This is a genomic window from Pseudomonas sp. NPDC089534 (genome assembly GCF_044749305.1).
GTDB classification, from domain to species: domain Bacteria; phylum Pseudomonadota; class Gammaproteobacteria; order Pseudomonadales; family Pseudomonadaceae; genus Aquipseudomonas; species Aquipseudomonas ekonensis.
In genome coordinates, this window is record NZ_JBIVHR010000009.1 from 25,544 (window position 1) to 82,802 (window position 57,259).

The 57,259-nt window shown below is 63.0% G+C and carries 47 protein-coding genes (1 of these 47 only partly in view); 19 read left to right on the plus strand and 28 right to left on the minus strand.

Features of this window, described 5'->3' with window-relative positions:
• Nucleotides 1-186 precede the first annotated feature (186 nt).
• On the minus strand, nt 187-1,773 hold the full coding sequence (locus tag ACIP0B_RS04225; RefSeq protein ID WP_400830022.1) for an ABC-F family ATPase: 1,587 nt from the start codon (nt 1,771-1,773) through the stop codon (nt 187-189).
• A 392-nt stretch (nt 1,774-2,165) separates the two neighbouring features.
• On the opposite strand from ACIP0B_RS04225, the gene lpxO reads away from it, so the two are divergent.
• The 3 genes from lpxO (at nt 2,166) to ACIP0B_RS04240 (ending at nt 4,835) form a co-directional block, all read left to right on the plus strand.
• Nucleotides 2,166-3,065, plus strand: coding sequence for a lipid A hydroxylase LpxO (lpxO, locus tag ACIP0B_RS04230; RefSeq protein ID WP_400830024.1), 900 nt, complete (start codon nt 2,166-2,168; stop codon nt 3,063-3,065).
• Between the two features lie 237 nt (nt 3,066-3,302).
• Nucleotides 3,303-3,644 carry a hypothetical protein gene (locus ACIP0B_RS04235; protein WP_400830026.1) on the plus strand — a complete coding sequence of 114 codons (342 nt, stop codon included), beginning with the start codon at nt 3,303-3,305 and terminating at the stop codon, nt 3,642-3,644.
• Between the two features lie 51 nt (nt 3,645-3,695).
• Nucleotides 3,696-4,835 (plus strand): PQQ-dependent sugar dehydrogenase, encoded by a 1,140-nt coding sequence (locus ACIP0B_RS04240; RefSeq protein WP_400830027.1) that lies wholly within the window; start codon nt 3,696-3,698, stop codon nt 4,833-4,835.
• Between the two features lie 124 nt (nt 4,836-4,959).
• Here ACIP0B_RS04240 and ACIP0B_RS04245 read toward each other — a convergent pair whose 3' ends face one another.
• Nucleotides 4,960-6,054, minus strand: coding sequence for a GNAT family N-acetyltransferase/peptidase C39 family protein (locus tag ACIP0B_RS04245; protein ID WP_400830029.1), 1,095 nt, complete (start codon nt 6,052-6,054; stop codon nt 4,960-4,962).
• A gap of 92 nt (nt 6,055-6,146) precedes the next feature.
• Between ACIP0B_RS04245 and ACIP0B_RS04250 the strand changes: the two genes are divergently transcribed.
• The 3 genes from ACIP0B_RS04250 (at nt 6,147) to ilvA (ending at nt 9,867) form a co-directional block, all read left to right on the plus strand.
• On the plus strand, nt 6,147-7,721 hold the full coding sequence (locus ACIP0B_RS04250; protein WP_085633820.1) for a RimK family protein: 1,575 nt from the start codon (nt 6,147-6,149) through the stop codon (nt 7,719-7,721).
• A 7-nt stretch (nt 7,722-7,728) separates the two neighbouring features.
• Nucleotides 7,729-8,652, plus strand: a complete 924-nt coding sequence (locus ACIP0B_RS04255; RefSeq protein WP_400830030.1) for a magnesium transporter CorA family protein — start codon at nt 7,729-7,731, stop codon at nt 8,650-8,652.
• Between the two features lie 201 nt (nt 8,653-8,853).
• A complete protein-coding gene (gene ilvA, locus ACIP0B_RS04260; RefSeq protein ID WP_400830032.1) occupies nt 8,854-9,867 on the plus strand; it encodes a threonine ammonia-lyase, biosynthetic in 1,014 nt (337 codons plus the stop codon).
• A 2-nt stretch (nt 9,868-9,869) separates the two neighbouring features.
• Here ilvA and eco read toward each other — a convergent pair whose 3' ends face one another.
• On the minus strand, nt 9,870-10,355 hold the full coding sequence (gene eco, locus ACIP0B_RS04265; protein WP_400830033.1) for a serine protease inhibitor ecotin: 486 nt from the start codon (nt 10,353-10,355) through the stop codon (nt 9,870-9,872).
• Nucleotides 10,356-10,728: 373 nt separating this feature from the next.
• Between eco and ACIP0B_RS04270 the strand changes: the two genes are divergently transcribed.
• Complete coding sequence (locus tag ACIP0B_RS04270) at nt 10,729-10,998, plus strand: DUF1652 domain-containing protein (protein WP_400830034.1); 270 nt, start codon at nt 10,729-10,731, stop codon at nt 10,996-10,998.
• Here the strand turns inward: ACIP0B_RS04270 and ACIP0B_RS04275 are convergent.
• Together ACIP0B_RS04275 and ACIP0B_RS04280 are read right to left on the minus strand one after the other, a co-directional pair.
• On the minus strand, nt 10,995-11,393 hold the full coding sequence (locus ACIP0B_RS04275) for a hypothetical protein (RefSeq protein WP_400830036.1): 399 nt from the start codon (nt 11,391-11,393) through the stop codon (nt 10,995-10,997). The two genes, ACIP0B_RS04270 and ACIP0B_RS04275, sit on opposite strands and share 4 nt — an antisense overlap.
• A 90-nt stretch (nt 11,394-11,483) precedes the next feature.
• A complete protein-coding gene (locus ACIP0B_RS04280) occupies nt 11,484-11,753 on the minus strand; it encodes a DUF2790 domain-containing protein (protein WP_400830037.1) in 270 nt (89 codons plus the stop codon).
• Nucleotides 11,754-12,245: 492 nt separating this feature from the next.
• Here ACIP0B_RS04280 and ACIP0B_RS04285 point away from each other — a divergent pair, with 492 nt between their 5' ends.
• Nucleotides 12,246-12,542 (plus strand): hypothetical protein, encoded by a 297-nt coding sequence (locus ACIP0B_RS04285; protein WP_400830039.1) that lies wholly within the window; start codon nt 12,246-12,248, stop codon nt 12,540-12,542.
• Between the two features lie 138 nt (nt 12,543-12,680).
• Here ACIP0B_RS04285 and ACIP0B_RS04290 read toward each other — a convergent pair whose 3' ends face one another.
• The 6 genes from ACIP0B_RS04290 to ACIP0B_RS04315 form a co-directional block, all read right to left on the minus strand.
• Nucleotides 12,681-13,514 carry a hypothetical protein gene (locus ACIP0B_RS04290; RefSeq protein ID WP_400830040.1) on the minus strand — a complete coding sequence of 278 codons (834 nt, stop codon included), beginning with the start codon at nt 13,512-13,514 and terminating at the stop codon, nt 12,681-12,683.
• Between the two features lie 12 nt (nt 13,515-13,526).
• Nucleotides 13,527-14,321 (minus strand): hypothetical protein, encoded by a 795-nt coding sequence (locus ACIP0B_RS04295; protein WP_400830041.1) that lies wholly within the window; start codon nt 14,319-14,321, stop codon nt 13,527-13,529.
• Between the two features lie 234 nt (nt 14,322-14,555).
• Nucleotides 14,556-16,778, minus strand: coding sequence for a lipase family protein (locus ACIP0B_RS04300; RefSeq protein WP_400830043.1), 2,223 nt, complete (start codon nt 16,776-16,778; stop codon nt 14,556-14,558).
• A gap of 15 nt (nt 16,779-16,793) precedes the next feature.
• On the minus strand, nt 16,794-17,663 hold the full coding sequence (locus ACIP0B_RS04305; RefSeq protein WP_400830044.1) for a hypothetical protein: 870 nt from the start codon (nt 17,661-17,663) through the stop codon (nt 16,794-16,796).
• A gap of 92 nt (nt 17,664-17,755) precedes the next feature.
• Nucleotides 17,756-18,613, minus strand: a complete 858-nt coding sequence (locus ACIP0B_RS04310; RefSeq protein WP_400830046.1) for a DUF4123 domain-containing protein — start codon at nt 18,611-18,613, stop codon at nt 17,756-17,758.
• The gene (locus ACIP0B_RS04315; RefSeq protein ID WP_400830047.1) at nt 18,610-20,682 is read right to left on the minus strand and encodes a type VI secretion system tip protein VgrG; all 2,073 of its coding nucleotides are present in this window, start codon (nt 20,680-20,682) and stop codon (nt 18,610-18,612) included. The genes ACIP0B_RS04310 and ACIP0B_RS04315 overlap by 4 nt, the downstream gene beginning before the upstream one ends.
• Nucleotides 20,683-21,048: 366 nt before the next feature.
• On the opposite strand from ACIP0B_RS04315, the gene ACIP0B_RS04320 reads away from it, so the two are divergent.
• Complete coding sequence (locus tag ACIP0B_RS04320) at nt 21,049-22,350, plus strand: OprD family porin (RefSeq protein WP_400830049.1); 1,302 nt, start codon at nt 21,049-21,051, stop codon at nt 22,348-22,350.
• Nucleotides 22,351-22,775: 425 nt separating this feature from the next.
• On the opposite strand, the gene ACIP0B_RS04325 is transcribed toward ACIP0B_RS04320, so the two are convergent.
• The 12 genes from ACIP0B_RS04325 to ACIP0B_RS04380 all read right to left on the minus strand — a co-directional run bounded on the left by ACIP0B_RS04325 (nt 22,776) and on the right by ACIP0B_RS04380 (nt 36,052).
• The gene (locus tag ACIP0B_RS04325; protein ID WP_400830050.1) at nt 22,776-23,396 is read right to left on the minus strand and encodes a hypothetical protein; all 621 of its coding nucleotides are present in this window, start codon (nt 23,394-23,396) and stop codon (nt 22,776-22,778) included.
• A gap of 44 nt (nt 23,397-23,440) precedes the next feature.
• On the minus strand, nt 23,441-24,379 hold the full coding sequence (locus ACIP0B_RS04330; RefSeq protein ID WP_400830052.1) for a carbohydrate kinase: 939 nt from the start codon (nt 24,377-24,379) through the stop codon (nt 23,441-23,443).
• A 13-nt stretch (nt 24,380-24,392) separates the two neighbouring features.
• A complete protein-coding gene (gene xylB, locus ACIP0B_RS04335; protein ID WP_400830053.1) occupies nt 24,393-25,889 on the minus strand; it encodes a xylulokinase in 1,497 nt (498 codons plus the stop codon).
• A 358-nt stretch (nt 25,890-26,247) separates the two neighbouring features.
• A complete protein-coding gene (locus ACIP0B_RS04340) occupies nt 26,248-27,720 on the minus strand; it encodes a mannitol dehydrogenase family protein (RefSeq protein WP_400830055.1) in 1,473 nt (490 codons plus the stop codon).
• A 16-nt stretch (nt 27,721-27,736) separates the two neighbouring features.
• The gene (locus tag ACIP0B_RS04345) at nt 27,737-28,840 is read right to left on the minus strand and encodes an ABC transporter ATP-binding protein (protein ID WP_400830056.1); all 1,104 of its coding nucleotides are present in this window, start codon (nt 28,838-28,840) and stop codon (nt 27,737-27,739) included.
• 56 nt (nt 28,841-28,896) lie between these two features.
• Nucleotides 28,897-29,727: a carbohydrate ABC transporter permease gene (locus ACIP0B_RS04350; protein WP_400830057.1), complete on the minus strand. Its 831-nt coding sequence runs from the start codon at nt 29,725-29,727 to the stop codon at nt 28,897-28,899.
• An 8-nt stretch (nt 29,728-29,735) separates the two neighbouring features.
• Nucleotides 29,736-30,662 (minus strand): carbohydrate ABC transporter permease, encoded by a 927-nt coding sequence (locus tag ACIP0B_RS04355; protein WP_400830059.1) that lies wholly within the window; start codon nt 30,660-30,662, stop codon nt 29,736-29,738.
• A 182-nt stretch (nt 30,663-30,844) separates the two neighbouring features.
• On the minus strand, nt 30,845-32,155 hold the full coding sequence (locus ACIP0B_RS04360; protein ID WP_400830061.1) for an ABC transporter substrate-binding protein: 1,311 nt from the start codon (nt 32,153-32,155) through the stop codon (nt 30,845-30,847).
• Nucleotides 32,156-32,349: 194 nt separating this feature from the next.
• On the minus strand, nt 32,350-33,255 hold the full coding sequence (locus tag ACIP0B_RS04365) for an AraC family transcriptional regulator (protein ID WP_400830063.1): 906 nt from the start codon (nt 33,253-33,255) through the stop codon (nt 32,350-32,352).
• A gap of 70 nt (nt 33,256-33,325) precedes the next feature.
• Nucleotides 33,326-34,183 (minus strand): phospholipase, encoded by an 858-nt coding sequence (locus ACIP0B_RS04370; protein WP_400830064.1) that lies wholly within the window; start codon nt 34,181-34,183, stop codon nt 33,326-33,328.
• A 121-nt stretch (nt 34,184-34,304) separates the two neighbouring features.
• Nucleotides 34,305-35,618: a glycosyltransferase gene (locus tag ACIP0B_RS04375; RefSeq protein WP_400830065.1), complete on the minus strand. Its 1,314-nt coding sequence runs from the start codon at nt 35,616-35,618 to the stop codon at nt 34,305-34,307.
• Nucleotides 35,619-35,662: 44 nt separating this feature from the next.
• Nucleotides 35,663-36,052 (minus strand): response regulator, encoded by a 390-nt coding sequence (locus ACIP0B_RS04380; protein ID WP_400830066.1) that lies wholly within the window; start codon nt 36,050-36,052, stop codon nt 35,663-35,665.
• A gap of 266 nt (nt 36,053-36,318) precedes the next feature.
• Between ACIP0B_RS04380 and ACIP0B_RS04385 the strand changes: the two genes are divergently transcribed.
• The 5 genes from ACIP0B_RS04385 to ACIP0B_RS04405 are packed head-to-tail and all read left to right on the plus strand — an operon-like array spanning nt 36,319 to nt 42,860.
• Nucleotides 36,319-39,807 (plus strand): response regulator, encoded by a 3,489-nt coding sequence (locus ACIP0B_RS04385; RefSeq protein ID WP_400830067.1) that lies wholly within the window; start codon nt 36,319-36,321, stop codon nt 39,805-39,807.
• A complete protein-coding gene (locus ACIP0B_RS04390; RefSeq protein ID WP_400830069.1) occupies nt 39,807-40,640 on the plus strand; it encodes a CheR family methyltransferase in 834 nt (277 codons plus the stop codon). Before ACIP0B_RS04385 ends, ACIP0B_RS04390 begins: the two co-directional genes overlap by 1 nt.
• Nucleotides 40,637-41,230, plus strand: coding sequence for a chemotaxis protein CheB (locus ACIP0B_RS04395; protein ID WP_400830070.1), 594 nt, complete (start codon nt 40,637-40,639; stop codon nt 41,228-41,230). Before ACIP0B_RS04390 ends, ACIP0B_RS04395 begins: the two co-directional genes overlap by 4 nt.
• Nucleotides 41,224-42,438 carry an ATP-binding protein gene (locus ACIP0B_RS04400; RefSeq protein WP_400830072.1) on the plus strand — a complete coding sequence of 405 codons (1,215 nt, stop codon included), beginning with the start codon at nt 41,224-41,226 and terminating at the stop codon, nt 42,436-42,438. The genes ACIP0B_RS04395 and ACIP0B_RS04400 overlap by 7 nt, the downstream gene beginning before the upstream one ends.
• Before the next feature lie 44 nt (nt 42,439-42,482).
• On the plus strand, nt 42,483-42,860 hold the full coding sequence (locus ACIP0B_RS04405; protein ID WP_400830074.1) for a response regulator: 378 nt from the start codon (nt 42,483-42,485) through the stop codon (nt 42,858-42,860).
• A 15-nt stretch (nt 42,861-42,875) separates the two neighbouring features.
• Here the strand turns inward: ACIP0B_RS04405 and ACIP0B_RS04410 are convergent, their stop codons facing one another.
• On the minus strand, nt 42,876-43,931 hold the full coding sequence (locus ACIP0B_RS04410) for a tetratricopeptide repeat protein (RefSeq protein WP_400830075.1): 1,056 nt from the start codon (nt 43,929-43,931) through the stop codon (nt 42,876-42,878).
• Nucleotides 43,932-44,125: 194 nt separating this feature from the next.
• On the opposite strand from ACIP0B_RS04410, the gene ACIP0B_RS04415 reads away from it, so the two are divergent.
• From ACIP0B_RS04415 to ACIP0B_RS04425, 3 genes are read left to right on the plus strand one after another with little or no spacing between them, the layout of a single operon-like run.
• Nucleotides 44,126-46,261: an FUSC family protein gene (locus ACIP0B_RS04415; RefSeq protein ID WP_400830077.1), complete on the plus strand. Its 2,136-nt coding sequence runs from the start codon at nt 44,126-44,128 to the stop codon at nt 46,259-46,261.
• Nucleotides 46,251-46,451 carry a DUF1656 domain-containing protein gene (locus ACIP0B_RS04420; RefSeq protein WP_400830079.1) on the plus strand — a complete coding sequence of 67 codons (201 nt, stop codon included), beginning with the start codon at nt 46,251-46,253 and terminating at the stop codon, nt 46,449-46,451. The genes ACIP0B_RS04415 and ACIP0B_RS04420 overlap by 11 nt, the downstream gene beginning before the upstream one ends.
• Nucleotides 46,452-46,455: 4 nt before the next feature.
• Nucleotides 46,456-47,403 carry a biotin/lipoyl-binding protein gene (locus tag ACIP0B_RS04425; protein WP_400830081.1) on the plus strand — a complete coding sequence of 316 codons (948 nt, stop codon included), beginning with the start codon at nt 46,456-46,458 and terminating at the stop codon, nt 47,401-47,403.
• Nucleotides 47,404-47,802: 399 nt separating this feature from the next.
• On the opposite strand, the gene ACIP0B_RS04430 is transcribed toward ACIP0B_RS04425, so the two are convergent.
• The 4 genes from ACIP0B_RS04430 to ACIP0B_RS04445 form a co-directional block, all read right to left on the minus strand.
• Complete coding sequence (locus ACIP0B_RS04430) at nt 47,803-49,224, minus strand: efflux transporter outer membrane subunit (RefSeq protein ID WP_400830083.1); 1,422 nt, start codon at nt 49,222-49,224, stop codon at nt 47,803-47,805.
• Nucleotides 49,221-52,400, minus strand: a complete 3,180-nt coding sequence (locus tag ACIP0B_RS04435) for an efflux RND transporter permease subunit (RefSeq protein WP_085632432.1) — start codon at nt 52,398-52,400, stop codon at nt 49,221-49,223. Before ACIP0B_RS04435 ends, ACIP0B_RS04430 begins: the two co-directional genes overlap by 4 nt.
• 15 nt (nt 52,401-52,415) lie before the next feature.
• Complete coding sequence (gene mexE, locus ACIP0B_RS04440) at nt 52,416-53,669, minus strand: multidrug efflux RND transporter periplasmic adaptor subunit MexE (protein WP_085583235.1); 1,254 nt, start codon at nt 53,667-53,669, stop codon at nt 52,416-52,418.
• A gap of 320 nt (nt 53,670-53,989) precedes the next feature.
• The gene (locus tag ACIP0B_RS04445) at nt 53,990-54,907 is read right to left on the minus strand and encodes a LysR family transcriptional regulator (protein ID WP_400830085.1); all 918 of its coding nucleotides are present in this window, start codon (nt 54,905-54,907) and stop codon (nt 53,990-53,992) included.
• Between the two features lie 270 nt (nt 54,908-55,177).
• Here ACIP0B_RS04445 and ACIP0B_RS04450 point away from each other — a divergent pair, with 270 nt between their 5' ends.
• A complete protein-coding gene (locus ACIP0B_RS04450; protein ID WP_400830086.1) occupies nt 55,178-56,200 on the plus strand; it encodes a zinc-dependent alcohol dehydrogenase family protein in 1,023 nt (340 codons plus the stop codon).
• A 532-nt stretch (nt 56,201-56,732) separates the two neighbouring features.
• Nucleotides 56,733-57,259, plus strand: partial view of a hypothetical protein gene (locus ACIP0B_RS04455; RefSeq protein WP_400830087.1) — the 5' end (the start) only. 940 nt of this gene lie beyond the right edge of the window; 527 of the gene's 1,467 nt are visible here — the first part of the coding sequence; the start codon lies at nt 56,733-56,735; the stop codon falls past the right edge of the window.

Genomic DNA, 57,259 nt, shown 5'->3' on the forward strand with positions numbered 1-57,259 from the left:
TTGCGGACGGCCGGGATCCCTGTGGGAGCTGGCTTGCCAGCGATGGCGGCAGTCCAGGCACCGCAGGGCATGATCAGGACCGTTGCTCCCGCTTAGGAAAATCCTAAGGCCGCAGAATGCAAAAAGCCCTGTCACCAGGACAGGGCTTCTCACTTGCAGCTTGCGGGCTAAGGCTGACAGCAGCCCTTAGAACACCACGCCCTGGCTGCGCAGGTAATCATCGTAGGTGCCGCTGAAGTCGGTCACGCCGTTCGGGCTCAGTTCGATGATGCGGGTGGCCAGGGACGACACGAACTCGCGGTCGTGGCTGACGAAGATCAGCGTGCCCGGATAGTTCTCCAGCGCCAGGTTGAGCGCCTCGATCGATTCCATGTCCAAGTGGTTGGTCGGTTCGTCCATCACCAGCACGTTCGGCTTCTGCAGGGTCAGCTTGCCGAACAGCATGCGGCCTTGCTCACCACCGGAAATGACCTTCACCGACTTGAGGATCTCGTCGTTGGAGAACAGCATGCGGCCCAATGTGCCGCGGATCATCTGCTCGCCCTGGGTCCACTGGCCCATCCAGTCGAACAGGGTGACGTCGTCTTCGAAGTCGTGGGCATGGTCCTGGGCGTAGTAGCCCAGCTCCGCGCTTTCGGTCCACTTCACCGAACCCGCGTCCGGGGTCAGCTCGCCCATCAGGGTGCGCAGCAGGGTGGTCTTGCCGATGCCGTTCGGGCCGATGATCGCCACGCGCTCGCCGGCTTCGACGGTGAAGCTGAAGTTCTTGAACAGGATCTTGTCGTCGAAGCCCTTGGACATGCGCTCGATGGTCACGGCCTGACGGTGCAGCTTCTTGTTCTGGTCGAAACGGATGAACGGGCTCACGCGGCTCGACGGCTTGACCTCGGCCAGCTGGATCTTGTCGATCTGCTTGGCGCGGGAGGTGGCCTGCTTGGCTTTCGAGGCGTTGGCCGAGAAGCGGCTGACGAACGTCTGCAGTTCGGCGATCTGGGCTTTTTTCTTGGCGTTGTCGGCCAGCAACTGCTCGCGGGACTGGGTCGCCGCGGTCATGTACTCGTCGTAGTTGCCCGGGAACAGGCGCAGTTCGCCGTAGTCCAGGTCGGCCATGTGGGTGCAGACGCTGTTCAGGAAGTGCCGGTCGTGGGAAATGATGATCATGGTGCTGTTACGCGCCGTGAGAATGTTTTCCAGCCAGCGGATGGTGTTGATGTCCAGGTGGTTGGTCGGCTCGTCGAGGAGCAGCACTTCCGGATCGGAGAACAGCGCCTGGGCCAGCAGCACGCGGAGCTTCCAGCCCGGTGCGACTTCGGTCATCGGGCCGAAATGCTGTTCCAGCGGAATGCCCAGACCCAGCAACAGCTCGCCGGCGCGGGATTCGGCGGTGTAGCCGTCCATCTCGGCGAACTCGGTCTCCAGCTCGGCCACGGCCATGCCGTCTTCTTCGGTCATTTCCGGCAGCGAGTAGATGCGGTCGCGCTCGGCCTTGACCTTCCACAGCTCCTCGTGGCCCATGATCACGGTGTCGATCACGGTGAACTCTTCGTAGGCGAACTGATCCTGACGCAGTTTACCCAGGCGCACGTTCGGCTCGAGCATCACCTGGCCGGCGGACGGCTCCAGGTCGCTGCCGAGGATTTTCATGAAGGTCGACTTGCCGCAACCGTTGGCGCCGATCAGGCCATAGCGGTTGCCGTTGTTGAACTTGACCGAAACGTTTTCGAACAGCGGCTTGGCGCCGAACTGCATCGTGATGTTAGCTGTAGAAATCAAAGGTTTTTCCTGCGAGGCAATCTGAAAAGCGAGGAGGCAGCGGGTGCGCTGGGCCCGAGTCGAAGCACGCCGAAGCGGGGTGCGTCCCGTCATCAGCCCAGGGGCCTGTAAAGTTTGGCGGCGATTGTACTGGTCTGGCCGTGCGAGCGATAGGGCGATCACGCCTTGTTCGCGCGATCGGCGCCGATGCAGGACAGTTTTTCACAGATGAAGGTTCACTATTGGTTACAAACTGTGGCTAAAATGCCATCCATTCACCCAATGCCCGTGTACGGCATGGGCTCAAGGATGCGCCATCGGGACGCTGTTTTGTTTTCAGACCACTGCCGCAGGCCACGGGCCGACGCCTTCTGGGCGCGCAGTTTGTTCACTTCTGACGTGTGACGATTTCCGTGAAACTCATCATTGCCGCTGTATATGTCATTTCCATTGCATACGTTCACCTGCGCGGTCGCATTCGCCACAAGCTCGGGCGCCAGTTGAGCGACCACTCCACGTTTCTGGCGCCGGTCAACTGCTTCCTTTATCTGTTCTCCAAGATGCCCAACAAGCCTTACCTCAATCCGGCGGACTTCCCGGACCTGAGCCCGCTGCAGGCCCACTGGGAAGAAATCCGCGAAGAAGGTCAGAATCTTCTGCGCGCCGGTGAGATCAAGCGCTCGAACCAGTACGACGACGTCGGTTTCAACTCGTTCTTCAAGACCGGCTGGAAGCGCTTCTACCTGAAGTGGTACGGCGACAGCCACCCGTCGGCCATGAAACTGTGCCCGCGCACCACGGAGCTGGTGCAGAGCATCGGTTCGATCAAGGCGGCGATGTTCGCCGAACTGCCGCCGGGCTCCAAACTGGTGCGCCACCGCGACCCGTACGCCGGTTCCTACCGCTATCACCTGGGCCTGGAAACGCCGAACGACGCCGGCTGCTACATCAACGTCGACGGCGAGAACTACCACTGGCGCGACGGCGAAGCGGTGATGTTTGACGAGACCTACATCCACTACGCCGAAAACACCACGGATCAGAACCGCATCATCCTGTTCTGCGACATCGAACGTCCGATGAAGTACCGTTGGGCGGCGGCGTTCAACAGCTGGTTCAGCCGCACCGTGATGTCGGCGGCCGGCGCGCCGAACGATGCGGGCGACCGCACCGGCGGGATCAACCGCTTGTTCACCAAGATCTACAAGGTGCGCCTGCGCGGCAAGGAACTGAAGAAACGCAACCGTGCGCGCTACTACATGGAAAAGTGGGCGATCTTCGGCGGTCTGCTGGCGATCTTCATTCTGATCTGAGTTCGGTGGCGTTCTTGCGGATGCCATCGCCAGCAGGCTGGCTCCCACAGATTGTTTGGCGCTGCCGGAACCTGTGGGAGCGGGCTTGCCCCGGGCGGCGATCCGACGCGGATCCGGCACCACCCTCGCGGCAATCACGCCCTGTTACAGGTTGCCCGTCCCTCACGGGTTAACAAATCCGAACCCTCGGCGTAGCGTGGACTCGAACGCTTCAGTCCAAGCGCCCCGAGGTCGATCATGAACCATTATCTGTCAGGCATCGCCGCCCTGATCCTCAGTGGCGGCCTGGCGCAGGCCGACGTCATTGCGCCGCCTCCCATGCCGTTGCTGGCCCAAAGCCCGACCGGCAACAGCAACAACCCCTACAACAGCCCGATCCGCCGGGCCAATCCCAACAGCTTGCAGGGCACCCAGCCCAGCGCGCCCGCCCTGCAAGGGCCGAACACCGTTCCGGTGCCGCGTCCGCCCACCCTCGAAAACCGTGGCATCGGCAATGGCCAGCCCCTGCGTTCGGTGCCGGCCGCACCGCCCACGTTCATTCCCAATCCGCCGGTGCGGGACACCGGCAGCAACCGTTGATCGGCGGAGGCCGTTTCCGTCAGCCCTTCAAGTGAACAAAAGGAATCGTGCATGTTGCGTAAAACCCTGTTGGCCGGCCTGTGCGCCGTTGCGTTGGCGACGGCGACCGCCGCTCCCATGAAGGAATTGCAGAGCGAGCAAGGCACCCTGCAAGTGACCACCATCACCCAAGGCCTTGACCACCCTTGGGCGCTGGCGTTTCTGCCGGACGCTCAGGGCATGCTGGTGACCGAACGTCCCGGCAACCTGCGGCGGGTGAGTGCGGACGGCAAGGTGTCTGCGCCGATCAGCGGCACGCCCAGGGTTTGGGCCAAGGGGCAGGGCGGGCTGCTGGACGTGGCGCTGTCGCCGTCGTTCAAGGAGGATCGGCTTGTGTACCTGTCCTACGCCGAGGGCGGCGGCGCCGGCGACAAGGCGGGAACGGCGGTCGGGCGCGGGCGCCTGTCGGACGACATGACGGCCCTCAAGGACTTCACGGTGATTTTCCGCCAGGAGCCCAAACTGTCGGTCGGCAACCATTTCGGCTCGCGGCTGGTGTTCGACCGCGACGGCTTCCTGTTCATCACCCTGGGCGAAAACAACGACCGGCCGACCGCCCAGGATCTGGACAAACTGCAAGGCAAAATCGTGCGACTGTACCCGGACGGCAAGGTGCCGGACGACAACCCCTTCGTCGGTCAGTCCGGCGTGCGGCCGGAGATCTGGTCCTACGGCCACCGCAACCCGCAGGGGGCGGCGCTCAATCCGTGGTCCGGCACGCTGTGGGAAAACGAGCACGGTCCGCGCGGCGGCGATGAGGTGAACATCATCGAACGCGGCAAGAATTACGGCTGGCCGCTGGCGACCCACGGCATCAACTACTCGATGCAACCCATCCCGGAAGCCAAAGGCAAGACCGCCGAGGGCACGGTCGGCCCGCATCATGTCTGGGAAAAATCACCGGGCGTGACCGGCCTGGCGTTCTACGATGGCGACCGTTTCAAGGCCTGGCAGCACAACGCGTTCATCGGCGCGCTGGTGGGCCAGGAACTGATCCGCCTGCAGTTCGACGGCGACAAGGTCGTGCACGAAGAGCGTTTGCTGGGTGAGTTGAAACAGCGGATCCGCGATGTGCGCCAAGGGCCGGATGGCTACCTCTACGTGCTGACGGACGAGACGGACGGTGCGTTGTACAAGGTCGGCCTGAAATAGCACTGAGTGAGTTTTATGGGGCGTGAGGCGGGAGCGAGCGCCCTCGCCACACAAGGCTTTTGCGACACCCACCTGTGGCGAGGGAGCTTGCTCCCGCTGGGCCGCGAAGCGGCCCCATCCGCTTTCACCGGGCAAACACCACCACCGCCGCCCGGAGCTTCCCTCGGCCGAACCGGCTCATCTTCTCGAACTCGCCATGACTGACCGGCACATGCTGGCAGTCGATGGGTTGACGATGCAGGCTGTGGTCGACGTCCGGGTCGTGCAGGTAAACGAACTCCTCGTCGCAGTCGGTGACGATCACCCAGTGCGGTGATTTGGAGCGGGTCAGGCGGTAGCTGCTGATCAGCACCAGGGGCTGACCGCCAGCCTCCAGCAAACGGGGCAGATCCAGTGCCGAGCCGATGGTCTGTTCGACATCGGTGTCGCGCAATTGCGCGATGAAGGCCTCGTGCACCAGGCGCATGACGTCCTTTTTATGCTCGCCGCGCACGCCGTCGAGAAACAGCGGCCCGGCCATGCTCAGTTGCAGGCGCACCCGAAATCCCCGGCGCCACGCCGCCAGCGCCAGCCCTTGCGGGCTGCAGCCACCATGGCCGGACGTCATGAACACTGTGGTCGCCTCGCGCCAGAGCTGCACTTCCTCCTGGCGCTCCAGCGTCCGTCCAGGCTGCAACGCCCCCATGGCCATCAGCAGGCAGGCGGGGCCGCAGGTGAAGTCCGTGGTTTGCGGGTAATAGGGAACGTTGACGCTGCGTGTGTCGCGGTGCTGGAGGATGCGCTTTTCCAGGCGCAACGCGTCGGCATGGTCCTCGTAGTAATCGTGGATCAGCGCAAAGCGCCGGTAGCCGTTGCGCTCGTACAACGCGATGGCCGCCGGGTTGTCGGTGCGCACTTCCAGCCGCAGGTAGGCGCAATCATGCTCCAGCGCGCAGGCCTCGATGCGGTTCAGCAATTGCTTGCCCAGCCCGGCGCCCCGTGCCGAGGCCGCGATGGCGATGGAATACAGCCGGGCCAGCGACGTGCCGCGATGAAACAGCACCAGCGCATACCCCGCCAATTGCCCAGCGTGCGTGGCCACCCACAATTGCCCGTGGGCACGGGTGATCATCCACTGGAAACTGCGGGCGGTGAGCCGGTCCGTGGTGAAGCATTGCATCTCCAACGCCATCAGCGCCGGCAGGTCTTCAGTTGTCGCCAGACGAAAGACAGGGTTCATATGACCACCGTAAAAGTTGCGTAACGAAACGGGACTTTCGAAAAACTTCGTGCTTAATAGAAATGGTCTTGTTCTCCAACGGATCGATTTCTATGTCAGCGGTACAGGGTCATTGGCGCGAAGTATCCGGGCAAAGTTTGCCGGCGGCAACTTATTTAAATCCGGTCGTTGCAACTTCCAGCCGGGTGCTGATCATTGTCGAGCGCAAGGAAGATTGGGCCTCTTACTTCCCCAGCGAAGACATCGTCACCGCCCAGGAATACCTGGAGCAAACCCCCGGCAGCGAGCCGGGCAAGCGGGTGCAGGTGATCAACCTGTGCCGCAGCTACAAGTACCTGGGGCACGGTTATTACTGCTCGCTGCTGGCCGAGGCCCGCGGGCATCGGGTCATCCCATCGGTGAAGACCATCAGCGAACTGACGCGAAAGTCACTCTACGGGTTGGCGCTGGAAGACCTGGACAAAACCCTGGAAAGAGCCCTCAGCCATCATCTCTACAGCGATACGGAAGGGTTTACGCTGACGCTTTACTTTGGTCGGACGCATATCGAACCCTTGCAGGATCTGGCCCGTCAGTTGTTTGAAGTGTTTCCGTGTCCGATTCTGTTAGTTGAATTCAAGCGAACTAACGGTTGGCACATCGAGGGCATCAAGTCGGGGTCGCTGCACAAGTTGCGCGATGACCAGGAAGACCAGTTCGCCAATGCCCTGGACGGATTCAGCCGTAAAGTCTGGCGCCTCCCGCGCTCCCGTCAGGTGGCCCGTTACGACCTGGCGATCCTGCACGATCCCCAGGAGGCGCTGCCGCCGTCCAACGCCCGTGCGCTGGCCAACTTCGTGCGGGTCGGCAAAGGCATGGGCATCGACGTGGAGCTGATCGAGCGTAAGGACTACGCGCGGCTGGCCGAGTACGACGGCCTGTTGATCCGCGAGACTACGAGCGTCGACAACCACACCTACCGCTTCGCCAAGAAGGCCGAGAGCGAAGGGCTGGTGGTGATGGACGATCCGGCGTCGATCCTGCGCTGCACCAACAAGGTGTACCTGACCGACCTGCTCGGCAGCCATCAGTTGGGCATGCCCGCCACGGAAATCCTCTACAAGGAGCGACCGGAAGATTTCGAACGGGTCGGCGAGCGCCTTGGCTTTCCGCTGGTGCTGAAGATCCCCGACGGCTGTTTCTCCCGTGGCGTGATCAAGGTCGAAAGCCAGCAGGCGCTGCTGGAGGCCACCGCCGAACTGTTCGAGCATTCGGTGCTGTTGCTGGCCCAGGAGTTCTTCTACACCGAATACGACTGGCGCATCGGCGTGCTCAACCGCAAGCCGATCTTTGCCTGCCAGTACTTCATGTCCAAGGGCCATTGGCAGATCTACAACCACAAGGCCAAGGGCCAGGACGTCAACGGCGAATGCCGCACGCTGCCGATCCACGAAGCGCCGAGGGCGGTGGTGGAACTGGCGGTGAAGACGGCCAACCTGATCGGCGACGGGCTCTACGGCGTCGACCTCAAGCAGGCGGGCGACAAAGTGGTGGTCATTGAGGTCAACGACAACCCGAACCTGGACGCCGGCATCGAAGACGCCTATCTGCAGGACGATCTGTATTCGCTGGTGCTGGAGGAGTTCGTGCGGCGCCTGGAACTCAAGCGTCGCGGCCAGGCCTGGTGACGCGCCGATGATCAGCGGTTTTGCGCTCAGCCACGGATCGTTGCACCGGGTCGAACGGCTCGACGCCGACGTCATGCTGTTCAGCGACCCCGACGCCGGCGAACGGGATCTGCTGCACAGTCACTTCAAGCTCGACGCACATGCGTTGGCTTCGGCGCTGGACCCGGACGAGGTCTCGCGGATCGAGTTTCACCCGGACCATCTGTTCCTGATCTGGAAACGTCCGGAGAAGTACGCCGGCGGCGGCAGCCTGGCGTTCGAGGTGTCGTCCTGCGGCCTGCTGTTCTCGCCGGGGCAATTGCTGGTGATCGCCACCGACGACACGCCGCTGCACGGCCTGGGTACGGGGCGGCCGCTGAACTCGCCGCTGGATGTGCTGCTCGATCTGCTGTTCAACAACATCCATCACTACCTCGGGCATCTGAAGGTGATCAAACTGGTCGCCCGGGAGCTGCAACAGAAGTTCAACGCCTCGATGCAGAACCAGCACCTGATGCAGATGTTCAACCTCAGCGAAAGCCTGATCTATTACATCAACGCCCTGCACAGCAACGGCGCGGTGCTCACCCGGCTGCGCAACCACGCGGAAAAGCAGCACTTCGGCAGCGAAGCCCTCAGCCTGATCGACGACCTGATCATCGAAAACAACCAGTGCTACAAGCAGGCGGAAATCTATTCGACGGTGTTTTCCGGGCTGATCGATGCGCGGGGCAACCTGATGAACAACAGCACCAACGGCCTGCTGCGCAAGCTCACGCTGATCAACGTGGTGTTTCTGCCGCTCAACCTGATCGCGAGCATCGGCGGGATGTCCGAATTCAGCATGATGACCGCCGGCACGCCGTGGTGGGTGTCGTATCCGCTGTTTCTCGGGGCGATGGTGCTGGCAGCGGGCGGGATGCTGCTGGGGCTCAGGCGGTTGGCCGGGTGACAGCATCGCCATTGACTTGCCCACCGGCCTCAGGCTAATTTCCAGCCCATGACCTGCACCGTACTGCTTCTTCAGCCGAGCATTATTATTACCGCCATTCCTCATCTGGCGGGCTAGCGCACGGCTGCAGCACCCAACCCGCCCTCGAGGCGGGTTTTTACTTTCTGTCTCCGGGGCTTGAACCAACGTCAGGAGACGACCATGCGCCACAGCCCCGCCCAGCAAGCCCTGCTTGAACAGTATGTGAAAAGGATCCTCGCCGCGCCGGTCTACGAACTGGCGGTGCGCACGCCGTTGCAGGCGGCTGCGGCGTTGTCCGGGATGCTGGATAACCGGATCCTGCTCAAGCGCGAGGACCTGCAGCCGACGTTCTCGTTCAAGATCCGCGGCGCCTACAACCGCCTGGTGCAACTGACCGACGAGCAAAAGGCCTGCGGCGTGATCACCGCGTCGGCCGGCAACCATGCCCAAGGTGTGGCGTTGGCCGCCCGCGAACTGGGGATCGCCGCCACCATCGTCATGCCGACCACCACACCCGAGCTGAAAGTGCTGGGGGTGCGCAGTCGCGGCGCCGAAGCGCTCCAGCATGGCGAGAGTTTTCCGTTCGCCCTGGCCCACGCGCTGCAATTGGCCGAGCAGACCGGCCGCACCTTCGTCCCGCCGTTCGACGACCCGGACGTGATCGCCGGGCAGGGCACCGTGGCCATGGAGATCCTGCGGCAGCATCAAGGCGAACTGGATGCGATCTTCGTCCCGGTGGGCGGCGGCGGATTGATCGCGGGCATCGCCGCTTACGTCAAATACCTGCGGCCTGAGGTGCGGATCATCGGCGTCGAGTCGGAACACTCGGCCTGCCTGAAAGCCGCGATGGCGGCGGGGGAGCGGGTGGTGCTGCCCAGCGTCGGCACCTTCGCCGACGGCGTGGCCGTGGCGCAGATCGGCGCCTACGGTTTCGAGATCTGCCGGTTCTGCGTGGATGATGTCGTCACCGTCAGCAACGACGAACTCTGCGCAGCGATCAAGAACATCTACGACGATACCCGCTCGATCACCGAACCTTCCGGCGCGCTGGCGGTGGCCGGGATCAAGCGGTATGTGGCCCAGACCGGCGCCCGGAACCGGACGTTCATCGCCATCGATTCCGGCGCCAACATCAACTTCGACAGCTTGCGCCACGTGGCGGAGCGCGTAGCGGCGTGCGGCTCAGCGGTGTGAGGTCATTCCGGGAGGGCAACGCCGACCTTGTCGGCGGCCGACCAGACGCGAAAGCGCACTTCGACGTCGCTCGGCGCGTACACCACGATCGGCAGCTTGCTGTTGTAGCGCAGCAGGAAGCCGTCGCCGACCACCGGCACGAACGCACGTTTCTTCTTGGACTCCGGCGGGCAGGCCATCAGGGTGCTCACCGGGCCGGAGACCTTCTCCAGGCGGTAGAACGGATAGCCCCAGCCTTCGAGGTTCTTTTCCTGCAGACTGCCGCCCAGGTGCTGGCGGTTGCAGTCCACTTCCAGGGTCTTGCCGGCCATGATCTCGACCTTGAAGTTGTCTTCGTCGGCCTGTTGCGGCAAGTGAATGACCTGGCGGGTGAAGCCCGTTTCGGCTTTGGGGTAGGGCGCCACGTCTTCGAGTTTGGCGGCGTGGGCGAAGGTGGACAGGCTGGCGACCATCAGGCCGGTGGCCGCGTAAGCGGTAAAGGATCCCATGTGAGCCTCCTGGCGGGCGTCGGATAAATTGGCGGGCAGTTCTACCAGCGTAGGCGATGAATTCAAACCCCTGAAGTGTTGCAAAATGCGGTGCGCAAAGCGGGCCATCCTGCAATCTGCAACAGGCACAATGCTGGCCCGCGCCGCCAAGTGCCTGATTTCCCGAAGGCACGGCACTAACCGATGAAAGGCACGTTTTATGCGTTGTTCCGGTGCGGTGCACCGAGTTTGTGCGCCTACACTCCAATGGGCATTTCGCAGTACCGCCGCCTGAAGCCACCAAGGAACCAGCGGAGAGACATCCGCACGGGTAAGCCTCAGCGGTCGACGTGAATACTTGATTGGCAGTCTCACAGTAAGGAGAGGGTTCGCCATGTTTCTGTCTGCCTTGGAACTACGCAACATCATCGAAAGCAGCTTTTTGCCGAAACGCTGCCAATGCACGCTGACCCCGGAACTGTCGATGACGGTGAAAGTGTTCGGCGACCACCAGACCGACCAGGTGGATCTGCTGGTCAGCGGCATCGACGCCAGCCACCTCAACGGCTGCCGGGAGATCAACGACCTGATCGCCGGTTTGCGCCTGGACCTGGCGCAGCACACCGCCTCGCATCATCACGCACAGCGTTCGAAGGCCGGTTAACCCACCGTTTCACTCAGTTCGACCGTCACGCGCCGGGCCTGCACGAAGCCGAGGCCCAGCGCGAACTCGACCAGCACCGCCAACAGGATCGCGGGGCCCGCGTGGCCATTGAGCCATTCGCCGAACCCCAGCACCGCCAGCCCGAAGCACCCGACCGTGAAGCCGTTGCCCAACGCATGGCGCGTGGCCGACGGCGGCGCATTGCGCACCAGCCAGAACATCACCCCCAACGCCGCGAACAGCACCGCGCTACGCCGGGCGACGAACCCCGCCGCAGGCGAGTAGTCGATGCTCCAGATCGCCAGCAGCCCGTCAGGCACAAAGCCCCAGACGATGGCCAGGAGAAAGCACAACAGGGCGGTGAAGGTCGATAACGTGCGGAACGACAACTGCATGGCGGATCCTTGCGGCAGTAGGGAGGGCCCCGAGCATAACCGCCGGGGCCCTCGTTCGCCTACCGCCAGGCCGCAAATCAGAACGGTCTGTCAGTTCTGGAAACTGCACGCGTCAGACAATTTCCGGTAGCTGATTTCCTCGGGCTTGCCGTTGTTGTCGATGTACTTCATGTCGGCGGTGATCACCTTGCAGTCCTGGGTCGGCGGCTCAGTGAGCGACACCACTTTGGCCACGTGCAGCGGCATGCCGTACTGGTAGGGCACGGCCTTGGACGGCGCGGCGGTGTCGTTGGCCTGGGCGAGCCCGGCGAAGGCGGTGCAGGCGAGGGTGGCGGCGAGGAGCAGGGGACGGATGTTCATGATGCGACTCCGGTGCGAGGCAAAGGGTATTCGGCGGGTGGCAGGCCGAACCTGCCGCACAGGGCGTCAGCGGACGGCTGAGGGCGTGCGGTTGGGTAGAGTCTTGGACCGTGGCGTTAAGCGCCGGTTAAGCGGGCTGAATGGAGGCTGTCAGTGGGCGGGGCGATTTCTGAGGCAGGTGCGGAGCGTTCCTACAAGGGTGGATGCCTTGTCTGCTTTCGGGGGGTGGAGCGGGGCGGCTATCGTTGGGCGTCGCTGCAAAATCAGCGACCTGGGTTTGGTCACCTGGGGAAATCACCTGCGCATCTGTGCCATCATTCGCGCCGCGGACATCCATGTCCTCGGAGTGCATTGTTGTGGTGGCTGTGTGCAGGCTCGCTTTCGGGCGAACCGGGTTGGTGATTCTCCGGTGACCAAACCTGTACACAGTCCGCCTCCCCACCGTTTGGTCACGGTGCTGGCGGTTACTTTCAGTTCGTTTGAGTAATCACCATGCCGACACTTAATCCGCTTCCCAATCGTTATCACCGCCTCAACAGCTGCGTCACCGAAAGCGCCCCGATGGTCATCGACACCGAGGCCAACCCCAAAGACATTTTCGAAGCCGGCGTCCAGCGCGTCCGCGCCTGCAGCGACCTGCTCGAAACCCTGCATTGCCTCTGCTTCAAACACGCCGACGTCCAGGACATCCCCCACATCACTCACGCGCTGTACCTGCTGGCGCAGGACGGCAATGATTTGCTGCAGGTTGCTCAACAGCGGATGCTGAACTGGCAGGCACCCGTCTGACGCCCAATACGTGAAAAGGGAAAACGGATGAGGTTTTCCCTTGTTTTTCTCTCGTTACGACCTCGCCAGCAAAGTCAGAGACTGGAATCGTTGTTCAATGGCTACTCTGAATTGCTCGTTTGTCATGGGTGAATGTCTTTATTCGGTACAGCCCGGATAGAGGGTGCAGTCGCGTCCGTCCGGCATTTTGAAGGGTTTAAAGTCAGAGGTGTTGCCTCGGCAAAATGCGTAGGGATCCTCCAGACTCTTGCCCATGCATCGTTTCCATCCATTGGGGAACTTCACCCAGTTGTCATCCACGGCTGGTTTTTCTTCCTTGGACAGAGTGAAGGAAACTTTCAGGGTCTTTCCTGCCAACTGTGCGCGTTGCAGAGGCCCTTTGGCGACAGCGCCATTTGCCTGTTCCCACGTAGCAGTTGGGTTGCATTTCAGGATTTTTACAATGTATCGATGAGATCCCACTGTTCGAAACGACCACTCGCATTGTCGCTGCAAAAATAGAGGCGCAGGAAGGTCGGTGTCGTCTGTTGTGCTTTCCTGGAACGCAATCCCGGTGTAATCCCTTCCTACATCGTCGACGCCGGCTGCAAACTTGGCATCGACTTCATAATCAAAATTATCCAAAACCAACGGGCACCCACCCTCGACACTGCTCAAAGGCACTTCAAACTGTGCCGTCTGCGCCTTCTCACTGAGCTCCTGCTTGAAGAACTTGAACCCCGGATGTTCCCGCCCTTTCTTCACTGGAACGGTGCAGGTTTCGCCCGGACGGGGCACGTATTGGGCTTCCCCCCTAATCTTGAAACCCGGAGGAAGTTCAGTGACGAGAGTGAAGCTGTCCTGTTGCGCAACGGAGCAGGCCGTTGCGGCAAGCGCGCCGAACCCGATCATCAGGCTGCGAACAAGCCCGTTGAAAATATTGCGATAGCGCGAGTCCTTGAGCAGTGGCTGCGCTGGTTGTTTGACCGTCATGTATGAACGTCCTTATTCGGTACAGCCCGGGTAAATGCTGCAAACGCGCCCGTCCGGCATTCTGAACGACTTGAAATCGGTTGTGTTGCCGTTGCAAAACGCGTAAGCGTCCTCAAGACTCTTACCTATGCATCGTTTCCATCCATTGGGGAACCTCACCCAATTGTCACCCACGGCCGGTCTTTCCTCCTTGGATAGGGAGAAGGAAACCTTTAATGCCTTGCCAGCCATTTGGGCACGTGGCAAGGGGCTTTCAGCAACAGGATTCTGACTCAGCCCTTGGGACATCACAGACGAACATTTCAGTATTTTCGCGATGACTCGGTTAGATCCAGCGGTGCGGAATAGCCATTCGCACTGTCGCTGCAACGTGATCGGTGAAGGAAGGCTAACTCCGTCAACTACACCGTTCTCAAATTGGATTCCTGAATATTCCCTGCCTACGTCAACGGGGCCAGCGGCGTATTTTGCGTATATTTCATAATCAAAATTATCCAATACCAACGGGCATCCACCCTCAACACTGGTCAAAGGCACTTCAAACTGTGCCGTCTGCGCCTTCTCACTAAGCTCCTGCTTGAAGAACTTGAACCCCGGATGTTCCCACCCTTTCTTCACTGGGACGGTGCAGGTTTCGCCCGGACGGGGTACGTATTGGGCTTCCCCCCTAATCTTGAAACCCGGAGGAAATTCAGTGACGAGAGTGAAGCTGTCCTGTTGCGTAACGGAGCAGGCCGTTGCGGCAAGCGCGCCGAACCCGATCATCAGGCTGCGAACAAGCCCATTGAAAACATTGCGATGGCGCATTCGATGATCCTATGTCTCGGGGCGGTTGCTTTGAGCGAAAGGGGCTCAAGCAGTCTTGATTTCAAGTCGGCGGGCTGTCATCGGCCAATGACCTGTTGCAGGTTGTGCAGCAGCGGTTGTTGAACTGGCAGGCGCCTGCTTGAGCTTAAGGCTGCGGTAGAGGAGGGAGTCCGGCCAGACTCCCTTTTAGGCCATTTCAACAATCGCTAGTTGCAAGGCCCTATTTGCCCCGGTTCAGGCCATGCTGACGGTGGATGAAGGAGGAATCTGCGCGAGTCGCACGGACTCCTGGTTCTCACGGTGCTCCGCCCAGCGGTCGATGTGCTGTTGCAGCTCGGGCAAATCGCTGCGGTCACCATAGACATCCGCCATGGTGAGTTTGGTTCTGCTCAATGAGGTCAGCTTGCGAAGCGTTTCCTCGACAGCCTCCAGTTCCTTCTTGTTGTGCTGGACGGCCTGCCGGATCGCGGTCTGGCGTTCCTGCAAATCCGACATGCTCGAGCGGCGTTGCATTGGCGTTGCACGATCCTGCGGACGCCCCTCGATGGTGCCTCCGGGGAACTCCGAATCGGCATCGCGTTGCCATTTCTGCAGCTCTGTGCGGTAGGTCTCCACTTCGAGTTTCAGGCGGTCGGACTCCGTGGTGCTGATGATGAAGCCGCCGGTGGTCTGGGTATCCTGCCAGCGCTTCAGGCTGGCCCAGCAGGCCGGGATGTAGCCGTCGAGCATCTTGTGGTCGGCACCGTTGGCGGCCTGGACCAGAAACTGGCTGCGGTCCGGCGTGTCGTTGTTTTTCATCTGCTTCATGCAGCGGGCCATGGCGGCTTCTTCGTAGCCTTCGCAGCTGGGCGTCCACAGGACAGAGGAGACGACGCGTCCAGGCAGTTGCAAGGGCATGAAGTAGCGTTGTTCGCCGTGGTGCCAGTAAGGCTTGCCGCCGAAACGCGTCAGGCCGGCCCCGAACACCAAGCCGCCAGCCATAGGCGACAGTACGCCGGAAACCGTCGCCACCAGGCCTGTGATCCAGATGGGTTTCTTTGTGCTCATCCAGCCGGCGGGCACGCTCGGAACCGGGTCGTTCTGGTTGACGATTCGATGGTGAACCAGCCCGCTCGCCGACTCGACAAAATCTTTGTCGCCGGCCCGGGGAGCGCCGAACGTGTAGAGGATGACGTCGCTGGTGATTTCACGGTGAAGCCATTCGGAGAGCAGCAATGCGATTGCACCGCCGAGGCTATGGCCGCAGACGAGGATTTTTTGGTCGGTGCGGAATTTACGAAGGTAGGTGTCAACGAAAGGCCTAAGCGCCATGAACGCTTCATAGAAACCTTGGTGCGCCTTGCCGGTTCCCCCTTCAATGGATACTTGTTTGGCATCGGCATCTCGCAAGGCATCCCAGCCTTCCGCCGTCCCCCTAACGCCGATGAGAATGACCCGGTCATCGTGGGTGACATAGGCTTGCGTATCGGTGTTTTTCCAGTCAGTGGCGCCTTGCCTCGAATCACTGAAGAAGTGCACGTCCATTGGCGTTTCCACTTCACCGGAAGCTGGGTCATTTTGTGGATACAGCTCAGGGTCGTACGGCACGATTTCCAGTCGCTTCGAATAAGGCACATCCTCAACCAGCGGGAACGATGGTTTCTTGGAGTCTGCATAACTCGACGGTTCTTCGAAGCTCGCGAGGCAGGTATTCAGTACATGGCCGATGGTTCCCCGCTTGGGATACGTGAAGGCGAAATCCTTCTTCGGTGCCGAATCTGGTTTTTCCGGTGTTTGTCCGAAGTCGCCGTAGCTCAATGTGGCCAGCAACGAAAGCTGATAAAGGTTCAGCGCGCTGAACTCTGGCGACACTGACAGAAGGGGTCTGAAGGCGCGCAATGCGCGTACTTCCAGGACATAATGTTTTTCCGGTAGCAATCCGATCCCGTACTTTGGCACCTTGTCCCCGGCAAAGTCGCGGGCAAGTTTGGCGCAACCGGCAGGCACTGGTTTGGATAGCTTTGCTGCGGGGGGCAGGTGCTTGCTGAACTCAACCAGCTCGCGAACCTCGATGTTGTAAAACTCCCCTTTCTCGGCCGAGGCGCGGTAGGCGCCTGTTTTACTTGTGCTGCCGATGGGCCTGCGCAGTGTTTGTTCTGCTGCGGCCTGAAGTTTCGTCACAGGGATTTCATAGTCTGTGCGCTTTGTCAGGTACTTATAAAAGTCATCTGCACCGTCATATTCAGTGTTTAGCGTAAGGATCGCAGGCCCCGCATAGTGTCCCTCTACTCGTGCGAAACCCTCTGCATCCAGCGTTCCTGTCTTCTTCTCCCCTTCAGTGTCAGTTAGCTCATAGGGAAGCCCAGCATAGGGTTTTCCTTCTCCGAACTCGTCAACCAATCGAAAGCTGATCCAATTTCCTCTAAGCGGGCAACTGCGGCGTTGATCACTCAATTGCGAAGCTTGTGCGTTATCCATTGTCAGAGTCCTTGTTCAATTGCAGCCCGGATACACCGTGCATTCGCGTCCATTCATTTTAAATTTTCTAAAGTTTTCAGTGTCACCGCGACAGAATCCATAGGGATCATTTGGGCCTTTCCCGAGGCAGGGCTTCCACCCCTCTGGAGTTTTTTGCCATGTGTCGCCGATTGCCGGTCTTTCTTCAGGGGAGAGGCGAAACTCTATTTTTACCGTTCTGTTCGCTAATAGGTTTCTTGCGATGCCTCCCCCAGGCTTTCGGCGCTCATATTTGTTTTTCGGGGCTGACCAGTTCTCATCTGTTGCATTACACGAGAGGATTTTTTCTATTTCCCCTAGCTTTGCTTTGGCTTTGCTGATTTGGAATAACCATGAACACAAGCCTTTTTGCTCGATAATGTCCGGTACTTTTTTTGATTCGGCTGCAGTCGTTGAAGGTCTGACAGAAAGCCCCCCTGCCATATCCAAACCGTGATCCCACGCGTCAGATCCATACGTAGAGCTAACTTCGTACACCACTCGAGACAGCTCCATAGAGCAGTCTGCTATATGAAATTCCAATGGAATATCCGTGGATACCGTTTGCTCGACGCCCTTAGCCTCTGTTGTATTGGATTTCTGTTGCTGCCGAGTGACTGATCCACCTAACCCTGGACTGTATACTTGGCAGCTTTCACCTGTTTTTGGTGAATACTGGGCTTTCGACGTAAATCCAAAATTTGAGGGGATTTTTGCAACCAGAGTGAAGTGTTCACCACCGTAGTAGCTCGTCGCGCCGTCTACTGAGTCTTTGGCTATCTGGCCTGCCCAACTGCAAGCACCGACCAAAGGTAGAGCAAGGAAGAATACAGCACGAGTGCTATATGAAAGATAGTTGCTATTCATTATTGGCTCCTTGCTCGGTACAGCTTGGGTAGACGCTGCACTCACGTCTATTTTGTGTGAAGGTTCTAAATCGGGGCGGGGTGGTGCAGCGCTCAGACTTCGCGGTCTTCTGACAGGGCGCTTGGGCCGGAAAAGATTTTCTGGCAACGGTCAAAATGCACCGCTGGCGTTTCTTCGGGGAGTGGTTCCCATGCCGCATTTGCCATGCAGGCGGGCGACAGGCGCCGGCTCAGCATCAGTTCACGCTGTTCCGGTGTCTGCCAGCCCCAGGTGTCGAGCAGATCCATCTGTTCTTCCAGCCATTCGCTGACCACGTGGGTTTCCGCCAGTGCAGCGGCGGCGTCGACGTGGTACGTGAACAGCCAGCGCTTGAGGTTGTCGCGCAGGATGCTGCGGGCCTGTTCACCGGACTCGGGCGTTCTCAGCCACGGCGCCGGATTCGGCACCGGGTACTGCCCCGGCCGACCGTTATCCGCGCTTTTCCACTGATCTTCATCCCAATACAGCACGCTGCTGACCGGGCCGAGCAGCAGCGGCCATTCGGTGTCTTTCATGTTGCCCAGGCAGCGGGCAAGCACGCGGTTGTCCTGGAAGCGGAACAGGGAACGGTCGCCGTCTTCGTCGATGACCATGCGGGCGATCCAGTGTTGGGTCAGGCCGTCGAGGTCGGCCTTGTCCATGCTGCCGATCCAGCCCCAGTTGCGCTGCGGGTCGTCCAGCAGCAGGCGGAACGCTTCGTTGCCCGGGTTTTCCAGTTCGGTGAGCCACGGACTGATGGCGGCGAACTGGACGAACTCGGTGCGCCGGTAGAGTTGCACCGAGCGCTGCATGACGCCGGCGCTGTACAGCGAGGTGACCGGGTTCGGTTCGGCGAGGCTGTCCAGGGCCAGGATCAGGACGCGGTTGAGGCGCGATTGTTCGCCCAGCCAGTTGTTGAGTGCGTCGCTCATGCTGTGGCTCCAATGTCGCATTTGCCTTCGCGGCAGGCTTCACAGATCGGGCAGCGGGTGTCGCCGGCCTTGCGGGCGGCCTTGGCCAGGGCCATCTGCACGGCGGCAGGGACGAGCACGGCGCCGGCCTTGTCCCGGGCGGCGGCCCACGGGATGACGGGCGCCAGGATCGCAATCCCGCTGCCCACCCCCGGCGCGCCGCCGGTATTGGCCTTCACCTCGGCCCCGCTGATGGTCACCCCACCCGCATCCACCTTCACGAAGCTGCCGCCGGCCTTGGCCGTCAGTTCCATGCCGCCCTCGACCACGACCTTCTCGCCGGCGTGGTAGTGGATCTCGGTGCCGGCCTCGACGAACTGCCCGGTGCCGACCTTCACGTGCCGGGTCACGCCCACGGTGAGGTGGTCGTCGGCGCGCATTTCACTGATGCGATTCAGATGAGTGATGCGGTGCTCCTCGACCTTGAATTCGCTGTAGGCGTTGGCCTCGACGGTGTCATGCCGTTCGTTGCCGATGCGGATCCGCTGGTCGTGCTCGATGTTCTCGTCCCAGTCGCGCTGGGCGTGCAGGTAGATCTGCTCGGCGCCCTTGCGGTCCTCGATGCGCAGTTCGTTGTAGCCCTTGCCGCCGGGGGAGCTCAAGGTCTTGAAGGTGCTGCGGGTCTTGTTCGCGGGCAGGTCGTAGGGGACGACGTTTTCCTTGTGGTACAGGCAGCCGGTGACCAGCGGCTGGTCGGGGTCGCCTTCAAGGAAAGTGACCAGCACCTCCATGCCCACGCGGGGGATGGCGATGCCGCCGTAGGCCGCGCCGGCCCAGCCGCTGGCCACGCGCAGCCAGCAGGTGGTCTTGTCGTCGGCCTGGCCGTCGCGGTCCCAGTGGAACTGCACCTTGATCCGCCCGTACGGGTCGCAGTGGATCTCCTCGCCGGCGGGGCCGGTGACGACGGCGGTCTGGCTGCCGAGCACGCGGGGCTTGGGGTGTTCGAGGGCAGGGCGGTAGTGGGCGTCCCACGGGGTGGCGAGGAAGGTGTTGCGGTAGCCCTGGTGGAAGTCGTCCTTGCCGTCGGTGACGTCGCTGGTGACGTTCTCGCCCAGGACCTGCGGCTGCTTGCCCTCGTGGATCACCTCCAGCAGCAGCCAGAGGTCGTTCCACTCGGCGCGCGGGTGCTCGGCCAGGGTGAGGAAGTGGCCGCAGGCCAGGGTCGGCTCGTCGCCCTTGCCCTCGGCCAGGGCGTAGTCGCTGCGGTGGCGTTCGAGGGCGCGGGTGGCCAGCTGCTTGCCGCGCTCGCGGGCGGTGAAGCGGCCGGGGTAGTCGTAGTCCTCAAGGTCCGGCATGAACGCCGACTTGACGGCGGCCTCGGGCAGGATCTTCGGCTTCTCGAAGTCGTAGTCGCGGCGGGCGACGCGGCTGGTGCGGGTCTCCAGGCGCAGGTTGAAGCGCTTGACGACCGGCTTGTCGGCGGCCATGCCGGAGTCCTGCTGGTAGCTCACCGGCTTGAGCTTGCGGAACACGGTCTGGTCGTCGCCGAACACCAGCTTGTGGCCGCTTGTGCTGTGCTGGAAGTGGAAGTGGATGCCTTCCTCCTCGCACAGGCGCTGGATGAAGTGCAGGTCGGACTCGTCGTACTGCACGCAGTAGTCGCGCTCGGGGTACTCGGCGCCGAGCTGGAAGCTGTAGGCGTCGGCGAGGATGCCGCGGTCCTCCAGCACCCGGGCGATGATCTTGGGCACGGTGAGCTGCTGGAAGATCTGCTGGTCGTGGTTGTGGCGCAGGTAGGCCAGCTGCGGCACCAGGCTCAGGCTGTAGCGGGTGAGGGTGCGGCCGGAGTCGCCTTGCTCGATGCGGTACACGAGGCCGTGGATCTTGCCCTCGCCGGTGGCGCCGAAGGTGAGGACGCCGGGCTTGTGCAGCAGTTCTTCGAGGGCGAGGTCGGGGCGGGCGCTGACCAGTTCGATGTCGAAGCAAAAAGGTTGGTTGAGGGCTTCGCGGCCGGTGAAGCTGAGCACCTGGAAGTCCGCGTTGGCGCCTTCGAGGGTGAGGGTGATGTGCGTAGCGTTGGCGTCCAGCATGCCTTCAATTCCGTCCTTTGGATAAGCAGGAGGCGGATGGTGCAGGATTCGCCGACCTCGTACAACCCGAAAGTGCCGCAGGCAATCCCTGTTCACGGCCTAGGGAAAACCCTGAGGGCGGCCGTTTCGCCCAATGGATCCGGGTGCTTCCTGAACGTAACACGCCGAACCGGACCGCCCCGGCCGTTTGTGGGTGGCCGGTCAGTTTCAGACTAAAGTCGCCTGTGGCACGTCAAAGCCATCTGCCATCATTGCCGCACACCCCTGCGTGTCCACTGCCTCCCGACGCTTTACGGCGTCGGGACGGGAGCTATTTTCCTGGCTAATTGCGCCGTCGCGCAAACGCTGTACTGTTGGAGCTTTTTCATGCGTCCCCCATTTCCCCTCATCACTGCCCGCCAGTCCTTCGGCTTCGGCGCCCTGGCGCTGTGCGCAGGATTTTCCGCACAGGCCCAGGCCGCCGGGTTCTTCGAAGACACCACGGCGAAGATCGAATCGCGCACGGTGTACTTCAACCGCGATTTCCGTGATGGGCACACCGCCAACGATCAGGGCGCGTCCAAGCGCGAAGAGTCGGCCCAGGGTTTCATCCTCAACCTGCAATCGGGCTACACCGAAGGCACCGTCGGCTTCGGCCTCGACGCGTTGGGCATGGTCGGCTTCGCGCTCGACTCCAGCCCCGACCGCAGCAACAGTGGCTTGCTGCCGTCCAGCGGCGAGAACCCGCGGGGTTCGAAGGATCAGTACGCGAAAATGGGTCTGACCGCCAAGGTGAAGGTTTCGGATACGGTGCTGAAATACGGCGCGCTGCTGCCGGATCTGCCGCTGCTCAAGTACAACGACGGCCGCCTGCTGCCGACCATGTTCAACGGTGCCATGCTCACCTCCAAAGAGGTGAAGGACCTGACGTTCATGGCCGCGCGGCTGGACAAGTACACCGCCCGGGATTCCACCGATTCCCAGGACATCCGCGTGCACTGCAAGAACAAGCGCTATGCCTGCAACGTCACCGCCGATCATTTCGACATGTACGGCTTCGACTACAAGATCAACGACCGCCTGACCGCGCAGTACCACTACGCCGAGCTGGAAGACATCTACCGCCAGCACTTCGTGGGTCTGCTGGCCAACCAGCCGTTGGGCGACGGCGTGCTGAAAGCCGATCTGCGCATGCTCAAGAGCGCCGACAGCGGTGACGCGAAGGCCGGTTCCATCGACAACCGCGCGTTGAGCGGCATGCTGTCCTACAGCATCAGCGGCCACACCTTCAGCGCCGGCTGGCAGCGCATGAACGGCGACAACTCGATGCCGTACCTCGACGGCAGCAACCCGTACCTGGTCAACTACGTGCAGGTCAACGACTTCGCCGCCGCCCAGGAGCGCTCCTGGCAGCTGCGCTACGACTACGACTTCAAGGCCATCGGCATCAACGGCCTGAGTTTCCTGACCCGTTACGTCAACGGCGATCACATCAAGGTGCCGGGCAGCGATCAGGAAGGCAAAGAGTGGGAACGCGACAGTGAGCTCAAGTACGTGATCCAGACCGGCATGTTCAAGGACGTCAGCCTGCGTCTGCGCAATGCGACGTACCGCACCAACTACGAGAAGTTCGCCCGGGACGTGGACGAGACCCGCTTGATCGTGAGCTACAACTTTTCGGTGTTGTAAGCCATCGTTCGGCGGTGTCCGAGCGGACGCCATCGCTGGCAAGCCAGCTCCCACACTGTTCAGCGGTGGTCGCAGAAATGGCAGGTCGCCGCAATTCCTGTGGGAGCCAGCCTGCTGGCGACGAGGCCGGCAAAGCCGACATCTCTGCTGTCTGGTCCACCGCCATCGCTGACAAGTCGAACTGTCGCACCTCAGCTCCTACAGGGATTGCAGAGTGGTCACAGATGTTGTGAACACCGTGCACCGTGTGGGAGCAACTGTCTTGGCCATGCCCAGCGGTGCCTGGACTGCCGCCATCGCCAGCAGGCTGGCTCCCACAGGGATTCCGGTCGCCCGCAAAATCCCTGCACAGCCCAAAAAGCCTGTGGGAGTGACGATTCGACTTGCCCGCGATGGCGATCTCAATGTCACCGAGATCCTGGCATTTAGAGCCAATGCCAGAGCCGGCTCCAGAACCCGCGATTCAAATCGTCCTTGCACGCTGCGTATTGCTGGCCGTACATATCCGAGCGGTTCTGCACCTTGCGCGCCACCGGCGGCAGCCACGGCTTGCCGGCATAAGTCTTCTGGCGAAAGCCGCCCCAACCTTCGTGGTAGTTGAGGTACTGGTTGTAGGCGTCGTACTTGTACACGCCGTTGACCGACGTGGTCTTGTCCATGTACCAGCCGACGAAGTCGATGGCATCGTCGAAGTCTTCACGGTCGGCGCCATGGCGGCCGGTGCTTTTCTGGTAATCGGCCCAGACTTCGTCCTTGGCCTGCGCATAACCCGACGCCGTCGAGACGCGGCCCCACGGGATCACCCACAACAGGTATTTGCGCGGGGTCTTGGCGTCGTAGCGGTAGCCGGACTCCTGATACATGATCGCGAACGGCACCTGGATCGGCACGCCCCAACGCTTTTGCGTGACCTGGGCGGCGTCGTACCAATCGCTTTTCTCGCGGAAAATCTCGCAGAGGTTTTCCGGCGAACGCGGCGGCGATGTTCCGCAACCGGTCAGCAGTGCCGCCAATACCAAAAGTCCAGCCGTGCGCCCCGAATTCAAAAGCCGTCATCCCGTCGTGCAAAAAAGGGCGCCAGTCTACGCGGTCAGGCCAACTGATGGCGATAAGGCAAATCTGGACCGGTCTTGCTGCACGTCAGGGCGGCCGCCTGTACGGCAAACCTGAGCATGGCGTCGATCTGGTCGCGTTGCAGATGCCGTACGCCGTCCACCGAATCCAGTTCATGTTCGGTCAGCCAGGCGATCAACGCGGCCTGGAAGGTATCGCCTGCGCCGACGGTATCGGCGATCTGCACCGGACTCGCCGGCACCGACCATGAACCGTGGGCACGGCTGAACACCGTCGCGCCTTCACCGCCTCGGGTGAGGAACACCGCCTGGCAACGGTGCGTGAGCCAGCCTTCGATCACCTGCTGCGGATCCTGCTCCGGATAGAGCAGGCGCAGATCCTCGTCGCTGACCTTGATCAGGTCGGCGTACCGCACCAGCGTCGCGATCCGCTCGCGCCACAGGTCGATGTTCGGCTCGGGATTGAGGCGCACGTTGGGGTCGAGGGTGATCAGGCGTTGGCCGCTTTCGCGCTGCACCAGGGCGAGCAGGGTGTCGGCCACCGGCTGCACCACCAGCGAGAACGAGCCGACGTGCAGGCCGCGCACTTGGGGGCCGAGCGTCGGCAGGTGCGCCAGGCTCAGCTGCCGATCCGCGCAGCCTTCGCCACGGAAGCTGTAATGCGGCGAGCCATTGGCGCCCACCGCGACCATGGCCAGCGTGGTCGGTGCGGCGAAATCCACCAGATAATCCGGGCGTACGCCTTCGTCCTGCAGCACCTGCCGCAGACGCCTGCCGAGGTAGTCGGTGGACAGCCCGGCGAACAGCGCCGAGTCCACGCCGAGGCGGCGCAAGCCCATCGCCACGTTGAACGGCGAGCCACCGGCAATCGCCTTGAAATTGACTTTCGATGCCTGCCCGCCGGCATCGTCTTCGCTGAAGAAATCGAACAGCGCTTCGCCACACACCAGGTACATAGTTGTTTGCTCTCTATAAGGTTGCGACATGCTGTCGATAGCGTTCATAGGCCTGCTGGAACGCCGCGACGTTGGCGGCGACCGGCAGGGTTTCACTGTTCAGGTCGAGCTTCACGCAGCGCTCGCACAGGTCGGCCAGGGTGTCTTCGTGGCCGTCGGACCAGGACTTGCACCACGCTGCCTGAATCGCCGCGCCCAGGGCGGCGGCTTCGCTTTGCTCGGTGCAGACCACAGGGGTGTTCATGATGTCGGCGACGATTTGGCGCCACACCGCACTTTTCGAACCGCCGCCGATCAGGCAAATGCTGCGGCTTTGTAAACCATTCTGGCGCAGCAGATCCAGCCCGAAACGCAATCCGAAGGTGGTGCCTTCGACGGCGGCCCGGCACAGGTTGGCCGGCGTCAGGTTGTCCAGGGTCAGGCCGTGCAGGCTGCCGGTGGCGTGAGGCAGGGGAGGCACGCGTTCGCCGTTGAAGAACGGCAGCAGGCTCACGCCATCCGCGCCGATGGGGGCCTGGGCCACGAGGGCGTTGAACCGTTCGAGGTCGAGGCCGAGCAGTTCGCGGATGGCGCCGGTGGCGTTGGTCAGGTTCATGGTGCAGATCAGCGGCAGCCAGCCGCCGCTGGAGGCGCAGAACGTGGCGACCGAGACGTCCGGGCTGACCTGCGGCCGGTCGGCGTAGGCGCAGACCGTGCCGGAGGAGCCGAGGCTCATGGTGATCGCTCCTGGCCGGATGTTGCCGGTGCCGATGGCGCCCATCATGTTGTCGCCGCCGCCGCTGGACACCTGCGCGTTGGGGTTGATGCCCAGATGCTCGGCAATCGCCGGCAGGATTGTGCCGACCGGCTGGTGGGCATCGATCAGTTCCGGCAACGCGGCTTGCAGGCGGCCGCTGGGGTCGATGTCGCGCAGCAGCTGCAGATCCCATTGGCGGGTGCGCACGTTGAAGTAACCGGTGCCGGATGCATCGCCGTACTCACTGCAGGCGCGGCCGGTGAGCCAGAAATTCAGGTAGTCGTGGGGCAGCAGGATCCGGGCGATGCGGGAGAATACGGTCGGGTGCTGCTCGCAGGTCCACAGCAGTTTCGACACGGTGTAGCCCGGTGCGATGACGAGGCCCAGGCGTTCCAGCGAACCCTGTTCGCCGCCCAGGTGGGCGAGCAGGCGGTCGTTTTCCGCCGTGGTTTCGGTGTCGCACCACAGCTTGGCCGGGCGCAGTACTTGGCCGGCATCGTCCAGCAACACCAGGCCGTGCTGCTGGCCGGAGACGCCGATGCCGAGGATCGCCTGGCCGTCCACGCCGGCCGCCTGCAACGCCTGGCGGGTGGCCTGGGCGAAGGCGTCCAGCCATTGGTCGGTGTCTTGCTCGCGGCGGCCGTTGGCGCCGCTGATCATTGTATGGCCGGCGGCGCCCTGGCCCAGCACGGCGCCGCTGACGGCATCGAGGACGAGGGCCTTGGTGCCCTGGGTGCCGCAGTCGATGCCGAGGAAGAGTTGCGGGTGGGTCACGGGAAGATCCTCAGGGTGTGGGAGCCATTGTGTTGATCATGCCCTGCGGTGCCTGGGCTGACGCCATCGCCAGCAGGCTGGCTCCCACAGGGGTTTGCGGGGTGCTTCGTGTTGCTGCCTGCGGTGCTCGGACTGCCGCCATCGCTGGCAAGTCGAATCGTCGCACCGCAGCTCCCACAGGGATTGGCGGGGCGCTTCAGGGTGATGTGGGCGTCGCGGCCTGCGGTGCTTGGGCTGGTGCCATCGCCAGCAGGCTGGCTCCTACAGTGGTTTGCGGCGACCACAGATTCTGCGTTCACCCGAGATCCTTGTGGGAGCCAGCCTGCTGGCGATGACGTCAGCCGCCGCACCGCAAGACTCAACCCAACACCCGCTCCAGCGTCCGCGACACCCCCACCTCCCGCAAACTGTCGCAGCACCACTGGAACGCCGCCACAAACTCAGGCGATTGGGCGACCGCTGTCCCGAAGATCTCCTCCACGCCCAACAGCCGTTCGGCGATCAACCGGTCATCGGCCACCAGCGCCTGGCAGAACGCCGCCCGCGGATCGGGAATCGAGTAGGTCCGGCCTTGCTCGTCCACGCCTTTGAGGTACATCGCCCACGCCGCCACCACCAGCGCCGCCCGTTTGGTCTCCCGGCCATCGGCGATCAAGCGGTTGAGGGTCGGCACGGTGAACTTGGGCAGCTTCGACGAGCCGTCCGAACACACCCGCTCCAACTGGTCGGCAATTGCCCGGTTGGAGAACCGCGCCACCAGCGTGTCCTTGTACTCGCCCAGGTCGATGCCCGGCACCGGCGCCAGTTGCGGGGTGACGTCCAGGTCCATGTAGGCGCGCATGAAGCGCACGAACAGTGGATCGGCCATGGTCTCGTGCACGAAGCGGTAGCCCTTGAGGAACCCCAGATAGGTGAGGGCCAGGTGGCTGCCGTTGAGCAGTTTGATCTTCATCGCTTCATAGGGCGTGACGTCGTCGGTGAACTGCACGCCGACCTGTTCCCAGGCCGGGCGACCGTTGACGAACTTGTCCTCCAGCACCCATTGCACGAAGGGCTCGCAGACCACCGGCCAGGCATCGTCCACCGCGTGCCTGTCCGCCAGTTGCAGGCGATGCGCGGTGCTGGTCATCGGGGTGATGCGGTCGACCATCGCGTTGGGAAAACTCACGTGAGCGGCGATCCAGTCGTGCAGGCCCGCGTCATGCAGCGCCGCATAGGCCAGCAGCGCCTTGCAGGTGACCGCGCCGTTGTGCGGCAGGTTATCGCAGGACATCACGGTGAACGCCGCCGCGCCCGCCGCCCGCCGCCGGGCCAGCGCGGCGCAGAGGAAGCCGAACACGGTCGTCGGCTGTTCCGGATGCGCCAGGTCGTGCTGGATCGACGGCAGGTGCGCCATGAATTCGCCGGTGCTGTCGTCGATGCAGTAGCCGCCCTCGGTGATCGTCAGCGAGACGATGCGGATCTGCGGGTCGGCCAGTCGGGCGATCAGGGCCTCGGCGCCGTCTTCGGCCAACAGCATGTCGCGGATCGCCCCGATGACGCGCACCTGTGTGTCGTCGCCGTCGCCGAGTTCGAACAGGGTGAACAGGTAGTCCTGCTCCTTGAGGTCGTCGCGGGCGCGGCGGTCTTCGGCGCGCAGGCCGACGCCGCAGATGGCCCAGTCCAGCGCTTGCCCGGTGTTCATCAGCGCATCGGTGTAGTACGCCTGATGGGCGCGGTGGAAGCCGCCGACGCCAATGTGCGCGATGCCCTGGCGCAGGTCGCCGAGGCCGTAGGCCGGCACGTTCACTTCGGCGGCGAGGCGGTTGAGGTTCTGGCGGTTGAGTTTCATCGGATCGGTCTCGCAGTCAGGCGGCCGCGCGCAGGGCGCGGGTGAGCGCCACGCCGTCGGCGTCGAAGAGGTGGCAGTGGCTGGCGTTCAGGTGCAGGTTCAGCGTCTCGCAGTAACGGCTGGCCAGGTCGCCGCGCACCCGCAGGGTGAGGGGCTCGCCGGAGGCGGTGCGGACATGGCAGTAGGTGTCGCTGCCCAGGCGTTCGCTGACATCGGCGGTGACGGTCAGGCTGCAGTCGCCGGGCTGGGCCAGTTCCAGGTGTTCGGGGCGGATGCCCAGGGTCACGGCGCTGCCCACGCTCAGGTGGGCGGCATTGAGCGGCAGGCTGATGCGGGTGCCGGCGTCCAGCGAGACTTCGCAGCCCTGCGCATCGATGCGCGCCACCGTGCCCTTGAGGAACCCCATCTTGGGCGTGCCGAGGAAACCGGCGACGAACAGGTTGACCGGGTGGTGGTACAGGTCCAGCGGCGAGCCGACCTGTTCGATCCTGCCGCCGTTGAGCACCACGACTTTGTCGGCCATGGTCATGGCTTCGACCTGGTCGTGGGTCACGTAGATCATCGTGGCCTTCAGGTCCTTGTGCAGGCGCAGCAGCTCAAGGCGCATCTGCACGCGCAGGGCGGCGTCGAGGTTGGACAGCGGCTCGTCGAACAGGAAGATCTTCGGGTTGCGCACGATGGCCCGGCCGATGGCCACGCGCTGGCGCTGGCCGCCGGAGAGTTGCTTGGGCTTGCGCTCCAGCATCGGCCCCAGTTCGAGGATGCGCGCCGCCTCGGCGACCTTCTTCTCGACCTCGGCTTTCGGCACGCCCGCCAGGTCCAGGGCGAACGACATGTTCTTGCGCACGCTCATGTGCGGGTACAGGGCGTAGGTCTGGAACACCATCGCCAGGTCGCGCTTGGCCGGGCTGACCTCGGTGATGTCGCGCCCGTCCAGTTCGAGGGTGCCGCCGCTGACTTCTTCAAGGCCGGCGATCAGCCGCAGCAGGGTGGACTTGCCGCAGCCCGACGGGCCGACGAACACCACGAACTCGCGGTCGTTCACTTCAAGGTCGATGCCTTTGATGATGGAAAAGCCTTCGAAGCCTTTTTGCAGATTCTTGATTTTCAGGTTGGCCATGAGGATGGGCCTCCGCTATGTCTTGGCTTTTGTGTGGAAGTGGGTAGGGGCCGGATTCATTTCACGGCGCCGAACGACAGGCCGCGCACCAACTGCTTCTGGCTGATCCAGCCGAAGATCAGGATCGGCGCGCAGGCCAGGGTCGAGACCGCCGACAACTTGGCCCAGAACAGCCCTTCGGGGCTTGAGTAGGAGGCGATCAGCGCGGTCAGCGGCGCGGCTTTCGAGGAGGTCAGGTTCAGTGACCAGAACGCCTCGTTCCAGCACAGGATCAGCGACAGCAGCACCGTCGAGGCCAGGCCGCCCTTGGCGATGGGCAGCAGCACGCGCAGCATTTCCTGGGGCAGAGTGGCGCCGTCCAGGCGGGCGGCTTCGAGGATGTCGCGGGGGATGTCCTTGAAGTAGGTGTAAACCATCCAGATCACGATCGGCAGGTTGATCAGGGTGTAGATGGCGATCAGCGCGATCCGCGTGTCGAGCAGGCCGAACTGCTTGGCCAGGAGGTAGATCGGCATCAGCACGCCCACCGGCGGCAGCATTTTGGTGGAGAGCATCCACAGCAGCGTGCCCTTGGTGCGCTGGGTCTCGTAGAAGGCCATGGAGTAGGCCGCCGGCACCGCGATCAGCAGGCACAGGGCGGTGGCGCTGAACGAGATCACCACCGAGTTCCAGGCGAAGCTGAAGTAGTCGCTGCGCTCGTTGATGTGCAGGTAGTTCTCCAGCGTCGGGCTGAAGATGAACTGCGGCGGCGTGGCGAACGCGTCGATTTCGGTCTTGAAGCTGGTCAGCACCATCCAGAGGATCGGAAAGAAGATCACGATGGCGATGGCCCAGGCCAGGGTGCCGAGCAGCAGGCTTTGCAGGCGGCGCGATTGTTGAAGGGTCATGGCAGGCCTCAGGCTTTGTCGGTCAGGTTTTTGCCGATCATCCGCACCAGGACGATCGCGGCGATGTTGGCGATGACCACGGCGATCAGGCCGCCCGCCGACGCCATGCCGACGTCGAACTGCACCAGCGCCTGGTTGTAGATCAGGTAAGCGAGGTTGGTCGAGGCGTAGCCGGGGCCGCCGTTGGTGGTGGTGAAGATCTCGGCGAACACCGACAGCAGGAAAATGGTCTCGATCATCACCACCACCGCGATCGGCCGCGCCAGGTGCGGCAGGGTCAGGTGCCAGAAGATCGCGACGGGGCCGGCGCCGTCCAGGCGGGCGGCTTCCTTCTGTTCCTGGTCGAGGGACTGCATGGCGGTCATCAGGATCAGGATCGCGAAGGGCAGCCATTGCCACGAGACAATGATGATGATCGACAGCAGCGGGTAGTGGGCCAGCCAGTCCACCGGCTGCGCGCCGAACAGCTTCCAGATGTAAGCGAGGATCCCGGACACCGGGTGGAAGATCAGGTTTTTCCAGATCAGCGCGCCGACCGTGGGCATGATGAAGAACGGCGAGATCAGCAGCACCCGCACCAGCCCCCGGCCGAAGAACTCGCTGGCCTCCAGCAGGGCGCTGATCAGCACGCCGAACACCACGCTGATCAGCAGCACGCTGCCCACCAGCAGCAGGGTGTTGGCGGCGCCCGGCATGAAGCCCGAATCGGTCAGGAAATAGGTGAAGTTCTCCAGCCCCGTGAACTCGTTTTCACCGGGGTAGAGCAGGTTGTAGCGGATCATCGAAAAGTACAGGGTCATGCCCAGCGGCACGATCATCCACAGCAGCAACAGGGCCACCGACGGGCTGACGAGAAACCAGCCGGGATTGGCCACACGCGGTTTGCGCGTGGGGCGGGACAGTTCGAGATGGGCTTTGGCGGTTGAAGTATTCATGGCGGTCACTGACTCAGGGTGCGGCAGATTCTCGGTGGCGAGGGAGCTTGCTCCCGCTGGGCCGCGAAGCGGCCCCACGACGGCGGACGTGACTTGAGCGGACACTTCGCGGTCTGCGGTTCGCGACTGCTGCGCAGTCGAGCGGGAGCAAGCTTTCTTGCCACGGTTGAAGGGCGGCAGGGCTACTTGGGATACCCGGCGCGCTTCATTTCGCGTTCGGTGGTTTGCTGGGCGGAGGCCAGCGCCTGGTCGACCGTGCCCTGGCCGATCAGCGCCGCCGAGAACAGCTTGCCGACCTGGGTGCCCACGGCCTGGAACTCAGGGATGGTCACCAGTTGGATGCCGATGTACGGCACCGGCTTGAGGGTCGGCTTGCCGGGATCGGCGGCCTTCAGCGATTCCAGCGTGACCTTGGCGAACGGCGCGGCGCTCATGTAGGCGTCGCTGTAGGTGGAGGCGCGGGTGCCCGGCGGCACGTTGGCGATCCCGTCCTTCTCGGCGACCAGCGCGGCGTATTCCTTGGAGGTGGCCCAGGCGCTGAAGGTCTTGGCCGCGTCTTTGGCCTTGGAGCTGGTCGGGATCGCCAGCGCCCAGGAATACAGCCACGCCGAACCCTTGTCGGTGACCTGGTGCGGCGCAAACGTGAAGCCGACGTGGTCGGCGACCTTGCTCTGGGCCTTGTCGGTGACGAACGAGCCGGCGACGCTGGCGTCGACCCAGATCGCGCACTTGCCGCTGTTGAACAGCGCCAGGTTCTCGTTGAAGCCGTTGCTGGAGGCGCCCGGCGGGCCGGACTTCTTCATGGTGTCGACGTAGAAGTTCAGCGCGTTCTTCCATTCCGGGCCGCTGAATTCGGGCTTCCATTGCTCATCGAACCAGCGCGCGCCGTAGGCGTTGGCGACGGTGGTGATCAGCGCGATGTTCTCGCCCCAGCCGGCCTTGCCCCGCAGGCAGAGGCCGTACTGTTCCTTGTCCGGGTGGTTGAGCTTGCCGGCGAACTCGGCGATCTGCTCCCAGGTCGGGCGCTCGGGCATGGTCAGGCCGGCGTCCTTGAACAGGTCGGTGCGGTAGTAGGTCATCGAGCTTTCGGCATAGAACGGCAAGGCGTACAGCGAACCCTTGACCGACAGCCCCTCGCGCACCGACGGGAACACATCGTCGAGGGCGTAGCCGGCCGGCAGGTCCTTCATCGGCTCCAGCCAGCCCTTGGCGCCCCAGAGTGCGGCTTCGTACATGCCGATGGTCAACACATCGAACTGGCCGCCCTGGGTGGCGATGTCGGTGGTCAGGCGCTGGCGCAGCACGTTTTCCTCCAGCACCACCCAGTTGAGCTTGATGTCCGGGTGCTCGGCCTCGAAGGTTTTCGACAGCCGCTGCATGCGGATCATGTCGCTGTTGTTGACGGTGGCGATGGTCAGGGTCTGGGCGCCAAGGCTGACGCCGCTCAGGGTCAGGCAGGCGAGGGCCAGCAGGGCTTTTGCGGTGGGTTGCATCGTGCACTCCTTTTCTGCGCCCGGCGGGCGGCAGAAGGACGGTTATTGTTTTTGTGTCTTCCGAAGGCAGGAAGAATGTGCACTGATTACAACCTTCAAACGCAGGGCAAACAAATCATCCCTAGCACTCTGACCGATACTTTTTTGCACTGGCGGTTGAGGCCAGGATTTGCCTGGCGTTGAACCTGCGGGAATCAGCCCAGGTTCTGTTCGGTCAGGCGCTGCACCACCAGCCGCCGGTAGTGCGAAGGCGTCATGCCCTTGAGCTGCTGGAAGCGCCGGTTGAAGTTGGAGATGTTGTTGAAGCCCGACTCGAAGCACACCTCGGTCACCGGTTTGTCGCCGTCGGCCAGCAGTTCGCAGGATTTGCTGATCCGCAGCCGGTTGACGAACTCGATGAAGTTGCGCCCCGTGGCCTGCTTGAACACCCGGCTGAAGTAGGTGGGCTTGAGGCCCAGGTGGTCGGCGACTTCCTCCAGCGTCAGTTCGCGGGCGTAGTGGGCGAAGATGTAGTCCACCGCGCGGTTGGTGCGGTCGATGTTGTGCTCGTCCGCCAATTGCGGGGTGGTGGCGCCGGACAGCAGCTGGTAGTCGTCGCAGGTCGCCAGCAGTTCCATCAGGATGAAGAAATGGCCGAGGCGGGTGGTGCCGCGGGTGTCGGCGATCTTTTGCATCAGCGGCATGGCCTGGCGGATCGTGTGCGGGCAGCGGAACTCGATGCCGTACTGCGCCCGCTCCAGCAGGGGCGTCAGGCTCTTGAGTTCGGCGAACACCTGAAAGCCGCTTTCGAACAGCTCGTCGGTGAAGTTGACCAGCATGTCGCGCTTCTCCACCACTTCGTCCTCGGCGACCTGGCTGATCCAGTTGTGCGGCAGGTTGGGTCCTGTGAGGAACAGGGTCTGCGGGTGGAAGTTGCCGATGTAGTCGCCGATGAACACCTTGCCCGAGCTGGCGACGATCAGGTGCAGCTCGTATTCCTTGTGAAAGTGCCAGCGCACCAGCGGGCAAGGGAAACCGTGCTGGCGGTAGATGATGGACAATCCGTTGTGGTCATCCATCAGCTCATAGGACGGGTCGGTGACGCGGGCTGTTCGGGACATGGCTGGGCGCTTTGATGATTGTCGCCGGCCCATCATGCCTGCATCGGCGCCCGCAGTGCCAGCCTCCGGCTCAGGCGCCGTGCTTTCGGGCCTTGGCCAGGTTGGCGGCCCGGCAGAACTCCACCAGTCTCGACTCTTCGATGAAGTCGGCATTGATGATGCCGCATTTCTCGGCCCAATCGCTTCTGGCCGGATCGAACCACTTGTCCAGGTCGCTGTGGATGTCCACCGGCCCGCCGACGGCGGAATAACTGGCGGCGGACAGGGACCAGGGCTCATGGGGATAGGGAGGCGATTTCAGTTGTTCGCTGATGAACTTCTGCAGATCGTCGGCACTCGGCGTGGACGTGCCGATCCAGTGATGGTTGATCTTTGGGCCGAACCAGTCGCGGTCCAGCTCCTGGCGGCGCTCGGCCTTCAGCATGATCCGCTGACGGGGGCCGGCGTGTTTCAGGTTGCCGAGGGTGAGCGCGTGGTTGGCGGACGGAATGATCCTGCCGTCCAGGTGCTTGAGCAGCATCCTGCTGAAGTAGGCGAAATCGAAAGCCTGTTTTCCGTTCCTGAGTTCATGGAAGTCGAAAATGATGAATTCATCCGGATTCTCCGAAAGAAACCGGTTCACATCATTGAACAGATTTTCAAGATGGCGGGAAGACAAGTAGTCGTTGTGCTGGAAACGGTATTGCGCAAGTTCCTGCGGATGGCCGTTGCAGATCAGCCGCAAGTCAAGGGCGCGGGAACCGTTGCTCAACTGTTCGTAGAAAGACCTGTGCTGGCAGGCCAGCCAGTGCGCACCCGGTATGAGGGGATAAGACGCTTTCCAGTCGCAGCCGGCATTGTGGGTTCCGGGCAGCGAAAGCCGGGGCAGGGGCAGCACGTCGATGGCCGGCGTGGCGGCCATCCAGTTGTGGGTTCGGTATTCGCTCACGAATAGACTTCCTTGTGTTCAAGTTGAATAGGACTGCAGATCCGTTAGTTGCAGTCAGTTCATTCTTGAAGACGAGAAAGTTGCCGGTCAATGAGGTGTCTGATGCCGGATGTTTGTTGTTCTAGCTGATGTCCGGAAGTGACTCCGTGTTTCGGTTCTTGGCCTCGATCCATTGCGCCATGTATTGCGTGCTCTTGTGGTGGTGATGGCGCAGCATGCTGCCGGTGAAGTTGCTCTTCCTCAGTTGCGCCAAGTTGTCGCGGCAGTGCTTGAGTTTCGCGATCAGGGCCGGGCCGTGCTCGGAACGGCGATAACGCTGCTCAAGCAGCAAGCGGCCGGTGCGCGAGGCGTCGTCCCAGCGTTCGCCGTCCCGATAGAGGTGTACTGCGGCCTGGACGAAGTCCTCGACGGTCTGCGTCACGGCACCGGGCCACGGGTGGTCGCCGTGCATGGCTTCGGCGCCGATCGGCGTGGTGACCGACGGGGTGCCGCAGAGCATCGCATCGACCAGTTTGCCCTTGATGCCCGCGCCGAAGCGCAGGGGCGCCAGGCACACCCGCGCCTGCGCCATCACCTGCAGCGCGTCTTCGGCCCAGTCCATGATGTGGAAGCCTTGGGCGGCGTTGTGCAGCGCGGTGGCCTTGGGCGGCGTGTAGGCGCCGTAGATGTGCAGCTGCGCTTGCGGCAACTGCGCGCGGATCAGCGGCCAGAGGGTGTTCTTCATCCAGAGCACCGCATCCCAGTTGGGGGCGTGGCGGAAGTTGCCGATGCTCAGGAAATGGGCACGTTCGTCAAAGCCCGCAGACGCGCCGGCCGGCGGATCGACCATCAGCGGACACTCGTGCAGCGACGTCCGCGGCAGGCCGAACTGCCCGACCAGCAACTCGATCTCCACCGCGGAGATCATCAGGTTCAGGTCGCAGCGGTACAGTGCGGCGATCTCCCGTTTGGCCAGGTCGGTGCCGGCCATGAGCCCGAACGCTTCGTCCAGTGACGGAGCGAACAGGGCGCTGAAGTCGTTTTCGTCGTCCGAATCCCTCAAGTGATCCTTGAGGCGCTGATGGCGGGCATGGCGCAGGCTCTGCAGATCGGACGTCTCCAGCACGCGCAGGGCATCCGGGCAGTGTTTTTCGACCCGCCAGCCGAACTGCTCTTCCATCATGAATTGGTCGAACAGGACGATGTCCGGCGCCAGTCCGCTGACGAACGTGTCGAAGCTGCTGTTGTTGAGCTCGATCGGCACTTCGCGGATGCCGAGGGACGTGAGGTCAGCCTTGTGCTCGCCGGGGCCGGCGGGGCTGGCGAAGGTGATGTCCCAGCCTTCTTGGAGGAAGGCGTCGAGGATCTGCATGACATGGCCGCTGGCCGCCGATGATCGGGGTTCCGGCCAGACGTAGCCGATGACCAGGACTCGGAGGGGGCGTGGCTGATTCATGCGCGGGGTGTTCCTCGGGACGGCAGGGGCAAAAAAGGGCGCAATTAAACCACAGCCGGCCCCGCCGGGGTGTCCTGTCGCCCGTGGACAGGGAGGAGGGCGTTGACCTTGTCCCGCAACTGATCGATGGAAAAGGGCTTGCCGATGACATGCATGCCGGCGGGCACCTCGAGGGTCTCGGCGTAGCCGCTGGCGAACAGGACCGGCAGGCCGGGGCGCAGGGCGAGGGCTTCCTTGGCAAGGTCCCGGCCATCCATGGTCGGCAGGCCGACATCGGTCATCATCAGATGCACGTCGAGGCCGGGATTCTTGAGAATGTCCAGTGCCTGCTCGCTGCCGTTCGCCTCCTGTACGTCGAATCCCAACTCCTTCAGCACATCGATGATCAGCATGCGCACGATTTCATCGTCTTCTACTACTAAGATGGTGGGCATAATCTAAAACTCTCAAGGATCGGATATAAGGAGCGCCGGCTGCTGAAAGGGCCGCGTTCTAGCATGAGTAAATGGCGCAACGACACAAGTTCCCCGAGACGTGCGAAAAAGCGCAAGCGCACGCCGGCTCGTCAAGGATAACGGTTGATTTGCGATATCGCGCAGGCAAATTGGGCCAATTGCTGCTAAAGCTGAGAGAAAAATGGATCCATGTTGCCGTTTTCGGGCAAACTCCCTGAATTTCAACAGTTCGACAAGGCTGTCCCATGTCCTCTACGTCTTCGGTTGATGAACTGCGTTTCCGCAAGCTCCTGACCCGCAACGTCAGCCTGCCGCTGGCGGTCGGCGCGCTCAGCGCGGTGTTTTTCGTGGTGCTGATCACCTACCTGCTGTCGGTGATCAAGTGGGTGGAGCACACCGACCGGGTGATCAATAACGCCAGTGAAGCGGTGAAGCTCACGGTCGACCTCGAGACCGGGATGCGCGGCTTCCTGCTCAGCGGCGACGAGCATTTTCTCGATCCCTACGAGACGGCCAAGCCGCGGATCGCCGTGGCCCTCAATACCTTGCTCGAACTGACGGCCGACAACCCGGTGCAGACCGACCGCATCCGCCGCCTGCAAGCGCTGCAGGCCGAATGGGCCACCTACGCGCAGTCGATGATCGACCTGCAGCGCTCCAGCGGCGACTACCGCGCCGCCGTCAAGGCCGGGCGCGGCAAGCGCCTGACCGATGAGATCCGCAAGCAGTTCGAAGACGTGATCGACACCGAGCAGCAGTTGCGCACCTCGCGCAACGAGGACGTGCGCCGCACCACAATCTGGAGCATCAGCCTCTACATCCTGTTCGTCGCCGCCATCAGCGGCCTGCTGGCCTATGTCGGCCGTCGGGACCTGCTCAGCCTGTCGCAAAACTACGGCGCCAACCTCGACGCCCAGCAGGCCAGCGCCCAGCGCCTGGAGCGACAGGCCTGGCTGCGCAGCGGGCAGTCGGAGCTGGCCGAGCAGGTGTTGGGGCAACTGACGCTCAATCTGCTGGGCCGCAACATCCTGCAGTTCTGCGCCCACTACCTGGGCGTCGCGGTGGCGGCGCTGTATGTGCGCGAAGAGCATGGCGGCCTCAAGCGCGTGGCCACCTACGGGTTCTCCCGCGACCAGGAAGCGCAGGAACAATCGATCTACAGCGACGAAGGCATTGTCGGCCAGGCTGCGCAGCAGGGGCGCCTGATCCGCCTGGAACCGGTGCCCTCGGACTATTTCAAGGTCAGCTCGGGCCTGGGCGAAGGCGTGCCGAGCAGCGTGCTGGTGGTGCCGACCAGCGACGACGACCGGGTCAACGGCGTCGTCGAACTGGGCTTCCTGCGCCCGCTCACCGAGCGCGACGTCGAGTTGCTGGAGCTGATCGCCGGCAACATCGGCATCTCCATCGAAGCGGCCCGTTACCGCCAGCGCCTGCAGGAAGTCCTGGCCGAAACCCAGCAGCTCAACGAAGAGCTGCAGGTGCAGCAGGAAGAGCTCAAGACCGCCAACGAAGAGCTGGAGGAACAGTCGCGGATCCTCAAGGAGTCCCAGGCCCATCTGGAAACCCAGCAGGTCGAGCTGGAGCAGACCAACGAACAGCTCGCCGAGCAGACCCAGATCCTGGCCGAGCAGCGCGACGCGATGGACCTGAAGAACACCGAGCTCAACCAGGCCCAGGTGCAACTGGAAGAGCGCGCCGAAGAGCTGCAGCGTTCGAGCAAGTACAAGTCCGAGTTCCTGGCCAACATGTCCCACGAGCTGCGCACTCCGTTGAACAGTTCGCTGATCCTGGCCAAGCTGCTGGCGGAGAACCCGCAGGAAAACCTGTCGGCCGAGCAGGTCAAGTTCGCCGAGTCGATCTACTCGGCCGGCAACGATCTGCTGAACCTGATCAACGACATTCTCGACATCGCCAAGGTCGAGGCCGGCAAGCTTGAAGTGGTGGCCGACAGCACCAGCGTGGAGCGCCTGGCCGAGGGCCTGCGCGGCGTGTTCGAGCCGCTGGCGGCGGACAAGCGCCTGTCGTTCGACGTCGTGGTGCAGGCCGATGCGCCGCAGACCCTGTACACCGACCGGCAGCGTCTGGAACAGGTGGTCAAGAACCTGTTGTCCAACGCCGTGAAGTTCACCGAGCAGGGCTCGGTCAGCCTGACGATCGCCGGCCAACCGAACGACGGCGTGGCGTTCATCGTCCGCGACACCGGGATCGGCATCGCGGCCAACCAGCAGGAAAGCATCTTCGAGGCCTTCCATCAGGCCGACGGCACCACCAACCGCAAGTACGGCGGCACCGGGCTCGGCCTGTCGATCTCCCGCGACCTGGCGGCCCTGCTCGGCGGCTTCATCAGCGTCAGCAGCGCGCCGGGGCGGGGCAGCGTGTTCACCCTGGTGGTGCCGCAGCATTACCGTCAGAACAGCGAGACGCCCGCCGCACCGGTGAATTTCAATCCGTTTTCCATCGAACCGGCCGAGGCTGCGCCCGAACCGGCCTCACCGCCGCCGATGGATCTGCCCCGGTTCAACGACGACCGCGACAAGGCGCCGTTCGATACCCGCAGCATCCTGGTGGTGGAGGATGAGCCGAACTTCGCCAACATCCTTTACGACCTGGCCCACGAACTGGGTTACCGCTGCCTCGTCGCCCACGGCGCGGACGAGGGCTATGAACTGGCCCGCGAATTCCTGCCGGATGCGATCCTGCTGGACATGCGCCTGCCGGACCATTCGGGCCTGACCGTGCTGCAGCGCTTGAAGGAGCACCCGGAAACCCGGCACATCCCGGTGCATGTGATCTCGGTCGAGGACCGGGTCGAGGCAGCGATGCACATGGGCGCCATCGGCTATGCGGTCAAGCCGACCACCCGCGACGAGCTCAAGGATGTGTTTGCGCGCCTGGAGGCCAAGCTGACGCAGAAGGTCAAGCACGTGCTGCTGGTCGAAGACGACGACCTGCAACGCGAAAGCATCGCCCGCCTGATCGGCGACGAAGACATCGAGATCACGGCGGTGGGGCTGGCGCAGGACGCGCTGGAGCTGCTGCGCACCACGGTCTTCGATTGCATGGTTATCGACCTGAAGCTGCCGGACATGCTCGGCAACGATCTGCTCAAGCGGATGTCCACCGAGGACATCCGCGCGTTCCCGCCGGTGATCGTCTATACCGGGCGCAACCTGACCCGGGACGAAGAGGCCGAACTGCGCAAGTATTCGCGCTCGATCATCATCAAGGGCGCACGTTCGCCGGAGCGCCTGCTGGATGAGGTCACACTCTTTCTGCACAAAGTCGAATCGCAGTTGTCCCATGAGCGGCAGAAGATGCTCAAGACCGCCCGCAGCCGCGACAAGGTCTTCGAGGGCCGCAAGGTGCTGCTGGTGGACGACGATGTGCGCAACATCTTCGCCCTGACCAGCGCGCTGGAACACAAGGGCGCCGTGGTGGTGATCGGCCGTAACGGCCGTGAAGCGATTGAACGGCTCAATGAAGTGGAGGACATCGATCTGGTGCTGATGGACGTGATGATGCCGGAAATGGACGGCTTCGAGGCCACCATGGAAATCCGCAAGGATCCGCGCTGGCGCAAGCTGCCGATCATCGCGGTGACGGCCAAGGCCATGAAGGACGATCAGGAGCGCTGCCTGCAGGCGGGCGCCAACGACTACCTGGCCAAACCCATCGACCTGGATCGCCTGTTCTCGTTGATTCGCGTGTGGTTGCCGAAGATGGAACGCATTTAGTGGAACGACATTATTCAGTCGAGCGCAACAGTGAGATTGAGCTGCGGCTGTTGATCGAGGCGATCTACCTCAAGTACAGCTATGATTTTCGCGATTACTCCGGCGCTTCGATCAAGCGCCGGGTGCTGCATGCGCTGAGCCAGTTCGAGTGCGCCACCATTTCCGCCCTGCAGGAAAAGGTGCTGCACGATCCGACGGCGTTCATGCAACTGCTGCAGTTGCTGACGATTCCGGTCAGCGAAATGTTTCGCGACCCGATGCACTTTCTCGCGATCCGTCGCGAAGTGGTGCCGCTGCTCAAGACCTATCCGTCGATCAAGATCTGGATCGCCGGGTGCAGCACCGGCGAAGAGGTGTATTCGATGGCGATCCTGCTGCGTGAGGAAGGGTTGCTCGAACGCACGATCATCTATGCGACCGACATCAACCCGCATTCGCTGGACAAGGCCAAGCAGGGCATCTTCTCCATGGAAAACGTGCGCACCTACACCGCCAACTATCAGCAGGCGGGCGGCCAGCGGTCCTTTTCCGACTACTACACGGCGGCCTACGGCTACGCGATCTTCGACAAGAGCCTGTGCGAAAACGTGACGTTCGCCGACCACAGCCTGGCGACCGACAGCGTGTTCTCCGAGACCCAGTTGATTTCCTGCCGCAACGTGCTGATCTATTTCAACAAGAAACTTCAGGATCGGGCGTTCGGCCTGTTTCACGAATCGTTGTGCCACCGCGGTTTTCTGGTGCTGGGCAGCAAGGAGACGCTGGACTTCTCCAGCTATGCCGACCAGTTCGAGCCGTTGGTGAAACAAGAACGGATCTACCGCAAATCATGAACGGCGCATCGGATCTGCCTCGGGTCGAGGCTATCGCGGTCGGCGCTTCCGCCGGAGGCGTCGAGGCTTTGCTCACGCTGCTGGCGCCGTTGCGCCAGGGGTTCAGGTTGCCGATCATCGTCGTGCTGCATCTGCCGGAGGAACGGCGCAGCCAACTGGCCGAAGTCTTCGCAAGGCGGATGTCGCTGCCGGCGGTCGAAGCCATCGACAAACAGCAGATCGTCGCCGGCACCGTGCACTTCGCCACGCCCGGCTATCACTTGTCGGTGGAGCAGGACCGCAGCCTGTCGCTGAGCCTTGAGGACCGGGTGCACCATTCCCGGCCCTCCATCGACTACCTGTTCGAGTCCGCCGCCGACGCCTATGGCGCGGCGCTGGCCGCCATCCTGCTGACCGGCGCCAATCACGACGGCGCCCGGGGCCTGGCCCAGGTCAAGCGCCACGGCGGGCTGACCATCGTCCAGGATCCGCAGGAAGCCCAGGTGGCGACCATGCCCCTGGCTGCACTGACCCTTCATCAACCCGACCACATACTCCCCCTGCGCGGCATCAGCCGTTTGCTTGTCGAGCTGGAACGAATCGCATGTTGAGCAATATCCAGGCAAGACTGCTGATCGTCGACGATCTGCCGGAAAACCTGCTGGCCCTTGAGGCGCTGATCACGCGCGAAGACCGCATCGTCCACAAGGCGCTGTCGGCGGACGAGGCCCTGTCGCTGCTGCTGCAGCACGAATTCGCCATGGCCATCCTGGACGTGCAGATGCCCGGCATGAACGGCTTCGAACTGGCCGAGATGATGCGCGGCACCGAAAAGACCAAGAACATTCCGATCATTTTCGTCAGCGCCGCCGGCCGCGAGCTGAACTACGCGTTCAAGGGCTACGAAAGCGGCGCGGTGGATTTCCTGCACAAGCCCCTGGATGTGCACGCGGTCAAGAGCAAGGTCAACGTGTTCGTCGACCTTTACCGCCAGAGCAAGGCCTTGAAACATCAGCTCGAAGCGCTCGAACAGAGCCGCCGGGAACAGCAGGTGCTGCTGGAGCAGTTGCAGAGCACGCAACTGGAGCTGCAGCAGGCGGTGCGCATGCGCGACGATTTCATGTCGATCGTCGCCCACGAAGTGCGCACGCCGCTCAATGGCCTTATCCTCGAAACGCAGTTGCGCAAGATGCACCTGGCCCGGGACAACGCCGCCGCGTTCACCCTCGACAAGATGAACGCCATGGTCGACCGCGACGAGCGGCAGATCAAAAGCCTGATCCGCCTGATCGAGGACATGCTCGACGTGTCGCGCATCCGCACCGGCAAACTGTCGATCCGGCCGAACCGTTTCGACCTGGCGCAACTGGTGGGCAACCTGCTGCAGAGCTTCGCGCAGCAGATCGATGCGGCGGAAACCGAAGTCAGCTTCAGCGCGCCGGAACCGGTGGAAGGGCACTGGGACGAGTTCCGCATCGAACAGGTGGTCTCGAACCTGTTGACCAACGCCTTGCGCTATGGCGGCAAGAGCCCGATACAGGTGCGGGTGTACCGCGAGGCCGACGAGGCGCGGGTCGAGGTCGCCGATCATGGCATCGGCATCAGCGAGGAGAACCAGAAGCGGATCTTCCAACAGTTCGAACGGGTGTCGGCCAAGACCGTGGTGGCGGGATTGGGCCTGGGCCTGTTCATCTCCGAACAGATCGTCGCCGCCCATGGCGGCTCGATCACCGTCCAGAGCCGGATCAACGAAGGCGCGCTGTTTCGCGTTTGCCTGCCGCTGGGCGAAAGCGGCGAACCGGACGCAACCTCTGAGTGACCGTACGGTCGTATCAGCAGCCACTGACCGAACAAAGGCTTTCCATGAGCACAGATGCACAAGATGTAGTACTCGTCGTCGAGGACGAACCGGTTATCTTGATGATCCTCACCGACTATCTGAGGGCAGAGGGATACCACGTCCTGGAGGCGGAAAACGGCGAACAGGCGTTCGAGATTCTGGCGAGCAAGCCGCACCTGGACCTGTTGATCAGCGATTTCCGTCTGCCCGGCGGCATCAATGGCGTACAGATCGCGGAACCGGCCGTGAAGCTGCGGCCGGACCTCAAGGTGATATTCATCAGCGGCTATCCGCAGGAGATCCGCGAGACCGACAGCCCGATCACGCGCAGGGCGCCGATCCTGGAGAAACCGTTCGACCTGGACGTGCTGCAGGAAAAGATCCGGGAGCTGCTCGCGTAAGGATCGGCGGCGGGCTCAAAGCCCTTGCTGCAGCGACGGGTCGTCCGGGTTCATCTGCTCAAGCTGGGCCAGCAGGATCTGAACGTTCTGCAACTGGCCGCTTTCCTTCCAGTAGTTGATCAGCAGCACCCGTGCCTTGCGGTCGGCGGGGTGGCGCTGGACGACTTCCTGCAGTTGTTTCTGCGCCGCTTCGAGCTCCTCGGCAGCGTGCAGGGTGGTGGCCAGGTCGTAGCGGTAATCCTTGTTGTCAGGCTCAAGCTCGACGGCCCTGGACAGGCCCAGCAGCGCATATTCGCGCTGGTCGTGATGCAGCAGCCAGAGACCCAGGGCATGCTGCAGATAGGCGGAGTCGGGCTGGGCCTTCAATTGCCTGGCCAGCAGTTGCCGGGCGGCGTCGCTCTGGCCCTGGCGGTCGAGCACTTCAATCTGCATCACCAGCGCCGGCAGGTTGGCCGGATCCAGTCGCAATGTCTGCTCCAGCGCCTCCTGCGCCTGTTTCAGCTCGGCGTTGTGCAGGTGCAGGCGCGCCAGTTGCGCGTAGTTGTCGGCGCTTTCGGGTTGCAGCCTGAGGGCCAGTTCCCAGTTGTCGATGCCTTGCTGCAGCGGGGCGAAGTACAGCCCCAGTTCGTCCGGGGACAAGCCGAGCAGGGCATTGATCGCCGCAAATCGCACGGCCTGGTCCTCGTCGTCGAGCAACGGGCCGAGCAACAGGCTGCGTTGCCCGCCCGGCACCAGGCCGACGATGCTCTTGATCGCCGCCAGCCGGACGTCCGCCGCTTCGTTCTGCAGATCCGCATCCGCCAGCTTCAGCGCCTGCGGACTCGGGTAGTTGGGCAGTTCGGCGTGCAGCCAGACGCGTCGCTTTACCGTCAGGTCCGGGCGCGCCAACTGCTGGTACAGCACCCGGGCGGCGCCGGGCTTGCCGGCGCGGGCGGCGGACAGCGCTTCGCTGTAGCCGTGCTTGATCGCCTCGGGTATGACCGGTGCGGTGCTGCGCAGGGACAGCCAGGCGACGCCGAGCGCCAGCACGAGGCCGAGGCTGAGAAGCAGGTAGCGGCGGGACTGAGGCATGCAGGCATCCGGGAACGGGCGAGGGGGCAAGCTTCGGTCAGTGCGCGCCATGAGTCAAACCCTGTGGCCGTTTATGCCGACGGACCGGCATTTCACGGCTGGCGAATCGGCCTACAGGTTGCGTCGATAACGTAACCTGTCGAGCCTTCAATGCAGTGACTACGCTTGCAGGAGTCGTCTGGACGAGTGTCTCCATGCAAGCGCTGCTCAATTACTTCAATTCGGTGCTCCATCCCGGTCGGGCGGTGCTGCTGTTTGGTCTGCGGACCGTCGCCGCCGGGCTGCTGACGCTGTATCTGGCGTTCCTGTTCGATCTGGATCAGCCCAAGTGGTCGATCATGGCGGTGGTCATCATCAGCCAGCCGTTGGCCGGGATGGCCCTGGCCCGCAGCTTCGGCCAGGTCATCGGCACGACGCTCGGCGCGGTGGTGGCGGTGCTGATCATGGCGATATTTCCGCAGGCGCCTTTGCCGTTCATTGCCACCCTGGCGCTGTGGCTGGCCCTGTGCACCGCCGGCGGCACGTTGCTGCGCTACACCAGTTCCCAGGCCTTCGTGCTCAGCGGATACACCGCCGTGGTGGTGGCGCTGCTGGCGATTCCGGATCAGGACGGCACCTTTCTGCTGGCGGTCACCCGCGTCACCGAGACCTTGCTGGCGGTGGCCTGCGTCTGTGTGGTCAGCCTGTTGACGGCGCGTCCCGAGGCGGTCACCCAGGGCTACTTCGACAAGGTCGATCAGGTCATCAAGCTGGCGGCCCTGCATTCGGCGGCGGTGCTGCGCACGGAAGAGGACGAAGCCGCTTTCCAGCAGCGGCAGATGCGGCTGCTGGGCGAGATCGGGGCGCTGGAAGGGTTGCGCCGCCACCTCTATTTCGACGCCCCGCGCTTGCGCAGCGCCGACGGATTGGTCCTGCTGCTCGGCAACCAACTGATGCTGCTGACCTCGCGCCTGACCGCGCTGCGTCACCAGCGCGAACTGCTCACGGCGCGCTGGGAGGGCGACCTTCCGCTGGACATCCAGCGTCTGCGCGCCGAAGAGCTGGCCTTTCTCGACCGATTGGCGCAAGAGGGGCGTGCGCTGCCGGCCGAGGCGCGTCACCACTTCGTGATCCTGCAACAGCAATTCGACGAACTCGCCTACAAGGCCGAGCAACTGACCGAGGACATGAGCGCCACCCTGCGCTCGCTGGCCTGGGCCTTGCGGTGGGAGCAGGCGCGGCTGTTGCAGCAGTTGGAGCAGATTCTGGAACTGAGCGACGCGATCCAGGAAGGCCGGGAGGCCAGTTGCGTTTTTCGCGGCCAGTCCAATCCCCTGCACCTGGATTTCACGCTGGCCACGATGAACGCGATCCGCGCCTTCAGCGCATTGATGATCGCGGGGGTGATCTGGATCGAGACAGCCTGGGACGGCGCCCGCGGCGGGATGATCCTGGTGGGGATCCTGTGTTCGCTGATGGCGACCTTTCCGCGCCCGCTGATCGCTGCGCAGAGCTACGCCCGGGGGTTGGGGCTGGCGCTGGTGGTGTCGGCGCTCTACCAGTTCATGCTGGTGCCGGCGGTCAGCGACTTCGAACCCCTGGCGCTGCTGCTGGCGCCGTTGCTCTATGTGATCGCGGTCGGCCTCGCCAGCCCGGCGACGGCCGGCATCGGCATGGGGCTGGGGTTGTCGAGCTTCCTGATGCTCGGCCCGCAGAACGTCGGGACAGGGCAGAACTCGGCCATCCAGTGGTTCGAGTTCGCCGGCGCCTATGTCAGCGCGGCCATGCTGGCGCTGATGGTCTATGCGTGGATTTTCCCGTTCCGGCCGGTGCTGCGGATCCGCCGCTTCTACAACGAGGCGCGGGAACAGGTGTATGGCCTGACGAAAGCGCCGGCCACCGACGAACAGCAGTTTGAGTTCGAAAGCCGCATGGTGGACCGGTTGACCACGATGCTGGGGCTGTTGCCGGCGGCCAATGACCGGGCCATGCAGGCGTTGTATGAAGTCAGCCTCGCGTGCGTGGCGGTGGGGGTGGCGATGCACCAGCTCAGGCAGCAGGCCCAGGACAACGCTTTGCTGACGGACGCTTTCAGCGGTCGCTTGACGACGGCCGTGCGCCGGGCCGGACGCTTTGTCGCCGGCCGCGCGGATGTGCAGCTCAAGCCGATGCTGACGGAACTGCACGCGTTGGGCGACGAGCTCGATGACCTGCATGTGGCCAGTCATGAGCACCTGTGGTCGGTGTTCCGCATGCGCGTGGCCCTGCTGATTGTGGTGTCGTTCATGGAGCGGCACGGTGAACGCCTGCAACGTCCCCAACCTGAAGGAGAACCGGTCCTTGCCCATTGATTTCGAGATAGGCGGGGTCTACCTGCCGCCGATCGCCCAGGCGCTGCTGTTGGCCATCCCGGTGTTTCTCCTGCTGGACCGGGTCTTGCGCCGGTTGGGTGTGCTGCGCCTGGTCTGGCATGAGGCCCTGTTCGAAGGTGCCCTTTACGCCTGCGTCTGCGCCACGCTGATTCTGCTGATGGGAGCCTGAAGCCTTGAAGACGTTGCTTGCCCGATTGACGACATTGGCGGTGGTGGCGCTGGCCATCGTGCTCGGCTGGTTCGCCTGGGAGCATTACACCCGTGCGCCGTGGACCCGTGACGCGCGGGTGAGGGCGGATGTGGTGACGCTGTCGGCGGACGTGTCGGGCCGCATCGTCAAGCTGGCCGTGCAGGACAACCAGCATGTGGACAAGGGCCAGTTGCTGCTGGAGATCGACCCGGCGCGCTACAGCCTGGCGGTGGAGCATGCCCGGCGCTCGGTCGAGGTGGCCAAGGCCGCGCTCGGACAGTCGCAAGCGGCCATCGTCGCCAGCGAAGCGTTGCTCAAGCAACGGGAGAGCGAAGAGCGGCGACGGCGTACCCTCAAGCAAGGCTTCGCCATCTCGGGGGAGGAATGGGAGAAGTCCAGCACCGAAGTGGCCGTGGCCCAGGCCGACCTGTTGCGCAACCAGGCCAATCTCGGCCTGGCCGAGGCCAACGTGCAACTGGCGGTGGCGGCCTTGAGCCAAGCGGAGCTGGATCTGCAGCGCACCCGTGTGGTGGCGCCGGTCAGCGGCTATGTCACCAACCTGCTGACCCGTGAAGGCGACTATGCCGTGACGGGAGGCGCGCTGGTCGCGCTGGTGGACAGTGACTCGTTCTACGTCAGCGGCTACTTCGAGGAGACCAAACTGCCGAGGATCGGCGAAGGCGACCGGGTGCGGATCGAATTGATGAGCGGCGAGCGGTTCGAAGGCGCCGTGCAGAGCATCGCCTTTGCCATCGCCGACCGCGAGAACGCGCCGGGCAGCCGGTTGCTGGCCAACATCAACCCCAGTTACACCTGGGTGAAGCTGGCGCAACGGGTGCCGGTGCGGATCGCGATTGACAGCGACTATGCCGGAAAAGACCGGTTGCGGGCGGGGACGACCGCGACGGTCACGGTGCTGGAGCACAAGTGAACCTAGGTGAATCGGCATCGCCGCTGTCTGATCTACCGCCATCGCCAGCAGGCTGGCTCCCACAGGGGATCACCGGTGCCCGCAAGATCCAGGCACACCACAAAAACTGTAGGCGCTTGCCTGCAAGCGATGAGGCCGGCACTGCCGACATCTTGTTGCCTGGCCTACCGCCATCGCCGGCAAGCCGGCTCCCACAGTGATTGCGATAACCGCGGTTTTTGCATACACCCGAGATCCCCTGTGGGAGCCAGCCTGCTGGCGATGAGGCCCGTCCAGCCGCCGCTGGCTGATCTGGTGCGAACCGAACCTGCAGAAACAAAAAAGCCCCGCGACCGAATGATACGCGGGGCAAAGAATTGGTTGGTTGCGGCCAACCAAAGGAGCTCTTTAAAAACGGAATTACTTGCTGGCGACCGTCTCCGGCTGCCAGCCGCCACCGAGGGCCTTGTAGATCGCGACGATGCCGCGGTACAGGTCGACCTCGGCCTGGGCCTGGCTGTCCTCGGCGGCCAGGCGCTCACGCTGGGCGTCCAGCAGCACCAGGAAGTCGGCGGTGCCTTCGCGGTAGCGGATCTCGGCGAGGTCGGCAGCCTTGCGGCTGGACTCGCTTTGACGGATCAGCGAGATCAGGCGTTGCTGGCGCTTGCCGTAGTCGCTGAAGGCGTTCTCCGATTCCTCGAGGGCCAGCAGCACCTGCTGCTCGTAGGTCGCCAAGGCACCTTCGGCGTCGGCATCGGCGCCGCGCAGGCGGGCCCGCACGCTGCCCAGGTCAAACGCTGCCCAGGTGATGCTCGGGCCGAGCGCCCAGGCGTTGGCCGCCGAAGAGCCGATCTGCGAACCGCGCCCGGCCGTCCAGCCGAGGAAGCCGCTGAGGCTCACCCGAGGAAACAGGTCGGCCTTGGCCACACCGATGCGCGCCGTGGCGGACGCCAGTTTGCGTTCGGCGCTGAGGATGTCCGGACGGCGTTGCAGCAGTTCGCCCGGATCGCCGATCGGCAGCGCCTTGGCGATCGCCGGCAGGTCTTTGGGGCTCAGGTCGACGGTCAACTTGTCCGGGCGTTCGCCCAGCAGCGTGGCGATGCGGTTCTTCTGGCGAACCTGCTCGGCCTGCAGCTGCGGCACGCTGGCCTCCACGGAGGCGAGGCGGGCGTCGGCGCGCTCCACGTCGAGCTGATCGCCCACGCCGGCATCGCGCAGGCTGATGGTGATCTTGCGCGACTCCTGCTGGTTCTCCAGGTTGGCCAGCGCGATCTTCTCCCGCAGCTGCGCACCGCGCAGTTGGCCGTAGGCGTCCACCAGTTCGGCGATCATCGTCACCTGCAACTGGTACAGGTCGGCTTCGGCGGCCTGCTGGTCGGCCTCGCTGGCTTCCAGGTTGCGCTGGATGCGGCCGAACAGGTCCACTTCCCAGGCCATGTCCAGGCCCAGGTCATAGCGTTCGCTGTTGACCCGGCGGGTGGTCTGGCCGGGGATCTGCCCCTTGGCCAAGTCGCTGCTGGCGCGGCTGGTGATGGTCGGCATGGCGTCGTTGCTGACGTCGTCGCGGATCGCCCGGGCGGCTTTCCAGCGGGCGAACGCCACGCGCAGCTCGCGGTTGCCTTGCAGCGACTGGGTCACCAACTGGTTGAGGGTCGGGTCGTCGAACTGCTGCCACCAGATGCCTTCGAACTTCGAACGGTCGAAGTTCTTCTGGCCGGCGGCGCCATCGGTGGCGGCCGTGATGTTGGCCGCCTCCGTGGCTGGGGTCTTGTAGTCGGGGCCGACGGCGCAGGCGCTCAAGGCCAGCACCAGCAGACTCGGCAGGAAGACTTTCAGACTCATTGTTGCGCCTCCAATTGCAGGGCTTTGGCCGCTTTGCGGGCTTCACCGCGCTCCACGAAGTTGCGGATCAGTACATAGAAGACCGGCGTCAGCAGCAGACCGAAGAAGGTCACCCCGAGCATCCCGGAGAACACCGCCACACCCATGGCGTGACGCATCTCGGCACCGGCGCCGGTGGAGATCACCAGCGGCACCACACCCATGATGAACGCGAAGGAGGTCATCAGGATCGGCCGCAGACGCAGACGGCACGCTTCCAGCACCGCGGCCAGCGGGTCGAGGCCTTCCTGCTGCTTGTCCTTGGCGAACTCGACGATCAGGATCGCGTTCTTGCACGCCAGGCCCACCAGTACGATCAGGCCGATCTGGGTGAAGATGTTGTTGTCGCCGCCGGAGGCGATGACGCCGGTGATGGCCGACAGCAGGGTCATCGGTACGATCAGGATCACCGCCAGCGGCAGGCTCCAGCTTTCGTACTGCGCCGCGAGCACCAGGAACGCCAGCAATACGCAGAGCGGGAACACGAACAGCGCGGTGTTGCCGGCCAGGATCTGCTGGTAGGTCAGGTCGGTCCACTCATAGGTCATGCCGTTGGGCAGTTCGTCCTTGAGCAGCTTCTCGATGGCCGCCTGGGCCTGGCCGGAGCTGTAGCCCGGGGCTGCCGCACCGTTGATTTCCGCGGTGATGAAGCCGTTGTAGTGCATCACGCGGTCCGGCCCCGAGGTGTCGCTGACCTTGATGAAGGTCGCCAGCGGGATCATTTCGCCCTTGTTGTTGCGTACCTTGAGCTGGCCGATCTGGTCGGATTCGAGGCGGAACTGCTGTTCGGCCTGAACGTTGACCTGATAGGTGCGCCCGAAGCGGTTGAAGTCGTTGGCATACAGCGAACCCAGGTAGATCTGCAGGGTGTCGAAGATGTCGCTGACGGCCACGCCGTGGGTCTTGGCCTTTTCGCGGTCGATGGCGGCATCGACCTGCGGCACGTTCACGGTGTAGCTGGTGAACAGGTTGGCCAGCTCCGGCACGTTGTGGCTCTTGGCGATGATGTTCATGGTTTCCTTGTACAGCTCTTCGTAGCCCAGGTTGCCCCGGTCTTCGATCTGCAGGCGGAAACCGCCGATGGTGCCCAGCCCCTGTACCGGCGGCGGCGGGAAGATCGCCATGTAGGCTTCCTGGATCCCGGCGTACTGGCCGTTCAGGGCCCCGGCGATGGCGCCGGCGGACATGCTCGGGTCCTTGCGCTCGTCGAACGGTTTGAGGGTCACGAACACGATGCCGGCGTTCGGGCTGTTGGTGAAACCGTTGATCGACAGGCCAGGGAAGGCCACGGCGCTTTCCACGCCCGGCTGTTTCAGGGCCAGGTCGGACATGCGCTTGATCACGTCTTCGGTGCGGTCCAGGCTCGCGGCGTCCGGCAGTTGGGCGAAGGCCACCAGGTACTGCTTGTCCTGGCCGGGCACGAAGCCGGTCGGCGTGCTGGAGAAACCGAAGAAGGTCAGCACCATCAGGCCGGCGTAGAGCAGCAGGGCGATGCCGCTGCTGCGGATGACCCGGCGCACGGTGCCGACGTAGCCATGGCTGGCCCGCACGAAGAAGCGGTTGAACGGACGGAACAGCCAGCCGCCCAGCAGCTTGTCGAGGATGCGGGAGAAGCGGTCCTTCGGTGCGTCGTGGCCCTTGAGCAGCACGGCAGCCAGTGCCGGCGACAGGGTCAGCGAGTTGAACGCCGAGATCACGGTCGAGATCGCGATGGTCAGGGCGAACTGCTTGTAGAACTGACCGGTGAGGCCGGAGATGAACGCCGCCGGGACGAACACGGCGCACAGCACCAGCGCGGTGGCGATGATCGGGCCGGTCACTTCGCCCATGGCGCGTTGGGTCGCCTCGAACGGGTTGAGCCCCAGCTCGATGTTGCGCTCGACGTTCTCCACCACCACGATGGCGTCGTCCACCACGATACCGATGGCCAGCACGAGGCCGAACAGCGACAGGGCGTTGAGCGAGAAGCCGAACAGGTGCATCACCGCAAACGTACCGATCAGCGATACCGGCACGGCCACCAACGGGATGATCGAGGCGCGCCAGGTCTGCAGGAACAGGATCACCACCAGCACCACGAGGATCAGCGCTTCGAAGAGGGTGTGAACCACCGCTTCGATGGAGCCGCGCACGAAGATCGTCGGGTCATAGACGATGCTGTAGTCCATGCCTTGCGGGAAGCCTTTCTTCAGCTCTTCCATCTTCGCCCGGACCTCGTTCGAGATCTCGATGGCGTTGGAGCCCGGACGCTGGAAGATCGGGATCGCGACGGCCGGCTGGTTGTTCAGCAACGAGCGCAGGGCGTACTGGCTGGAACCCAGCTCGACGCGGGCGATGTCTTTGAGGCGGGTGATTTCACCGTTTTCGCCTGCGCGAATGATGATGTTCTCGAACTCTTCCTCGGAGACCAGACGGCCCTGGGTGTTGATCGACAGCTGGAAGCTTTGCGCGTTCGGCGCGGGCGGCGCGCCCAGTTGGCCGGCGGCCACCTGGCGGTTCTGCTCACGGATGGCCGTCACCACGTCGGTGGCGGTCAGGTTGCGTGAAGCGGTCTTGTTCGGATCGAGCCACACCCGCAGCGAGTAGTCGCCCATGCCGAACAGCTGCACGTCGCCGACGCCGCCCAGGCGGGCGAGCTCGTCCTTGATGTTCAGGATCGCGTAGTTGGACAGGTAGAGCATGTCGTAGCGCTTGTCCGGGGAGGTCAAGTGCACAACCATGGTCAGGTCGGGCGAGGCCTTGTCGACGGTGATGCCGATGCGCGTCACTTCCTCGGGAAGCTTGGGCTCGGTGCGGGTCACCCGGTTTTGCACCTGCACCTGCGCATTGTCCAGGTCGGTGCCCAGGGCGAAGGTGATGGTCAGGGTGATCTTGCCGTCGGCGGTGGACTGCGAGGACATGTACAGCATGTTCTCGACGCCGGTGATGGCCTGCTCCAGCGGAGCGGCCACGGTCTCGCCGATGACTTTGGGGTTGGCGCCCGGGAAGTTGGCCCGCACCACCACGGTCGGCGGCACGACTTCCGGGTATTCGCTGATCGGCAGTTGGAACAGCGAGATCGCACCGGCGATCAGGATCAGCAGCGACAGCACCGCTGCGAAGATCGGCCGTGAAATGAAGAATCTGGAAAAATTCATCGGAGTTGTTGTCCCTTAACCGCGTGGGGTCGCAGCAGCCAGTTTCACAACCGAACCCTGCGCGCCCTTGGCGGGTGCGACTTTGGGCAGGTTGCTGGCTTCCAGCGCTTGTCGTTGTTGAGCGAGGGCCGCGAGGGTCTGCTCGCTGGCCATCGGAACCACTTCAGGGGAGACCGGCGAACCCGGACGCACCCGTTGCAGCCCCTTGACGATGATCGTGTCGTCCTTGTTCAGGCCGTTGCGCACGATGCGCAGGCCTTCGATCTTCGGCCCCAGTTCGACGGGGCGGTAGGCGGTCTTGTTGTCCGCATCCATCACCAGCACGAACTTCTTGCCAAGGTCGGTGCCGACCGCTTCGTCGTTGATCAGCATGGCGTTGTAGGTGCCGCTGCCGACCAGCTTCAGGCGGGCGTACAGGCCGGGGGTGTAGGTGCCGTCGGTGTTGTCGAACACCGCGCGGCCGCGGATGGTGCCGGTCTTGGGGTTGACCTGGTTGTCGACGAAGTTCATCTGGCCCAGGTGCGGGTTGCCGTCTTCGTTGGACAGGCCCATGTACACCGGCGTGGTGGCGCCGCGCTGACCCTGGCGGGCGAGCTGGGTGTACTTGAGGAACACGCGCTCGTCGGCGTCGAAGTAGGCGTAGACCTTGTCGGTGGAGACCACGCTGGTCAGCGCCGTGGTGTCGGCGGTCACCAGGTTGCCGGCGGTGATTTCGGCACGGCTGACGCGGCCGCTGATCGGCGCGGTGACGCGGGTGAAGCTCAGGTTCAGCTTGGCCAGGTCCAGTTGCGCCTGCAGGGCGCCGACGGCGGCGCGGGCTTCCTGGGCGGCGCTGGTGCGCGAGTCGGCCAGTTCTGCGGAGATGGCGTTGCTGGTGCGCAGGCGCTCACCGCGGACGGCTTCGTTTTCGCTGCGGGTGGCGTTGGCGCGGGCCTGGGCGACCAGCGCTTCGAGGCGGCGCACTTCGGCCTGGAACGGGCGCGGGTCGATCTGGAACAGCAAGTCGCCTTTCTTGACCAGCGCGCCTTCGGTGAAGGCGACCTCATCGATCTGACCGGAGACCCGCGGACGGATTTCAACGGTTTCCGGCGCCTCCAGGCGCCCCGTGAACTCGTCCCACTCGTTGACCGGCTGCTCCAGCACCTTGGCCACGCTGACCTTGGCGGCCGGCATGTTGGCGGCGGTCTGCGGAGCCTTGCCGCAGGCGCTCATCACGAGCACGGCCAGAAGGGCCAAGGGGAAGCGCAAATGTTTGAGTGATTGTTCCATGGATACATCCGCCAAAGTATTGAAGATGGGCGGATGATGATCGGCAGGGTAATGGCAAACGAATCGAATGGCGCGAAGGTAACTATCATTCGGAATGATATAAGCAACGCGCAAGCCCTCTAGCATGCGCCTTTCGTTAGGGGGCTATCAATCGAGCTGGCGACAATTCAGTGTTGCGTCGGGTGCAAAAGTGAGGACGACGGCTGTTCGTCCTGCAGGCGTCGCGATACCGGTGGGAGCCGGCCTGCTGGCGATGGCTTTAATAGAGCTGTCGCAAGGCGACCGTTCCAACAGGCACCGCCGTCAATGCTTTAACAGTCTCAGGCGAGGCTGTCCGGATCCCCAAAGAACATCTGAATCCTCGACCGCAGCCAACGCTCGCCCGGATCGTTGTCCTGCGATCCGCGCCAGGCCATGTGCAGTTCGAAGGTGCGGGTCGGCAGCGGCGGGTCTTCGGCCCGGACGCCGCCGGCGGCGGTCAGGGCGTCGGCGGTGTAGTCCGGCACGGTGGCGACGATGTCGGTGCCGGTCAGCAGGGTGCTCAGGCCGTTGAACTGCGGCACGGCCAGCACCACATGGCGCTTGCGGCCGAGCTTTTCCAGTTCCTCATCGATGAAGCCGCTGAGGTCGCCGGCGAACGACACCAGGGCGTGCGGGCGTGCGCAGTAGTCGTCCAGGCTCAACGGCCCCGGCACGGTGTCGGCGCGCAGCAGCTTCGGCTGGCTGCGGCGCAGCACCTTGCGTTTGGCGTTGGCCGGAAGGTCAGTGGTGTAGCTGACGCCGATGGAGATTTCCCCGGAGGCCAGCAGGCTCGGCATCAGGATGTAGTTGACCCGGCGCACCACCAGCACGATGCCCGGCGCTTCGGCGCGCAGGCGTTTGAGCAGCATGGGCAGCAGGGCGAATTCGACGTCGTCCGACAGGCCGATGCGGAACACCGACGTGCTGGTGGCCGGATCGAACTCGGCCGCGCGGCTGACCGCCGTGGAGATCGAGTCCAGGGCCGGGGAGAGCAGGGCGAAGATTTCCACGGCGCGGGCGGACGGTTCCATGCTCCGGCCGGTGCGCACGAACAGCGGATCGTCGAACAGGCCCCGCAGGCGCGAGAGCGCGGCGCTGATGGCCGGCTGGCCGAGGAACAGCTTTTCCGCGGCGCGGGTCACGCTGCGTTCGTGCATCAGTGTTTCGAAAACGATCAACAGGTTCAGGTCGACACGACGCAGGTCATTACGATTCATCTGGAGTCCTGGCAGAGTCATCAAGCTTGACGAGAGCGACCATATGAGAACAATGGCCGGCATGAATAGTACGGGGAAAGGCTGGTACTCTGCACCGGAAAATTGAGCTTTACTGAGCGGGTTCCGGTCGTTTGCCCATGGATTTTGCCAATGCGCCCCATGCTGCGGAATCAATGACAGGCATGTCGACTATTAATGGCCGCTGATAGTCTTGTCTGGAAAGCCCAGATAGAGTTCAGGGCATTAGAGGTTACTTTGACGAGGTTTGCGATGTCCCGCACGATCCGTTTTCACAAGTTTGGTCCTGCCGAGGTGCTCAAGTGCGAAGAGCATGCGGCCGCTCAGCCAGGTCCTGGCGAAGTGCAGGTGCGTGTCGAGGCGATCGGCATCAGCTGGTATGACACCCTGTGGCGCCAGAACCTGGCGTCGTCCCAGGCCCGCCTGCCTTCGGGCCTGGGCCATGAGATGGCCGGTGTGGTCACCGCCGTCGGCGAGGGCGTGGAGGATCTGGCGGTCGGCGACAAGGTCGCAAGCTTTCCGGCCGAGAGCCCCAACGACTATCCGGTCTACGGCGAACTGATCGTGCTGCCGCGCACTGCGCTGACCCGCTATCCGGACGTGCTCACGCCAATCGAGGCCAGTGTCCATTACACACCGCTGCTGATCGCCTACTTCGCCTACATGGATCTGGCGCGGGTCAAACCCGGGCAGTTCGCCCTGGTCACCGACGCCAGCCACTGTGCGGGCCCTTCGTTTGTCCAGCTGGGCAAGGCGCTCGGCGTCAAGGTGATCGCCGCGACCAAAACGGCCGAAGAGCGTGAGTATCTGCTGTCGCTGGGGGCCGAGAAGGTCATCGTCACCGAAGAGGAAGACCTGTTGACCCGGGTCAACAAGATCACCGACAACCGTGGTGTCGAGATGGTGTTCGACGGCCTCGGCGGTCCGCAGATGTCGTTGCTCGGCGATGTGCTGGCGCCCCGCGGCAGCCTGGTGCTGTACGGTCTGCAGGGCGGCAACCAGACGCCGTTCCCGGCCTGTGCCGCCTTTCAGAAGAACATCCAGTTCTTCGTGCACTGCATCGGCAACTTCACCGGCAAGCCTGAGCTGGGCATCAAGCAGGACGGCGACGCGCTGCAGCGGGCCCTACGCGACATCAACCAGTTCACCGCCGACCGGGTGCTGGTGCCGCTCAAGACCCGAGTGTTCCCGTTCGACCAGTTCGTCGAGGCCCACCGCTACATGGATGAGTGCCCTTGCCGCGAACGCGTGGCGCTGCAGGTCGAAACGGCCTGACCTCTCCAGTCCGGAGTCCGTGGCCCCACGGACTCCTTACGCTGCCTGACCTTTCTGCGAGACCTTTGCCGGCGCCAGTCCGGAACCGTTCAGCAACTGAACCGGTTTTTACTCTCGATCTGTATCTTCTAATCGTCCTTTAAGCCCTGATAATTGAATGATTACTTTCATCTCAAGGAATGAGCCATGTCTGTGCATTCTGTTTATTTAGGGCGAATATCATCTGCTGTCTTTTTGCGAGACGCCTATTCTTGTTTAAAAGTTGTAGGTGGCCTGCGAAACGCGTTCTTTATTTCTTGTGATCACTGTCTGTGGGACTCTGTAAGAAGTTTCCTAGGACAATGTTCAGTTCCGCTAAAACCCTTGCTGTGCCTGGCTTGCGCTGGTTTTGTCGGGCTCAGCACGCTCAAGTGTTTCAAATAACTACGAAATCCTAAGTGTTAGGATCAAGCGTCTATTTATTAGTGATGAATAACTCCGTGTCTGTTCGACGGCGGCGGAGTATGAACTTTTTGCACCGGGTAAGAGACTGATGAGCACAATCCATGATCAGGCAATGAATTATGTCTACCAGCAAGTGCTGCAACGCTTGTTGAGCTTTTTCTCCCGCGCGGAACGCACGGCCCTGCAACTCCTGATTCAGCGGCTGGTCGTTGCCGCAGGCGGCGGTGAACGCATCGGCGAGTTCAAGGTGCTCGTCATCCAGACCGGCACACGTGACAGCTGCTATGCGCTGGCGATGCTCAGGGCTGCGCAACTGAGCATCGCCGGGCGCGCGCCGGCCACCTTTCAGCTGCGTGTGGCGACGTTGCGCTACGACGGCAACGGGGTCGCCGCGCTCGAGAACATGCACCGCAGCTACGGCGCGCTCTTCCTTTACGACGATCCGCGTGTCGAGTTGCTGATGGTCGATCACCGCGAGGTGTTGCCTTTCGATCACCAGGCACCGATCACCGAAAGCGGCAGCGAGGCCAACCGCATCAATCTGTTGATGGTGGGGCATCGCCGGGCCTGGGGCGAAGCGCTGGAGCTGTGGGACGACCGTTACCTGGCGACAGC

What these genes read in the sequence shown, in the direction of transcription:
- ACIP0B_RS04235 (WP_400830026.1), top strand. Translation starts at nt 3,303, where the DNA reads ATGAACCATTATCTGTCAGGCATCGCCGCCCTGATCCTCAGTGGCGGC.
- ACIP0B_RS04240 (WP_400830027.1), top strand. Translation starts at nt 3,696, where the DNA reads ATGTTGCGTAAAACCCTGTTGGCCGGCCTGTGCGCCGTTGCGTTGGCG.
- ACIP0B_RS04245 (WP_400830029.1), bottom strand. Translation starts at nt 6,054, where the DNA reads ATGAACCCTGTCTTTCGTCTGGCGACAACTGAAGACCTGCCGGCGCTG.
- ACIP0B_RS04250 (WP_085633820.1), top strand. Translation starts at nt 6,147, where the DNA reads ATGTCAGCGGTACAGGGTCATTGGCGCGAAGTATCCGGGCAAAGTTTG.
- ACIP0B_RS04255 (WP_400830030.1), top strand. Translation starts at nt 7,729, where the DNA reads ATGATCAGCGGTTTTGCGCTCAGCCACGGATCGTTGCACCGGGTCGAA.
- ilvA (WP_400830032.1), top strand. Translation starts at nt 8,854, where the DNA reads ATGCGCCACAGCCCCGCCCAGCAAGCCCTGCTTGAACAGTATGTGAAA.
- eco (WP_400830033.1), bottom strand. Translation starts at nt 10,355, where the DNA reads ATGGGATCCTTTACCGCTTACGCGGCCACCGGCCTGATGGTCGCCAGC.
- ACIP0B_RS04270 (WP_400830034.1), top strand. Translation starts at nt 10,729, where the DNA reads ATGTTTCTGTCTGCCTTGGAACTACGCAACATCATCGAAAGCAGCTTT.
- ACIP0B_RS04275 (WP_400830036.1), bottom strand. Translation starts at nt 11,393, where the DNA reads ATGCAGTTGTCGTTCCGCACGTTATCGACCTTCACCGCCCTGTTGTGC.
- ACIP0B_RS04280 (WP_400830037.1), bottom strand. Translation starts at nt 11,753, where the DNA reads ATGAACATCCGTCCCCTGCTCCTCGCCGCCACCCTCGCCTGCACCGCC.
- ACIP0B_RS04285 (WP_400830039.1), top strand. Translation starts at nt 12,246, where the DNA reads ATGCCGACACTTAATCCGCTTCCCAATCGTTATCACCGCCTCAACAGC.
- ACIP0B_RS04290 (WP_400830040.1), bottom strand. Translation starts at nt 13,514, where the DNA reads ATGACGGTCAAACAACCAGCGCAGCCACTGCTCAAGGACTCGCGCTAT.
- ACIP0B_RS04295 (WP_400830041.1), bottom strand. Translation starts at nt 14,321, where the DNA reads ATGCGCCATCGCAATGTTTTCAATGGGCTTGTTCGCAGCCTGATGATC.
- ACIP0B_RS04300 (WP_400830043.1), bottom strand. Translation starts at nt 16,778, where the DNA reads ATGGATAACGCACAAGCTTCGCAATTGAGTGATCAACGCCGCAGTTGC.
- ACIP0B_RS04305 (WP_400830044.1), bottom strand. Translation starts at nt 17,663, where the DNA reads ATGAATAGCAACTATCTTTCATATAGCACTCGTGCTGTATTCTTCCTT.
- ACIP0B_RS04310 (WP_400830046.1), bottom strand. Translation starts at nt 18,613, where the DNA reads ATGAGCGACGCACTCAACAACTGGCTGGGCGAACAATCGCGCCTCAAC.
- ACIP0B_RS04315 (WP_400830047.1), bottom strand. Translation starts at nt 20,682, where the DNA reads ATGCTGGACGCCAACGCTACGCACATCACCCTCACCCTCGAAGGCGCC.
- ACIP0B_RS04320 (WP_400830049.1), top strand. Translation starts at nt 21,049, where the DNA reads ATGCGTCCCCCATTTCCCCTCATCACTGCCCGCCAGTCCTTCGGCTTC.
- ACIP0B_RS04330 (WP_400830052.1), bottom strand. Translation starts at nt 24,379, where the DNA reads ATGTACCTGGTGTGTGGCGAAGCGCTGTTCGATTTCTTCAGCGAAGAC.
- ACIP0B_RS04340 (WP_400830055.1), bottom strand. Translation starts at nt 27,720, where the DNA reads ATGAAACTCAACCGCCAGAACCTCAACCGCCTCGCCGCCGAAGTGAAC.
- ACIP0B_RS04345 (WP_400830056.1), bottom strand. Translation starts at nt 28,840, where the DNA reads ATGGCCAACCTGAAAATCAAGAATCTGCAAAAAGGCTTCGAAGGCTTT.
- ACIP0B_RS04350 (WP_400830057.1), bottom strand. Translation starts at nt 29,727, where the DNA reads ATGACCCTTCAACAATCGCGCCGCCTGCAAAGCCTGCTGCTCGGCACC.
- ACIP0B_RS04355 (WP_400830059.1), bottom strand. Translation starts at nt 30,662, where the DNA reads ATGAATACTTCAACCGCCAAAGCCCATCTCGAACTGTCCCGCCCCACG.
- ACIP0B_RS04360 (WP_400830061.1), bottom strand. Translation starts at nt 32,155, where the DNA reads ATGCAACCCACCGCAAAAGCCCTGCTGGCCCTCGCCTGCCTGACCCTG.
- ACIP0B_RS04365 (WP_400830063.1), bottom strand. Translation starts at nt 33,255, where the DNA reads ATGTCCCGAACAGCCCGCGTCACCGACCCGTCCTATGAGCTGATGGAT.
- ACIP0B_RS04375 (WP_400830065.1), bottom strand. Translation starts at nt 35,618, where the DNA reads ATGAATCAGCCACGCCCCCTCCGAGTCCTGGTCATCGGCTACGTCTGG.
- ACIP0B_RS04380 (WP_400830066.1), bottom strand. Translation starts at nt 36,052, where the DNA reads ATGCCCACCATCTTAGTAGTAGAAGACGATGAAATCGTGCGCATGCTG.
- ACIP0B_RS04385 (WP_400830067.1), top strand. Translation starts at nt 36,319, where the DNA reads ATGTCCTCTACGTCTTCGGTTGATGAACTGCGTTTCCGCAAGCTCCTG.
- ACIP0B_RS04395 (WP_400830070.1), top strand. Translation starts at nt 40,637, where the DNA reads ATGAACGGCGCATCGGATCTGCCTCGGGTCGAGGCTATCGCGGTCGGC.
- ACIP0B_RS04400 (WP_400830072.1), top strand. Translation starts at nt 41,224, where the DNA reads ATGTTGAGCAATATCCAGGCAAGACTGCTGATCGTCGACGATCTGCCG.
- ACIP0B_RS04405 (WP_400830074.1), top strand. Translation starts at nt 42,483, where the DNA reads ATGAGCACAGATGCACAAGATGTAGTACTCGTCGTCGAGGACGAACCG.
- ACIP0B_RS04410 (WP_400830075.1), bottom strand. Translation starts at nt 43,931, where the DNA reads ATGCCTCAGTCCCGCCGCTACCTGCTTCTCAGCCTCGGCCTCGTGCTG.
- ACIP0B_RS04415 (WP_400830077.1), top strand. Translation starts at nt 44,126, where the DNA reads ATGCAAGCGCTGCTCAATTACTTCAATTCGGTGCTCCATCCCGGTCGG.
- ACIP0B_RS04430 (WP_400830083.1), bottom strand. Translation starts at nt 49,224, where the DNA reads ATGAGTCTGAAAGTCTTCCTGCCGAGTCTGCTGGTGCTGGCCTTGAGC.
- ACIP0B_RS04435 (WP_085632432.1), bottom strand. Translation starts at nt 52,400, where the DNA reads ATGAATTTTTCCAGATTCTTCATTTCACGGCCGATCTTCGCAGCGGTG.
- mexE (WP_085583235.1), bottom strand. Translation starts at nt 53,669, where the DNA reads ATGGAACAATCACTCAAACATTTGCGCTTCCCCTTGGCCCTTCTGGCC.
- ACIP0B_RS04445 (WP_400830085.1), bottom strand. Translation starts at nt 54,907, where the DNA reads ATGAATCGTAATGACCTGCGTCGTGTCGACCTGAACCTGTTGATCGTT.
- ACIP0B_RS04450 (WP_400830086.1), top strand. Translation starts at nt 55,178, where the DNA reads ATGTCCCGCACGATCCGTTTTCACAAGTTTGGTCCTGCCGAGGTGCTC.